This window comes from Paenibacillus sp. B46(2026), assembly GCF_056786355.1.
In genome coordinates, this window is sequence record NZ_CM165907.1 from 865,071 (window position 1) to 922,741 (window position 57,671).

The following is a 57,671-nucleotide window of genomic DNA, read 5'->3' on the forward strand; positions in this document are numbered from 1 at the left end:
ATCCACATGTGAATAAGTATTCCGCTGGAATAAAGCTGTGTATAACTTACGACGACTTCCTTTTACTCCACTTCAAGAACAAAAGAAGTCGTTGCTGCCTCTTTACCATTCACAACAATCGTTAACGTATGCAGTCCGGCATGATATTTTCTCGTGGTAATGACTTTGAACGATTGTTTGGTGGCTACCTTGGTTCTGCCTGCCGGGTATATTTTATCGGAGCATTTAAATCGTTTGGGAGCTTGCTTGCCATTCGCCTTCATATAGCCCATCTCATATTCAATTCTCAGCATCTGTGACTCGCCACTCTCATTGACCACATCAAACGAAAAATGAAGATCCTCGCCAATGGAAATCGTATCCTGGGCAAGCTGAAGCTGCTCAATGTGAGTCGCATCCTGCTCGTTGTAACCAAAAAGACTTAGCGCTTTGCGATGTCCTTTCTTCAGTAAGGACCTGCTGGCATGACGGACAATCCAGTCCGTGTGTGCATGTTGTCCGTACCATGTCGTGGCCAGATCCAGCACCAGTTCAGGGTGATCTTTGGAGATGTCATTCAGATGATTGGCGACACTTTTGCGAACATAGAGGGACTCGTCCTGTTTCAATGCATGCAGAATCGGAAGGACAGGTGTTGGATCGGTGATGAATCCCTGGAGTTTGGCACCCCATGGCAAACGGGGCCGGCTGCCCTCACTGGCAAGTCTGCGGATATGCTCGTTGTCGCTATCTGCCCACGTCATCATATGTTTCATCGTTTGGATTGGATAATGTTCAATAAACGGGCGTACCGCGAACTCGGAGCTGGAATAAGGTGTGAAGACGGTCAGATACTTCATGGATAACTCATAATCTTCCGGGTCAAGTCCGTTCACTTCGATAAAATCCGGCACAAACAGATATTCAACACCTCTCATATTCGGGGCTGCTTGTTCGATGATATGTAATGCTTCTTCATAATTGTCGGGCAGCACTTCAGTTAAGGAGAGAGTAATTCGGCGAATCCGTGCTTTGAATTCCAACGGTTCCCAACCTTCAGCGAAAACCAATTCATGAAATTTTTGCGTATCCAGCTTCGGATAGAATTGACGCAACAATTCACCGGTCCGATCAATTAATGCGGGAGTGTATTTGTCTTTGAGAAGTTCCATGTTCCGCCTCCTTTAGTTACTATCCAGTATACCTCAAACTACATATATAAGAACATAGGTTCTTGATTTTCTTTGTGTATGGATGAACGGAGTTAAGGCACCCGCCTTCTATAAGGGGGTGCCTGGATGGTTTTAACGTTTGCGACTTTTGGGACGGCGCTTCGTGGAATTGGATTTGCGGCGGGTTGGCGTCGTGTTGCGGCGACGCGGAACCGTTGTTGGTTTGGTCCGACGCTTGCGTGTACGATTCCGGGGCGGCGTATATTCTTCATAGTCTGCATCGGCCGCGCTGCTATTCGTTTTTCCTTTTCCAAAAGGCAGAATGCCCATAACGAGCTTCATCATTGGAGCCATCTGCTGGATGCCACCGACGACCTTCTGCATTTTGCCTATTCCACTCATGATCCCATCAATCCCGCCGAAGCGGTCGATCATTCCTTTTAACTCACCAATGTTGGCTAATGAGAAGCCGGAACTGCCCGTAGCAGCAGGCGCCTCTACCGGAACTGGGGGAACGACTTGGGCTCCGCCTCCATAAAAGTTCCCGCTAGGAGCACCTTGCCCATAAGGTACGATTGCAGATGCTTCGACTTCACCGAAGCCTGGGTAATGAGGATCTACTCCGGGGTACATGGGTTGGATCTGAGTTTCATTCAAAGACCGCGGGACCACACCGTGCGGCATATAGGCAGAAGTATGTGCCTGCCGATGAGCACGAGAAGACGGACGCTGCCCTGGTGCTGGCTGGCGGTGATAATAATGCTGAGGCATGAACGATCACGTTCCTTCTATGTTGGATTTCGGAATTGCGTTCCATGAGTTGCATGACAGATGAACATCATAGACCCTAGTGGAACTCCCTTTTGCTATACTGTATGTCATTCGCGGAGAGACGGCGTAGGCGAGTATCCCGGAAAACGGGATATTTGCGGATTTGGGCGCGTAGACATGCTGGCAGGTTTCCATACAGGAAAATGTAGTTTAGACACAAAATTGTAACATTTGTGGTGGCCGAATTCCTACATAAGTAATCGGAAATATACAGGTGAGAATTGGGATATAGCGCGATAATTTCGCCGGATGTGCGCGAGGGGAGGACAATAGTACCTTTTGTAAGCGGTAACATGTATTTTTATTCTGTAGTGCGTGAAATCGGTAACGCTTGAAATACCAACTCAGGGTGAGTACAATGTAGGTACACAGTAACCGCTAGGGGATGATGATGAAATGCAGCTGAAAAAGCTAAATGATAAAAGCATTGAACAACTATTTGAGGCTATTTTGACTCTAAAAGATATTGAAGAGTGTTATGTTTTCTTTGATGACCTCTGCACGGTAAACGAGATCCAATCCATGTCCCAGCGGCTGGAAGTGGCTCGTATGTTGGGTAAAGGCAATACGTATAACCAGATTGAAGCAGAGACAGGTGCGAGTACAGCTACAATTTCACGTGTCAAACGCTGCCTGAATTACGGCAATGATGGTTATAAAATGACGCTGGAACGCCTGGGACGCTAACATGAAGAAGCCGGGTGTACTCATCATCAGTCACGGTTCACAGGAGCAGACCTGGGTGGAATCCGTCGATGACGCGATCTCCCGGTTGAATCTGCCTAGTCCATTACCGGTTGAAGCCGGTTTTCTTGAACTTGTGGAAGGACGCCTGATCCAGGACGGTATCGACCGACTGGAAGCACAAGGCGTAACTGATATTCTTGTTGTACCTCTGTTCGTTTCGTCTGGAAGTACACATGTGGATGAAATTGAATTTGCCATTGGTGCAAAGGAAACACCTGAACGAGAAACGGATCTGGAACCATTCGAAGTGAAGGCTCGGGTTCACTTCGGTTATCCAGTGGATAACGATCCGGATATCGCCGTGATGGTGTGGGACAAGGTCAAGTCACTCTCGCAGCAGCCTGAGCAGGAAACGATTCTGCTGGTGGGGCATGGGAGTATTCATGATGGATTTCGCGAGCGTTGGGAAGCCGGGATTTCTTCCCTGGCACAGCGTGTACAGGAAGTCAGTAGTGTAGCTCATACCGATTATGCGTTGCTTAATCCAGAGAGCGTGCACGACAAAGTGAAGTATTGGAGCGAAGAGCGGGGGAACCGAGTCATTGTGGCGCCGCTGTTTTTGAGTGCCGGTTATTTCACGAGGAACGTTATCCCGGATCGGCTGCAGGAACTGGACTATGTGTACAGCGGTGAGACGCTGTTGCCCCATCCATTGCTTGGACAGTGGCTGGAGCGCCAGATCCAGATTTTGCTGGAGAGATGTAATGAGGTCAAGGTTTAGTTTAGGGAAAACAGGTCGCTGCCAGCGATTATTATTCCCTGCAGCTCTAACAACAGCTTAAACACAAACGGCAGATATGCCGTTTTTTTGTTTTTGTTGCACTTTAGACATGTGGAGTGTTCAGTATGAATGCTGCGAAATCAGTCAAGAGATACGGCTTATATCATAGTCCTCGAATATTCTCCTAGTTATATAATCAGGATTCGTACCTCCCGCTCAATCTCTGCCAAACACAAAAAAAACACGCCGAATCAGGCGTGTTTTTTTGTGTTTGGCAAAACCCTCTACGAGGCGAAATTCCGGATTCAATCCGCGCAGAGAGAGTGAAGGATCAGGGTTCTAATGGAGGAATATTGTCGTCTGAATCTATCTCTCGAAGTCCGCCAGTCCGCACTCACATAGGTTTCATTAGTAAATTTTAGGGGGATAAATCAAAACAAATCCTGAAATGATTTTCTTTACAGGTAAGTTTTTGTCTGATAAGATGTCAACATTCAATTGTTAACCTAAATAAATAATTTGGTTAACAATTGAAAAGATTTAACGGAAGGTGATATCTTGTGACACATTATGAACGGCTTGCAGCTATAAATAAGGCTCATTTATGGAACCCTTTTACGCAGATGAAAGATTATAATAACTCCGATCCTCTCATTATTGAACGAGGCGAAGGCACCATGCTGTATGACGTCCAAGGACGTGCTTATTATGATGGCTTCTCCTCGGTTTGGCTTAATGTTCACGGACATAACGTACCGGAGCTGAACCAAGCAATAACAGATCAGTTGGAACGTGTCGCACATTCTACTCTACTCGGAATGGCTAATGTGCCCGCTATTGAGCTTGCAGAGAAACTAGTAGAGATTTCCCCAGAAGGATTAAATAAAGTATTTTATTCCGATTCGGGAGCAACCGGTGTCGAGATCGCAGTGAAAATGGCGTTTCAATACTGGAAGAATCGAGGAGAAACCGGTAAAACGAAGTTTATTACGATGAATCAAGCCTATCACGGAGATACGATTGGTGCGGTTAGTGTCGGTGCAATTCCGTTGTACCATGATGTGTTCCGTCCCATGCTGTTTCCTACTTATGTCATTCCATATCCTTACGTTTATCGACATGAGGACGGCGAACTGGAAGCAATGGAAGCTACGTTAACCGCATTACATAATTTACTTGAAACCAGTGCAGATGAAATCGCGGCTATCATCGTGGAGCCGATTGTGCAAGGGGCTAGTGGCATCCTTATTATGCCAGAGGGCTGTCTACGCGAGATGGCGGCACTTTGCCGTACTTATGGCGTACTGTTCATAGCCGATGAGGTGGCGACAGGCTTCGGTAGGACAGGCGCTATGTTTGCTTGTGATCTCGAAGAGGTATCACCTGATTTGATGGTGATAGGCAAAGGCCTTACAGGCGGCTATTTACCTGTGGCAGCGACACTGGCAACAGATGAGGTGTACAACGCATTTTATGCCGATTATGAAGAGCAAAAAACATTTTTCCATGGTCATTCCTTTACAGGTAACCCGCTCGGCTGCGCCGTTGCTTTGGCTAGCTTGAAACGGTTTGAAGAGCGCAACATGTTAGAAGGTGTAAGAGCAAAGGCGTCTTTTGTAGAGTACAAGCTCTCAGCGCTTAAAGATTCTCCGCACGTCGGTGATATCAGGCAAAAGGGACTGATGTTAGGAATTGAGCTTGTACGGGATAAAGCTACTCGGGAACCGTACGATTGGGCCGAACGTATCGGCGTTCGTGTAACGGAGCGGGCCAGAGAGCTTGGCATGCTTACAAGACCGCTTGGCAATGTTGTTGTGTTCATTCCTCCTCTTGCTAGCACAGAGGCAGAGCTTGATGCAATGATCGATATCTTAATGAAATCAATTTTTGACGTCACCGAAGGTGGTTTGGAAACATGAATGTAATTCGCGGATTATTCGTAACAGGTACGGACACAGGTGTTGGGAAAACAATCGTTACAGGTGCTCTTGTCGCCGCCCTTCGTGCTGAAAAGCGGAATATAGGCGTCTGGAAGCCCGTGCAGTCCGGTGGACTTCTTGGCAGCGGAGAAACCGATGCGGAACGTCTTTTGCAATACACCGGAATTCATGAGCGTGCCGAGGATGTTGCGACATTTACATTCAAAGCTCCTCTTACCCCGATGCTCGCTGCCAAGCAGGAGGGGGTTGCTATTACGTTACAGGAGATAATCAGCGCTGGTCAGCCGCTGACAAATCGATATGAATGGGTACTCATCGAAGGGGCAGGCGGCGTCGCTGTTCCACTGACCGAAGACTCTCTTGTAGTGGATTTGATCTCGAAGCTTCGGACACCGGCTTTGATCGTTGCGCGGACGGGTCTAGGTACGATTAATCACACACTTCTTACTGTGTCATACCTGCAGCAGCATGGGGTTCCGATCGTAGGTTTTATTCTGAACGACGGTGAATCTGACGAGATTTATAACGACTCAAGCATCGCAACGAACGCGGATCTGATTGAACGTTATTGCGGCATATCCTTTCTTGGACGCATTCCCCGCTTAATGGACGAAATAAATACGGAGTTGTTGATCCATGTGATTCGAGAAAAGATCCATTTAACACCAATCAGACAGGCAATAATAGTTCAATCCATGGGAGGATGAATGAATATGAAAACAACGGTAAGTAATCTAGAATGGTTGTCGATTGCGAATCGATCGTTGAATGGTGAATGTTTAACAATTGAAGAGGGGCTTGCCGTGCTTGAAGCAAACGACGATGAGGTACTGCCGCTGATGCAAGCTGCTTTTCAGGTGAGACAATATTTTTACGGCAAAAAAGTGAAGCTGAATATGATCATCAACGCCAAAAGCGGCTTTTGTCCCGAAGATTGCGGTTATTGCTCACAATCCATCGTATCAACCGCACCCATCCAAAAATATAGCTTGCTCGACAAAGAAACGTTGCTTGCAGGAGCACACGAAGCTATGGCGCGTAAAGCAGGAACCTATTGCATTGTAGCTTCAGGAAAAGGTCCCACGAATAAGGAGCTGGATCAAGTTGTAGAGGCGGTAAAAGAAATCCGTGAAACGATGCCACTTAAAATCTGTGCTTGTCTAGGAATCTTGAAGGAAGGCCAAGCAGAACGTTTGGCGGAAGCAGGTGTGCACCGATACAACCACAACTTGAACACAAGCAAGGCCAATTATCCGTTGATAACCACAACTCATACCTATGGTCAGCGAATTGAAACAGTGGAAAAGGTAAAAGCATACGGCATGTCCCCCTGCTCCGGTGTCATTATCGGTATGGGGGAAAGTAATCAGGAAATTGTCGAGATGGCTTTCGCGCTCCGCAAGCTTGATGCGGATTCGATTCCGATTAATTTCCTGAATGCGATACCGGGGACCCCTCTGGAAGGAGAAGGACGCACTCCGGCTATGAAGGCGCTAAAGGTACTGGCACTATTTCGGTTCATCTGTCCATCTAAAGAGATTCGTGTTGCGGGTGGACGCGAAATTAACCTCCGTACGCTGCAACCTTTGTCACTGTATGCTGCAAATTCACTCTTTGTAGGTGATTATTTAACAACAGCAGGTCAAGAAATATCGAACGATCATCAAATGATTGAAGATTTGGGTTTTGAGATTGAGTTAAATGCACTTTAGGGCGGTACGGAATATGAACTGGATGGAAAAAGAACTTGGGTTATTGGCTGATGCCTCCAATGAACGTTACTTGCGTGACAGTGCCACGGTTCCAGATTGTCCTGGCTATACCTTGAGGGGAGGCCGAGTGCTCCTCAACCTGGCCTCCAATGACTATCTAGGACTTGCACGACATCCCGCTATCATTGATACGATTCGCGAGATGCTTCTCACCGAAGGAGGAGGCTCGGGGGCATCTCGTCTTGTTACTGGAAATCGACCGCATTATGGTCACTTGGAAGAAGCACTGGCCACTTGGCAGCATAGTGAAGCCGCGCTTGTTTTTGCAAATGGCTATATGGCTAATTCTGGTGTCATTCGTGCACTTGCAGGCCGGGGTGATGTGGTTTTTAGCGATCAATTAAACCATGCCAGCATAGTGGACGGTATTGTGCTGAGCCGCGCGGAACATGCCCGGTATCGACACAATGATATGGATCATCTGAAGGTGTTACTGGAGAAACATCGGGATAAACGACGTAAGCTGATTGTTACGGATGCCGTCTTTTCAATGGATGGTGATCAAGCACACTTGCGTGAACTCGTTGCCCTCAAACATGAGTACGGGGCAATTCTGATGGTGGATGAGGCGCACAGCGGGGGCATCTACGGGAAACGGGGCGAAGGACTGTGCTTTAAGCTTGGTCTGCAAAATGATGTAGATGTGCATATGGGGACGTTTAGCAAATCATTCGGTTTATATGGAGCTTATATCTGCGGCAGCCGAATATTAATCCGCTTTCTCATCAACAAAGCCAGGCCACTCATCTATTCAACGGCATTGCCGCCTTCTCTCGTAGCTGGTATTTCAACAGCGTTAACTTTGGTACAAGCGGATTATTGGCGTCGCGAGCGCCTCCACTCGGCAAGTAGATTATTTCGTTCTTCGCTTTATGATGCCGGGTTTAACGTTGGAAACGGGGACTCTCCTATTGTACCGCTAATGGTCGGTGATAACGAAAGGGCTCTTCGTTTCAGTGAGGCACTTGAAGCAGGCGGTATTGCTGGGATCGCCATCCGGCCGCCTACCGTTCCTGATGGCACCGCACGAATTCGCTTCTCCTTATCAGCCGACCATACCCCTGAGGAACTGAATGATGCCAGCGCACTAATCTGCAAAATCGGGCTTCAGTTAGGGGTGCTGAGCTCATGAATGCTTCAGATAATAATCCGCTGCAAATTGAAGAAGAGACAAGCGGAACCATATTATGGCTAACGGGATGGAGTATGCCAGATGCGGTGTTTGACCGTCTTCGCCTGTTATTGCCTGATTTTCGCCATATTTCTGTAGATTACAGTGCTGCCAATTCTCCAGAGGAAATGCTGTGCTTAACTGAAACAGCAGTTAGGAATATGTTATTTATTGAAGGATCAGCTTGCAGGGAAAGAATGTTTCACGGTCCGCTTCTGATATCAGGTTGGTCGCTCGGAGGTTTACTTGCGCTCAGACTAGCGGCTAAAGGTTACGTGGATGGCCTTGTGCTGTTCGGTGCAACGGCTCGTTTTACCCGCTCAGAAGAAGAGTTTGACCGCGGCTTAGCAGATGCATACGTTAGGCAGATGGTTAAAGGGATCTTAAAGGATCGACATGCAGTTGAAACCAATTTTCGAAAGATCATGTTTACGGAGCAAGAATGGGAGACAGGCCTTGCTGAACGTCTACCTCAAATGGGTAGCTGGACAACTCGAGCACTACTAGCAGGTCTTCAGATTTTACGAAGCGAGGAATGCTTGTCTCAACTGTCAAATATCGATTGTCCGGTTCTTCTCATTCACGGGAATGAAGATGTGATTTGTCCTTACGGTGCTGGATTGGAGCTTATGACTCAATTACCTCAAGCTAAGTTAATTACATTAACCGCCTGCGGACATGCACCCTTTTTGGGAAAGGAAGTACACATAGCTGATGAATGGAGGAGATGGTGGCATGACCATTCGTAGAAGTAGGGCTGTTCAACGCCAATTTAATCGTAGTGCCATTTCTTATGATGCACATGCTCATGTTCAGCGTTCTATGGCTGATCAGCTAGCAAGATCTCTCGCAGGATGGAAAAACAAAGGGTTCATAAGTGATCCGAGCATTCTTGAGATCGGTTGTGGCACGGGGGCTTTGACTCAAATCGTAGTAAATGAATGGCCTAGTGCGAATATTACTGCACTTGACATTGCACCCGAGATGATCGATGTGGCTTCAAAACGGTTCCTATCAGCGCAGCATCCAGGTGCTGGGAATTGTACAACGGATCGTTTACGTCTTCTACAAGCAGATATCGAAATGTGGGCAGTAAATGCCCCGGAGTGCTCAGTGGATATCATTGTTTCCAACGCCTGTTTTCAATGGCTAAGTTCTCCGCAGGAAACACTGGGTCACCTTCGGCGAATGTTACGCCCTGGGGGCTTGCTGATATTTACAACATTTGGGCCCGATACGTTTCGTGAGATGCATGAGGCATTTAATGAAGTTTATCGAGCCAATGGAATGGAAGCACAGCGGCATGGACTTTCGTTTCAATCGCCTGTTCAATGGGAAATCATGCTTCAAGAAACCGGATATTCTAGTTTCGATTGTGAGCGTTCGATTCATATGGAAAAGTATGCTTCCGCAAGAGATTTTCTATATTCGGTTAAAGGAATGGGAGCTAGCGCTTCAGAAGCAGTAACGATATCTGGGCACAGTTTACGACGTTTGTTCATCAATATGTATAAGGAGTACGAAGATAAGTTCGGCATACAGGGGGGAGTCTCTGCAACTTATGATCTCCTATTCATTCAATCCGAGGCTCCTTATTAATCATGGAATTAAAGCGATATTAACCCTTTACCGGAGCATGCAGACTCAGATGAAGCTCCAGCAAAGATATTAATTGCTCAACCATTTCCTCCGCCGGATAAGGCATGGAATGCATGATCCACCATTCCAGCAGGCCCACGGCGGCAGAAGCCAGGAATTGCACAGAGACCTCCTTTTTCATGCCTTCTTCGATACTGCACGCGTCCAACTGTTCCTCGACTCCCTGGACCATAAGTGTCATCAGCTTGCTTCGGAATGCGGGAATCCCCTTTTTCGTTAGAAGTGTGGTATAAATTGCCGCATGCTCTTCAAGGTAGCGGAAGGTGCGCAGCAGCGCATCTTTGGCGGTAACCGGAGATGTAGGACTATCGTTGAGACAGGTTTCCACCAATTGCTGCAAATACGTCTCGATGCATTGATCCAGCAGATCAAATTTGTCCGTGTAATGTAAATAAATAGTGCCACGGTTGACATTGGCACGGTCAGCAATGTCATTAATCGTAATTTGCTCGAAATCCTTCTCTTCCAGTAGCCCCACCAAAGCCTCCATAATGGCCTTTCTTGTCTTGAATACGCGTCTGTCCATGGTCCCTCCTACCCATGTTTCTATAATACTTTTCAACAAAAATGTGCATTTCGTTGATTATTCAACAGAAACAGATATTTTAACGATTGAAGCACAGTAGGTGCTTTGTTACTCTTATTTTATCAACAAATGTTCATAAAGCAACGATTATTCATAAAATTCGAAATAGAGGGATATCGAATGAAAATTTTAGTATATGGCGCAGGTGTGTTGGGCAGTCAACTGGCCCACGTTCTGGTACGTGGAGGAAATGACGTTACGGTTCTGGCTAGAGGGAAACGGGCTGAAGAGTTGGAGAGGGATGGCATCGTCATTCGTCATGTGTTTCAGTTTAAAACAACAGTCGATCCGGTTCGTGTAACAAGAGAATTAAAAGAGGATGATATCTATGATCTTATTTTCGTCGTCATGAAATATAATGATTTTCCATTGGTGTTACCCATTCTCGCTGAAAATAAGAGCAACAACATTGTGATTGTGGGCAACAACGCGGATGCGCGAAGCATGCAGACGTTTCTGGAAGAGAATAGCCGGGTGGAAAAGCGAGTGGCGTTTGGTTTTCACGTTAGCGGTGGGAAGCGGAGCGGCAATCGGATGCTGTCCATAGGCGTGGGAAAGGGACTGATGGTGATCGGAGCGTTGGACGGTGAGATTCCTTTTCAACCTCTGCTGGATCAGGCATTTGTTAATGCAAAATACAAGCTGGATGTGAATGAAGATATCGATGCTTGGCTGAAAAGCCATCTCATCCCGATTTTGATGCTGAATGCGGTGAGTTTTAATGAAGAGCGAGAGTTGAAGAAGCCGGAGGGTAACAAAAAACAGCTCCTGCACATGATCGGGGCCATGAACGAGGGAATGGCTGTACTGGAGGCGATGGGCATCGCCATGATCCCGAAAGCACAGGCTAAGCTGATCCGCAAGCATAAGCGAATGCTGTATCTGATATTGAAAATCTATAGCACGCTTCCGATGTATAAGTTGATGGCGGGTTCTTTTGGCGAAATAGAAGCTTTAAGTGATGCATTTACCGATTGGAAAAAGGCAACCCAAAAGCCCACACCTCATTGGGATGAGCTTAAAAAGGCAGTTTCTGCTCTAAAATAAGTTGAAGTCCCCGCAGTGTGACTGTGAAATAGCAGGTTCGAACGAATCTGGGAAAGCAATCCATACGAAATCCCCTCCAAGTGAGCTGTTCACTTGAAGGGGATTTTCTTTTTTATCTAAACCACGCTTTATTTAAATTGTTGGTGAAATTGTTATCGTTGAAAGGCACATTGGCACTGCCAAAGTCCGTGGTATTGAGCGCATTTCGTGCCGCAGAAGTCAGATCGTCCCATCCGATTAAAGGTTGTGTTCCCCCCACAGCGTTGGTAACGCCAAGCTCATGGTTCAGCGGCCAGGTACTATTATAGGAAATCAACGGATGGTTACCTTGTGTATTGGTATTGCTCGGTGTGACGTTGGTGAACTGTCCGTGACCGGAATAGGCGATGGAGAGGATTTGGGGATTGGCCGCTGCCGGATTATCGACCCACACGACGATTCCTTCCCAATCATGACGATGGCCGAGTCCGGAGGAAGGGGAGTCTTTGGGGAAATACCACGAATACATGATGGCCCACACCCCATTGTGCCAGGCTGAACGGGAGTAGATCTGTCCTGTACTTGAGCTACAGTTTCCATTGGATGACCCGGAAGTATTCAAGCCAGCACTGGTATTGCCCTGTTGATCGACTGCGGGGAAAGGCACGCATCCATGATAGACTTTTAGAAAAGGCTGAAAACGCTTGGCTGCTTGTTGTGTTAAGGTAACAGGTGTAACTTCCTGGAATCCGACAACCTGATCATGATTAATTTCAGCTGCTTCAATAACGGTGACCCAAGGAATACAGGCCATAAGCGAAACCATGAACATTAACACAATTTTTTTCATTTACACTTCTCCTTCACGGGTATGATGTGGTACTCGGTTGAGGTTCAATAAGACTATATTGGAAAATGATTTGTTTTATTTATCTTTTCATCTTAAGATTTGTAAATTTGTAGCATATCTATGTCATAATAATATGAGGTTACCGAAGACTAATTCCTGCCCAAGCGGGCAGAATGGTTGATTAATGAGACTATTTTACAGAAAAGTAAGTGGGACAGATTCAAGATCGGTGCGAGAGGTTTATTGGGTAATGGATGGAATAGTAGGCACGGATATGAAAAAATATACTTATATATAACAGGCTAGGACATCTTTACATTTGATGATATGATAGGAGATAAAGGCTTTGGAATGAGACGGAATTCCTGATGCATAGATATAGGTAAGACGAAAGATTCGAGCAGAATTAACGGAAGATCATGATGGTGTAAAAAATATGCCCTTCTGTGGACTCGTGCAACGTAAGATTATGAGGTCGTTCAGACTCATGGATAATGTGGAATAGGTGGCGTATGAGATGAAAAAAGCTCGTTTAATATATAATCCGACCTCAGGCCGGGAAGAAATGAAGAAACGTCTGGCTGATATTTTGCAGCGTTTGGATCAAGGTGGTATTGAAGCTTCATGTCACGCAACAACGGGTGAAGGTGATGCAACCCGGGAAGCTGAACTCGCAATCGAGCGCGGATATGACATGATTATTGCTGCTGGTGGCGATGGCACGTTGTACGAAGTGATTAACGGCATGGCCGAGCGGGAGAATCGTCCTCCGCTGGGTGTGTTTCCTTTGGGAACGACGAATGACTTTGCACGTGCACTCGGCATTCCGAGACAGTGGGAAGATTACGTGGATCTGGTCATTAACCAGCAGCTTCGTCCGCTCGATCTGGGCAAAGCAAATGATAAATATTTTATCAACATCGCTGGTGGCGGATCATTGACTGAACTGACCTATGAAGTACCGAGTCGTCTGAAAACGATGATTGGGCAACTGGCCTATTATATGAAGGGTATTGAGAAGATGGCGAGCCTGTCTCCACAGGAGCTGATTATTCGTGCCGACGGTCAGGAAGAGATCCATGATGAATTTATGTTATTCCTCATCGCCAATACCAATTCGGTCGGAGGATTTGAAAAGCTGGCTCCGGGTGCAACCATTGATGATGGTCTGTTCGATGTGATCGGTGTCCGCAAATGTAATCTGGCTGACATGATCCGCCTTGTAACGCTCGCGCTGCGTGGGGAGCATCTGAACGACAAGAAAGTGGTTCATTTCCAGACGAGTCAAATGGAAGTTACGTCGCCGGGTTATGTGCAGCTGAACCTCGATGGAGAACTGGGTGGCACGCTGCCAGCTACGTTTACAAATTTGCGTCATCATCTGATGCTGTATCGTTAAATACTAAAAAGAAAGAAGTGAATGTACGTTGTCTAATACGAACCGCAGCGGTCGTGGAAAAAACCGCCGGAATTCGGCTGCCTCTCAGGGGCAAGGGAACGCTTCAGCGTCCCGTCAGCCAAGTCAATCCTCTAGTCCATCACCACGTCAGCAAGGAAAAGAGGTGCGGCCACAAGGCGCATCTCTTTCTGCTGCTCGTCCAAAGGGGAGAGCGCGTGAATCTGCACCAATCGAAGGACTGCCCGTTAGCAAAAATGAAGAGACCGTCATCGACATTATTGGTATGAACCATGACGGTGAAGGTGTAGGTCGTGCGAATGGATACACGCTCTTCGTGCAGGGTGCGCTCCCCGGTGAAACCGTTCGTGTCCGTGTGATGAAGACCAAGAAGCAATACGGCTACGCCAAGTTATTGGAGATCGTGAAAGCAAGCCCGGATCGTGTGTCCGCGCCATGTCCTATCTACGATCAGTGCGGTGGCTGCCAGATCCAGCATATGAGCTATGCCGGTCAGCTTGCGTGGAAACGCCAGTTGGTGGTAGATAATTTGCAGCGGATTGGCAAGTTGAACGTGATGGTGGAGGATGCAGAGACGTTGGCATCCAATACGCAGGATGATAAAGAGGGCGCCGAACAGCGTGTGCAGGATGACGTTTCAGTTGGTGAGGCGAAGCTGGCGGAACGGTTGGAACATGATGTGAATCAGACAACTGAACTGGCTACAACTGAAGTACAAATGAATGGTAGCAATCGTATTCGACTTCGGCTTGAAGGTGTCATGAACGAAGAGGATACGGAGCAAGGCATTCGTGTACTGCCTACGATGGGCATGGACGAGCCATGGCGCTATCGGAACAAGGCACAGGTGCCAATCGGCGTAACCGAAGGCGGTTTAGTAGGTGGTTTTTACGCTAAAGGAAGTCACCGGATCATTGATATGGAGAGCTGTCTCATTCAGCATGAGCATAATGACGAAGTGGTCGCGAAGGTTAAGGAGATCGGCAGTCATTTTGGAATCAGTGCATATAATGAAGAGACAGGTCGTGGCTTGCTGCGTCACGTGGTCGTGAAGAAGGCGTTCCGTACGGGCGAGATGATGCTTGTTCTGGTCACGAATGGTCGAGACATTCCGTACAAGGACGAATGGATTGGCAGTATCCGTGAAGCGATTCCGCATGTGGCGAGTATCTGCCAGAACGTGAACAAGAAACAGACCAACGTCATCTTTGGCGATGAGACCCGCGTCCTGTGGGGCCGTGATGTAATCTATGATTATATCGGTGATGTGCAGTTTGCGATATCGGCTCGTTCGTTCTATCAGGTGAACCCGGTGCAGACGGAAGTACTGTATGGGAAAACGGTAGAGTACGCAGGACTGAGCGGCAAAGAGACCGTGATAGATGCCTATTGCGGCATCGGTACGATCTCTCTTTTCCTCGCGCAACATGCGGATCAGGTGTACGGGGTAGAGATCGTGCCTGAAGCGATCGAGGATGCGCGTAGCAATGCGATGTTGAACGAGATGCGTAACGTCAAGTTCGAAGTGGGTGCTTCCGAGGACGTTATTCCACGCTGGAAGGAACAAGGCATCGAAGCCGATGTGATTGTTGTCGACCCGCCGCGGAAGGGCTGTGATCCACGTTTGTTGGATACGATTCTGGAGATGAAGCCTGAGCGAGTGGTGTACGTGAGCTGTAATCCGAGTACGCTGGCACGTGATCTGCGTGTGCTGGAGGATGGCGGGTATCGCACGGTAGAGGTAACGCCGGTAGACATGTTCCCGCATACGGTGCATGTGGAGTCGGTGGCGATGTTGGTTAAGCCAGTATAAGGAACTAATAAACCCCTGCTATCACTAAAAAATTCATGCTCATAATTGAATAAAGACGTGATAAAGAAGGAGGAACGGATGAATGGATAAAGGAATAAACCCTGATCCATTCATCCGTTTCTCGGTTTCTTTATCATGAATTTATTCAGATTATAATAAAGTTGTGACAGAAAAAGTTGAGTGCATTTTAGGGCGGATGACAGCTTTTTAGGAGGTGTTTATTTATTCTGAACAAAAGGGGGGGAAAGGTAAAATAGGTTCTCACGAGGTTTATAAAATTTAATGTAAAATTTGTGAAGTTAAATCAAAAAGCCGAGCAAAAATAGGTACCCACCCACTCCTGTTTTCTTCGGCTTTTTTCTTGGATTGAGGGATAAAATTTAGAAGATAACTCCCTCAAATATTGTTATATCGTAGTTTATCTCGATTTATCCCTCCGAAAATTACCATAAACGATAAGTCCCGTCTTTACAAATAAGTCATATTACATTCAAATTTTCTAAAATCCAGCTGTTGAAAACTTCAACCCGCTATCAAGCTTATAAAAACATGAAACTAATTTTAAGAATTTGCCGTAACGAATGCAAAGTATTAGTCAAGCACTATGGTATTTCAAACTTCAACATACGGGGGGAGACGTATTATGTTTGTTCGGGCATCTATTGAAAATTTTTTCATTATAATAACAGTTTTTTTTGATAGTGTATTACTACGATTTAATCAACAAAAAAATTTACAGCACGTTATAAGGTTATGTGTCCATTCGTTATTTAATGCTATTATTTCATCAGTATTTGGAGTTATTAGCTCGTTTCTCGGATTATGTGTCCTCTCATTATTTATAAATATGAAAACAGAGAACTTGTTTACTGGAGTTACACTTCTCACACCTTCAATTTTTTTATTTGTCTGTCTTACAGGAGTTGTATTACTAAATTTCCGAAATGAATCTTTTAGTTTACCTGGATTATTATATGTGATGTATGTATCAATTGTTATTTCAAGACCGAGAAGAGAGCTTATTCATGGAGTTATTTACTTTATAACTATTTGTATTTCTCTATGTATTATTCTATTTATAGCAATAGCATATGTTTTTGCAAAAGGTGGATATGAAATTACCGATTATTTAATAGACAAGCTTATTATTTATTCGATTTCTGCTTCATTTATTATAACTACGTTTTTGTTTAGTTACGGAACAGCTAATGAATTAATAAGAACATATCGTCAGTTTGTTTTATGGTTTATGATACTTGGGGGAATTATCGTTTTTAGTGCGTATCAAATAAACCTCACACTGTCCACAACGTCAACCCCAAACGCTGTGGCAGTCGCATCAATTATTTTTGGTCTTATTTTGACTACGCCGACAGTTGCTGATAAAGGCTTCAAGCTGTTTGAATTGTTTTCTCAATATTTTGCTGAACCAATAATGGAACATTGGAGTGAGTGTTATCAAAGATATTCTATTGATTCCTTGTTAAGAGTTCTACATAGGAAAAAGAGGGAATTTCTCCTCGAACTAAGTATTATCAAATTAGACTGGAGAATAGGAGGGAAGAGGCATTACATTGGAGCCGCCTGTGCTGGAATGATTCCCTTATTTTTTATGTGGTGGTATTTTCAAAACATCCATAATAGTAATCAATTTTTAAAGACTAATGTTGAACTTCTGTGGCAAAAATTTGTTGATTCTGTTAACGTTGATACAAAGGTTGCAGAAGGTTTAATAGCGATAGGACTAACATTTCTATTGCTTATGTTTACCGTTGTTTCTTTAATAAGGACGTACTCCCAATCTACATGGAAACAACGGTATCTTTTAGCCGGTGGTGTGATTATTGTATTTACAGTTTTTCTGGTTCTATTATCCGCTCATACTCCAATACTTGAAAATGTAATAATGAAATGGGTCTTATTATTGCTACTACCTAGTTGGATTGTAATTGGTTCTTTAGTGGAGTATGTATTTGGAATATATAGATGGATAAGAAACTAGTGATCTTATCTTAAAAGCCGTTTTAAGAGTCCTCGCAGCATGAAGACGAAGGTTGTAGGGATGAGCATGGATTGAAGCACTAGCAGCCGTATAATATGATTTTTATGTTATCCGTTCTTCGGAATTACAGAAGACTGTAGCCCAGCTAATGATTACTTAAGATAGAATTTATGGAAATAGTGTAATGAAATTCGGACATATAGGTTGTCTGCTCTTTAAAGGAGTAGACACCTTTTTTTATTGAAAAAGTAATTTCGAAAAATTAAGAAATTCAGTGTTTTGATTTTCTGATTTAGATTTGGTAAAGTGTAAACAATAGAGAAAAGTTAATTTAAGAAAGGCACGAATATATATGAGAAGACTGGATCAAATAGTCGAGTTCGTCAGTGGATCTCCGCAGTTCAGGATAACTGAAGTAAACGATCATAAAGCACCACTCTATACGTATTACAGACAATCCGAAATTGAAAATGATTTGGTTGGTCTGGATTCTAATCCTGGTGATCGGAAACAAGTGCGAACCTTTGATCAGTTGAACACGTTATGTCAGGGCGATCTTGTGTTTAGTTTGGTATCGGGAAAATCTACAATCGTTAGTGCAAGACACGAGGGTTATCTATACACACAAAACTACGTTAAGCTAATAACGGGTGAGAATGTGGACTCCAAGTATCTTGCTTACTTGCTTAATGAAGATAAATTCGTAAAAAAGCAGTTGCTATTGGGTTTACAGGGATCGCAGGTTCTAAAATATACACTAAAGCAATTGAAAGGGCTTGAATTATCTCATTTGCCCTTGATGGATAAGCAGAAGGTCATTGGTGAGCTGTATTTTAATCAATTGAGGTCGGAAGCTTTAAAAAATCGAATAACAAAGTTGGAAACGCTTTTGGTATTAGAAAGACTTGAGGAGGTCAGCAATAAATGAAAGAGAATCAGTTCGAAAGCGAGTTCATTCAGTACCTTACGAGTGGAACCATCGCACAACCGGAACATTTGGAAGGGATAAGCGACGGTGTTGTCAAAGAATCTAGTGTAGAATATATCGTGAAAACGAAACGGTGGAAGTATGAACCCACGATTAAAACAACGGAGCATCTTTGGGCTAATTTTAAGGCTATTTTGGAGCAACATAATCAAAATACACTTGAACATCCGCTAAGCGTTATGGAATTTAACCAGGTGAAGAAAATCATCTCTGATCTTCAGACGCCATATGAAGCAGGGCAGTTTTTGTATGGTTTGAACGGAGTTTCACAGGTTGAGATTGATTTGGACGATGGACGTCATGTATTTCTTACTGTATTTGATCAAAAACAAATCGGAGCTGGAGATACGATTTATCAAGTGGTGAATCAGGTGGAACGACCACCAGTTATCGCGGGTAAAGAGCTTCGGCGTTTTGACACGACACTATTAATTAATGGTCTGCCCATTATCCAGATTGAGCTAAAGATTGATACTCGTGATGTGAATGAAGCGCTGAATCAAATGAATCAATATGCAGATGAAAATCAATATCGTGATATTTTTTCAACGGTGCAAATTCTGGTGGCAATAACTCCGAACAATGTGAAGTACATGGCGAATACAACGCCGGAACAATTTAATAAGGATTTTGCTTTTAACTGGCAGCGTAAAAGTGACAATACAATTGTACGGAACTGGAAAGAGTTTGCAGACTCTATGCTTTCGATCCCAATGGCTCACCAGATGGCCACAAATTATATGATTCTGGACGGGACAAAAAATAAACAGATGCTGAAGGTTATGCGACCGTATCAAGTGTATGCAACTCAGAATGTAATTGAAGGCTTGAAACGTACAGATTTTGAGCTTGGCACGAATAAGATAGGTTACATATGGCACACAACTGGAGCAGGTAAGACCATCACAAGCTTCAAAACGGCATGGCTGGCAAGCCGGATGCCTAAAGTAGATAAGGTTGTATTTGTTGTAGATCGAATTGCTTTAACGAAGCAAACCAATGAAAATTACCAAGCCTATGATCCTGATGCAACGGAAGATACATTTGGAAGCGTTCAAAACACGGAGAATACGACAGACTTGAGTAGAAAGCTTAAAAGCAAAGACAATAGTATCATTGTTACTTCTGTTCAAAAACTGGATACGTTGGTGAAGCGCAAAACCTTTACCGCTCCAGATAAAAATATTGTGTTCATCGTAGATGAAGCCCATCGGTCAACAGGCGGTGATGCGTTTAGTAACATTCAGAAAGCTTTTAGGAGATCGGCTTGGGTAGGTTACACCGGAACACCGATGTTTGATGAAACAACAACGGGGCTTCGAACAGAAGATATTTTTGGCCCACTATTACATGCGTATACGATTCGTGAAGCCATTGCTGATCGTAATGTAATAGGATTCAAAGTTGATTTTGAGACCACCATTGACGAGAAGCAAATGAAAGAAAAATATCTTCCTGCCTTCTACCGTGAACGTTATCCCAAGTGGAGTGAGGAACGAATTCAAGACAAAATCAACAATCTCTCCCAGGAAGATATGGATGATGCTGTTGAACCGAGTTTCTATGACGAGAATCCGGATCATGTGCGATTGGTCGTCGAAGATATTTTCAAGAACTGGCGTAATCGCTCGAACGAGGGTAAGTATAATGCTTTATTCACAACTCATGTAGGTGGTGGGAGGGCAAGTACGCCAATGGCCATGATGTATTTTGATGAGTTTCAACGTGTGAATGAAGAAAACAAGAAAAATGGTGGATTAACATTAAAGGTTGCTGTGACATTCAGTCTGAATACAACCAACAATGACGGTATGCTCGCCTCCAATCAAGGTTTGTTCAGGGCTGTTACTGCGTATAATGCTGAATTTGGCACAGCTTTTGGGATGGATAACATAGCAGGATATACCCAAGACGTTGCTTCACGCTTGAATAGATCATCGGATGACAAGAAATATCTGGATATCGTGATTGTCGTGGACCAATTGTTAACGGGTTTTGATGCACCTGAGCTGAACACATTATATGTAGATCGAACTTTGAAGGGTGCGGCGTTAATTCAAGCGTATTCAAGAACAAACCGGATTGCGGATCTGCAACTGAAACCATGGGGACGTGTGGTGAATTATCGTTGGCCTGCTCAGAATGAGAAACTGATGAATAAAGCTCTTGCGATATATGCGAATAAGGATTCAGCCATTTTATCCGATGAACAATTGCGTGAATTTAATCAGAGAGAAGAAATTATTGCTAAACCTTTTGAAGAAATTTTTACAGGGGTTAAAGAGGTGGTTGAGAAGTTAGGCGACTTGACGACTGACTTTCAACAGTTGCCTCCATCGGAGAAGAAGAAGGAAGAGATGCTTGACCTGCTCCGTGAATATAACCGAGGCATGGCCAAATTAAAGCAATATAATCCCGAGGAAGTGGATGGCGAACACGTCGGATTTAATTATGATGATCCGGAGGAGTTATTAGAAAAACTGGGAATGACAGCACAGCAGGAAGTTATGCTGACAACGGTATTAACGCATGAACTCAAGTCACATATCGCAAAAGAGAAAAAAATTCCTGTGTATCAGATCGAGCTGCGAATGACACATGTGAAGGATATTAAAGTCGATTACGATTATTTGACTGATCTCGTCGAAAAATTGTTAAATCAGGTTCACGAAGGAAAAGATCAAGAAGCCAAAGAGACGCAAGAAAAAATTAATCAGTTTGCCAATGGGTTGGATGATCGCAACTATGCTACCAAGATTATTAATGCGGCTACGGCTATCGTTGAAGGATATTTTCCCCCTGTCGGCTCTAATTTCAAATATCCTGCGGATCTAAAGGGAGATAGTGAGCAGGTTATCCAGCAAGCGAGTAATATCAGCTTGGATCGTATGTTCCTGGACTTCCGGGTGAAGTGGGGGATCACGGATATTATTACGAGCGCTCAAATGCGGGAAATGTTCAGCCGCCATCGCTACGGCTTGCAAGATTTGGATGATACGGGACAGATTCGTGACATTATCGCTCAAGCTGCTGCTAACTATACGACACTTGCGCATGATGAACAGGTACAGTCCTTGCCTAAAATGAAATATCGCAATGGTTTGCGTGACGCGATTTATGAACTGGCAGATACATTGGTGGAGAGTTAATAGCGTCTAACCGTTTTAATCATGTGTATAGATGGGAGATCATGATGAAAGAAATCCAATTTTTAATATATGATGGGAATGAGAAAGTTGAAGTTCTTGTGCAGGACGATACGATCTGGGCTACGCAGAAGATTATTTCACAGCTTTTTGATGTTGGAATCCCGGCAATCAGTAAACATCTGAAGAATATTTTTCAAACGGGGGAGCTGGATGAGAAAGTGGTTGTTTCCATTTTGGAAATGACCACTCAGCATGGAGCAATAGACGGGAAAACCCAAACCAAGCCAGTAAAATATTATAATCTGGATGCTATTATTTCAATTGGCTACCGTGTCAATTCACAAAAGGCAACGAGGTTTCGAATCTGGGCCACGGATGTTCTGAAAGACTACATGCTCAAGGGATTCAAAATTGATGTTGAACGCATGAAGCAAGGTGAGCATGCGTTTGGCAAGGATTATTTCCGTGAGCTCATTGAAACAGTTCGTTCTATTCGAGCAAGTGAACGACGGATCTGGCAGCAGATATCAGATGTATTTGCGGAAATTTCATACGACTATGACAAGAATGCAGATATTACCAAGAAGTTGTATGCAACTGTTCAGAACAAGTTTCACTATGCCATAACAGGTAAAACGGCTGCTGAGATTGTCTATAATAGCGCCGATAAAGAGAAAGAGCACATGGGACTTACATCCTGGAAGAACTCGCCCGATGGCCGAATCCTACAATCCGATGTAACTGTTGCGAAGAATTACTTAACCGAAAAGCAAATCCGCAGTCTGGAGCGGAACGTATCCGCTTATTTTGATTATGTGGAGCGACTTCTCGAAGATGAGGTTTTATTGGGCATGCAGGACTTTGCCAAAAGCATTGATGAATTCTTAACATTTAATCGCTATGAAATTCTGGATGGGAATGGTCGTATATCACAAAAGGCGGCGAAGGAAAAGGCGATTGGCGAGTATAATGAATTTAACAAACATCAAAAAATAGTTTCTGACTTTGATCGAGTCATTAAGACGATACAGGGAGAGCAGCAATGAGCGAACATAAAGAAAATGTACCTAAAATAAGGTTTCCTGGATTTAACGGAGCTTGGGAACCCCGTAGGTTGGGGGATGTTACTAATTACATTAAAGGTTTCGCATTTAAATCTACAGACTATAAAGAAACTGGAGTCCGAATAATAAGAGTTTCTGATTTATCTAAAGATGATATAAAAGATACCTCTGACAAAATTTTCATTGATATTGATGAGTATCATTCTTATGAAAAATATAAGATTAATCATGAGGATATTATTATAACTACGGTTGGTTCAAAAGCCGAAATGAAGGATTCAGCTGTTGGGAGACCAATTATTTCAAAAGGAAAAGAAAATTACTTGTTGAATCAAAACTTAGTAAAAATAAATCCTAAACATGAATTCAAAAGTTATTTTATTTATTGTCAGTTATTGCAACCTAATTATAGTAATTATCTCGCTATGATCGAACGTGGAAATGCGAATCAAGCAAATATTGCAATTTCATCAACGTAAGTTAGATAAGGTTAAAAATCTGAAGGCTGGATTGCTTCAAAAAATGTTCCCGAAAAATGGCGAGAGTTTTCCTGAAATTCGTTTTCCTGGATTTACGGATGCGTGGGAAAAGCAAAGGTTAGGGGAAGTTGTTGATGTTTGGAGCGGAAAAGACTATAAACATCTCTCAGAAGGCACAATCCCTGTTTACGGAACAGGTGGATACATGCTGAGTGTTAACGAAGCCTTATCCCAAGATGAGGACGCAATTGGCATTGGACGAAAAGGAACAATAGATAAACCTTACCTTCTTAAAGCGCCATTTTGGACAGTTGATACTTTGTTTTATGCGGTTCCAAGGACTAATAGTGATTTGAATTTTATATTTTGTATTTTTCAAAAAATTGATTGGAAGAAAAAAGATGAGTCAACCGGAGTTCCAAGTTTGTCAAAAGCAACTATAAATGATACACAAATTTTAATAACAAAAAATGAAGAACAAAAAGCCATTGGTGCTTTTTTTACTCATCTTGACAACCTTATCACCCTACATCAGCGTAAGTTGAAACATCTGCAAGAACAGAAGAAGGCACTGCTTCACCAAATGTTTGTTTGATCGGAGGTTTAAACTATGGCTCTCGAAAACAAGTTAGGCATTACCGATGCTGCGGAACTTGCTCGTGTTGAAGAAAAAATCAGCAAGAGAATAGCTCTTGAAATGTTTGAGACGGGCTTGCTGGATACATTAGAAGCTGGAACATTTAAGGCGTTATCCCATATTCACAAGTGTCTGTTTGAAGAAATTTATGATTTTGCTGGCAAAGTACGTGAGGTCAACATAGCCAAGGGTGGTTTTCGGTTCGCACCGGTGATGTACCTAGAAGCTGCACTCGAGAATATCTCTAAAATGCCGCAGTCCACCTTTGAGGAAATCATCGAAAAATATGTTGAGATGAACGTGGCTCATCCTTTTCGAGAGGGGAACGGGAGAAGTACAAGAATATGGCTTGACTCCATCTTGAAAAAGGAAATCAGGCAAGTTGTTGATTGGAGTAAGGTTGATAAAGAAGACTATCTGTTAGCTATGGAAAGAAGCCCCATCAAAGATGTCGAGATCAAGTTTCTTCTTAAAGCAGCACTTACAGATCAGATCAATGATCGTGAAATTTATATGAAAGGCATCGACGCGAGCTATCATTACGAGGGTTACTATGTGTATAAGACAGAAGATCTCCATAACGAGCAGTAAATGGAGCGATTGTATATCTAGGAGGAAGTAAATAAATGAGCAATAATCTACAAGCTATTACAACTAAACTGTGGGCGATGGCGAATGAGCTACGTGGAAGCATGGATGCCGCAGAATATAAAAACTATATTTTAGCTTTTATGTTCTATCGTTATCTGTCCGAGCATCAGGAACAATATTTGGTTGAAAACCATGTTCTTGATGTTACGGAGGGTGAAGCTGTGAATAAAGCCTATCTGGAACAAGCGAATGGTGAGGATTTGAAGGATTATCTGGAGGATATTTCTTCAAGTCTGGGTTATGCGATTGCCCCACTGGATACGTGGGAATCTTTAGTTCACAAGATTGAGAATAGCATGGTGATCCCAAGTGATTATCAGACACTTTTTGATAACTTTAATAAAAATGCTGAATTAAATCAGGAAGCGGCGAAAGATTTCCGCGGTGTATTTAACGATATCAATCTTGGGGATTCACGTCTGGGCTCTTCCACCAATGAACGGGCGAAATCATTGAACCGCATTGTAAAGCTCGTTGATGGGATCAGCTACAAAGGCGAAGATAACAAGGATATACTTGGCGCAATCTACGAATACCTGATCGGTCAGTTTGCAGCAAGTGCAGGTAAAAAGGGTGGTGAGTTCTACACGCCCCATGAAGTGTCTAAAGTGTTGGCTAAAATCGTGACTGATGGTGTTCAAGCATCCGATAATACATTCGCTGTCTACGACCCGACATGTGGATCAGGCTCATTGCTGTTAACCGTAAAAGGTGAGTTGCCTGATGGGGATCGGCCGGGAGCAATCAAGTTCTATGGGCAGGAAAAAAATACCACAACCTACAACTTGGCTCGTATGAACCTGATGATGCATGGTGTTTCATTTAACAATATGACGCTTTCTAATGCCGACACCCTCGAAAGCGATTGGCCGGATGGAGTAGATCGGCAAGGCATTGATCACCCACGTTCTTTTGATGCGGTGGTTGCAAACCCGCCGTATTCTGCGCATTGGGACAACAGTGAAACAAAACTCAAAGATCCACGGTTCAAGGAGTATGGTAAGCTTGCCCCTCGAACAAAGGCGGATTATGCATTTATTTTACACAGTATATATCATCTGAATGAGACAGGCACGATGGCCATTGTACTACCGCATGGTGTTTTATTCCGAGGCGCAGCCGAAGGTACAATTCGTCAAACCATTATCGAGAAAAACTATTTGGATACGGTTATAGGGTTGCCAGCTAACTTATTCTACGGCGTATCGATTCCAACGACTATATTGGTCTTCAAGAAAAATCGTACTGTAAAAGACATTTTGTTCATTGACGCAAGCAATGAGTTCGAGAAAGGTAAAAATCAGAATAAACTTACGAATGATAACATTCAGAAGATTATTGAAACGTACCAAAATCGTGTCGATGTTGATAAATATGCTCATGTGGCATCCTTGGAAGAAATTAAAGAGAACGAATATAACTTAAATATTCCCCGCTACGTGGATACGTTCGAAGAAGAGCAAACCATTGACCTTGCCGAAGTGAATAGGTTATTAGAGCAAGATCGAAAAGAGATCGCCGAACTTGAGGCTAAGATCAATGAGCAGCTGAAAATATTGGGTGTGCATATGTAAGAGTTGGTGTAAAAGGGTCAGGGATATTATTTTTTTCTTGTCTCTCTAACCTTACTTATCAGAAAGCTAGTGGTTCATAAGTGGAATGATTAAACCAATAGAACTAAGTGAGGTAATTATGGGGAGAAGCCAAAAAAATAATAATCAAAACAATTTTAAGGGTAAAGTAAACTTTCATGGACCGGCACAAATTGCTGCAGGAGATATAATTAATCACCATGTACCAAATACCAATAATCAAGAGGCTAATTATACGCCTGAACCAGTATGGCGAAGCCCATTTACTATGGCTATTTTATCGTGGATTAGCTTTGTTATAACAGTTGGTGGATTGATTCCTATTGTTGTTAAAATGGTGAAAAATAGTTTAGATATTTTCAATGGAGAATTGAAGCCAGTAGTAGGTTTGAATTTTCAATATATTTAATGGCATTTGTAATTCTGATTATCTTACTTGTGATACTTCTTAGTCTTAGAAGAATTGCTAAAACCGAAACGAGGCATCCCTTATTTTTCAATTTTGCAATTAATGGATACGATAATAGGTTGACATTGGAAAAAATACATTCGCACAAATGTCCTAAATGTGGTGGAAAGATGAAATATTATAACAGACCAGTGGACTGGATATATGAATATAGCAATGATGGAAGTAGCAAACGCAGAGTTACACAAAGAGTTCCTGCATTAGAGTGTAAGCGAAATCCAAATGAGCATTGGTACAAGGTTGACCCTGCAGAAGATATGTTGTAATTCTGTAGTTGGGTTAGGTAATCAACATTGTAAAATACAAGATTGAAAAGAGCATATTACGAAACAGAGGAAACCCGGATTGAGTATAGATCAATCCGGGTTTTGTTGTTCCCATTGACTTACCTATGTTCCATCAATCTACGTTAAAATGCACGATTGCACTATATAACATCTTGTTGCGAAAAGGGTCAAACGTTACTTGATGTTGAACTTGCTTCACGCGCAGCATTAATGCTTTGTTCATTCCGATTCGTTCTTCGATCGCTCGTTCGAGTTCACGGAAGTCATAAGCCTGCAAGCATTCGACTTTGTCTTTGATCATATCCAGTGAAATTTCCATCTATAATTCAGGCCTCCTTAAAATCTCGATTTGCAGGTTAAAAGCCTGTCGAGCTTCATTTTAGAGGAGCTTTTCCAGTTCGGCAAGAGCAATCGGGCTGAAAATCTAATAAAGACGTGATAAAATCGGGAAAGGGCATTTCGAGATCATCGAACGTTCAATAATCTGAAGATCTAATGGAAGTAATAACAGATACTGCTGTTTGAACAAAGTTACATTTGCATGGTATAAGTGAAGAAGCAAGGACAGCATAATGTGAATTGCAACGAAAACTGTTAATGTTAATTCTAATGTAGATGATAGGCAAGCAGATGCAAAAGAGTTACGTTTTATTATTATTAATGAGGACAGAGACTGTCCTGGAATGTATAGAGGAGCTTTTGAGATGACAAAGGAAAACTTTTGGCGTGAATTGCCACGACCATTTTTTATACTGGCACCCATGGAAGATGTGACGGATGTTGTGTTTCGGCATGTCGTAAGTGAAGCGGGCAGACCGGATGTGTTTTTTACGGAGTTTGCGAACACAGAGAGTTATTGTCACCCGGAGGGGCACCATAGCGTGCGCGGGCGTCTGACTTTTACAGCGGACGAACAGCCGATTGTGGCTCATATCTGGGGAGATAAACCGGAATTCTTTCGTGAGATGAGTATCGGTATGGCGAAAGAAGGCTTTAAAGGCATCGATATTAATATGGGTTGTCCGGTAGCGAATGTAGCCGAGAATGGAAAAGGAAGCGGCTTGATCTGCCGGCCAGCCCTTGCGGCGGAGATTATTCAGGCGGCGAAAGCCGGGGGGCTGCCGGTCAGTGTAAAAACGCGTCTAGGATTTACTGAGGTCGACGAATGGCGCGACTGGTTGACCCATATTTTGCAACAGGACATTGTGAATCTGTCCATTCACTTGCGGACGAGAGAAGAAATGAGCAAAGTAGACGCTCACTGGGAACTGATTCCGGAGATTAAGAAGCTTCGTGATGAGATAGCGCCCAATACTCTGCTGACGATTAATGGGGATATTCCTGACCGTGAGACAGGCCTTAGACTAGCTGAGCAATATGGTGTGGATGGCATTATGATAGGACGCGGTATTTTCCAGAATCCGTTTGCGTTTGAGAAGGAGCCAAGGGAACACAGTAGTGAGGAATTGCTTGATCTGCTACGGCTGCATTTGGATCTCCATGATCAATATTCCGAGCTTGAACCGCGTTCGTTCAGCCCGCTGGCCCGTTTTTTCAAAATCTATGTTCGTGGCTTCCGTGGTGCTAGTGAGCTGAGAAACAGCTTGATGAACGCCAAAACCACTTCTAAAGTACGCGAATTGCTTGATGAGTTTGAAAGTAATGAACAGGCAGAGTAGAGTAAGACGTAATCATGGATACGGAGTATGATTCAGGTAGATTTAATAGCAAAAAAAGAAGCGGTAACTCTTCCGCTTCTTTTTTTTGCTTTGCTGTTTAACGCGAATACTCTGGCTTTTCCATGGCGACCGGCTGAGGATTCGCGAGTACCCATAATACTGCTAACTCGGATAATCTGGCAGGCGCATCAAAATCGTATCCATTGCGAAGCCTGCTGACCAAGTCTGCTGCCTCTTGGAGCAGTGCCGGGGCGAGTGGCGCACCAGTGCCCAGGTAATGAATCAGTGCATCTAGCATCTTGCGATACTCCGCATCCCAGTTTCCACCGCCATTATCCAATACTTCATGGGACACACGTCCTGTGATACGGATGACCTCTCCCTGCACCGTTTGAGCGTGGCCTTGGGCCGGAATGAGATATTCCCACAGCTCTTGGTGCTGTTTATTCCAAGTGGTTGCCTTTACCTGAATGGGGGTAGTCCCATCGTGCATGATCCGATTCGCTACCGGCTCAACATCAAATAACTGGTACAGTTTGATCAGCGCGTCTGAAACTTCATCGACCTTGTCCTTATTGAACTTCTCACGGACGAATTCAAAATCCTTACCGATCCGCTTCACCGATTCTTTCATATCCGGGGTGACCGATGCTCCGGCATCCAGAAGAATTGCGGCAATAACTATATCGCTATTCCTGCAATTGACTAACCCCTTAGCTAATGGTGTATTTCCCTGTTTATTTTCTACGTTAATAGTAGCGCCATGGTTTACCAACTCTTGAACCACTTTGGTTCTATACCCATTGACCGCTGCATGTAACGGTGTTTCATTTTGGTAATCCACAGCGTCCAGATCCGCACCTAATTCAATGAACAGGGGTACATTTCCTGACCAGTGTGAGGCATGGGCATGTAAAGGCGTGCGTTGATATTTGTCGCGTGCATTAATATCTGCCCCTTGCTCTACCAGCCAGCGAACCAATTCATCCGAAATATGCCGAAAACTGAGGGCCGTACCTTTGCTGTAGCCCCCACGGGCATCCCATTCGTATTGCTCGAAAACCTCTTTTACGTTAGCGGTATCATTATCTTTAACGAGTTTTTCCATATGAGCAGGTAAGATTGCTTTCTTAGTAGCCATTACACTCTTCCTCTCCTTTGTGAATAACAACGTATGTTCCAATGGTAGGCTATGACGATTTAATAGTAAGTAGATAATTTTCTGCAATTTTATCATATAGGGGAATTTAAAACCAATAACTGGGTTTCTTCCATCATCAATTTGGTTTGCTATGTTATAATTTAGATGAATGTTGATACTGGAGACGGATTGAAAAATACTTGAAATGATCGCCGCACTTCGGGCGGTAGGCTTTTGATAATAGGAGGATCTATGTCCTGGAGCAAATTGAAGCAACAACTGGAGAGTTTCCTTAGTCCCGCGTTAGTTGGAAGGGTGGAGTACCGTGCTACCAGCTATCGCTATTCACTTGATAAATCAGGCAATTGTTATATTACCGTAGATAAAAAGAATGTACTCAACATGAGTGATGCAACAACCTCAATCCGATGGTATCAGACAGAGCAGGAGATCAAGAACGATCCGGAGATCATGATTCCTGTGAGCCATGAAGAGATTGAAGCTATTCGAAAAGATTCCAAAGGACCCGTTCCCGAGGATCGTCTTCAAGTCATGGCAAGAAGCAGAAAAATCTCCGTACATGCCAAAGATCTTTTGTTGGCTCAGACCGCACTCAGTAAATCGAATTTTACCGTTGCAGCCACGACGTATTTATCGACTTCTATAGAGGATAATCTGGAGAGCAAGGATATCTTGTTTAATATTCTGGCTTTAATGGACAGACGAGTTGGAAAAAAGCGAATTCTGAACATGTCGGAGCAGGTCAAATTAAAGCATCCTGCCGTTCAGTATTTCTATGAATTACGACGAAGTACGTTGTGAAATGGAATAACTTTTGATATAGCTTTTAACTATAACCAGTTATGGTTTTTAAGTATCCCTTCTAACTCCACTCCGCGTGATATGATATCGGTATACAACGAGGGGGTTATTTACATGACTGATAAGTTCCAGATCGTAGGAAGTTTATTGCGGCCGGATGAGCTGCTGAAATATAAAACGCAAATTGAACATAATGATGATATCCAATATCCGTTCTATGAAAACTACGAAGGATATGAGAAGTGCGAGACGGAGGCAATCAAACAAGTTGTGGCAAAGGAAATCGAACATAACTTGTCCGTTGTTACCGATGGCGAATTCTCCAAATCGATGTGGCATTTGGACTTTGTATGGGGATTTGGCGGGGTGAAGCGTTACATCGCGGATCACGGCTATTTTTTTAAGAGACGTGGACGGAACGTCGAAATATGAAACACGCAAAGATATTGGACTGCGGATCACTGATAAATTGAGCGGAAAGAATCATCATTTCATTCAGCTGTTTCAACAACTGCAAGACACGGCTGGCGAGCAACAAACGAAACTTTGTGTACCATCGCCTTCCCATATTTTCGGTGAGCTTTCCTGGTCGGATAACATTGGCGGTACGGATTCCATTTATCAGAACAAACAGGAACTCAAAGAGGGTCTTGTGATTGCGTATAAGGAATTCGTCGAAGAATTCGCTGCTATAGGCGGTAAAATCCTGCAATTTGATGATTGCTTGTGGGAACTGTTTGCAGACGACAACCCGAACTCTCCGTTTACAGGGGAGCATATTAATCAAGATGAAGTACAGGGACTGGCTACCGAATTCATTGATATTAACAATACCGTGATTGACTTCGGTCATAGCCTGGGCTTGAAAATGTGGACACATAACTGCCGCGGCAATTATGATTCCCGCAACATGGGCGGTGGATCGTATGTGAAAATCGCCAATCTGTTCTTGAAGCAATTAAAGTATGACCGTTTCTTCCTGGAGTGGGATGATGACCGCGCGGGTTCGCTTGAAGCGTTGGAAGTGTTCAAGGACAGACCCGAAACGGAAATTGTACTAGGTCTGCTTTCATCTAAAACAAGTACACTTGATGATGAAATACGCGTTGTCCGTTTGCTGGACGAAGCTTCCAAAATTATCGATAAGGATCGGCTGCTGCTGTCTCACCAATGCGGCTTTGCATCTTGTGATGGTGGTAACGAATTAAGCGAAGCTCAGCAATGGGCGAAGATTGATCAAGGGCAGAAGATTGCGAAGCAATATTGGGGCAGCACGGTCTAGGATTCAAGCTGAATGTATTCTGACCTTATAAATACATTGCTCGTTCAATATTGTTCTGTACGATAATGAAACGGCGACTTTTCCTCTGGAATCTATCCAGGGAGAAGCCACCGTATTTGTTGTGGAACGTACGTATGGGTACGTTCTCATTTCTATAACTTTTTTAAACTAATGATGAGGCATGTCATTCTTTATTTCTGTAATTCACGCTGTGCCAGCCATTCCTTTTTCAACAAAGCATATTGATACGTATTCTCGTATTTCGGTGTGCCGTCCTCATTTTTGACAAATGAAATGAACTCCAAAAAAAGACCTTCCCGGCGCATGCCCAGCTTCTCACACAGTTTCTGAGAACGGAAGTTATCATCCTCGACATAGGCGTACAGTCTTCTTATTCCCTGTTCCATAAAGAGATGCTCGATGAAAGCATTGGCGCTCTCACTGGCGTACCCTTTTCCTTCAAATCTTCCATTAAAATTCCAACCAATACTATACGTATCTGAATTTGAATCTTTATCCGTATCGGAATCCCGATCTTCCCTCATACCAAACAGCTCACCGATCAGCTCGTTACTGTCTTTCAGGCAAACCGCGATGTGGGAATCGTCACTGCTTCTTTTTGCGGCCTCTGCCGCCGCATCTTCCAATGTTGAAATTCGTTGATCCATAAAACAATTCACTCTGGGATTTGCTGTGTATTCCAACAGTCCGGCTGCGTCCGTTACGGTGAAATTTCTCAGGATTAATCGATTGGTTTTAAGTATTTGCATAAGATGATATACCTCCGGTTTTCATATCAATAGATTGGCTTTGTTCATGTTGTATCTCTTTTTATTTTACGAGACTCCCTATTCGTACTATAACTGGGTATAGCCTTAGGTTTGGCTTTGGTACTGTCTGACTGAGAGAACAATCCCACCAATTTCTCTCTGTAGATATAACCGAGTACAAACCCGATTACAGCGATAACGGAAATAATAATGGCGATTGTGTATTGTTGCATATGAATCGTGGACCCTACAACGGTAGATGCGATGATCCACGGCAGACGACCGACGATAAGGATCGTGAAGAACCTAAACGAACTAATCGATGTAAGTGCGGCGACAAATACAAGCATGTCTTTGGGCAAGCCGGGAATCACGAAAAAGATAAATAAAAAAGCGGAGAACTTCTTCTCATCATGAATTAACGACACCCACTTATTATTTTTCTTTTGCATTAGTCGTGAAATATAGGCGCGACCGATGTAACGGGTGAAATAAAAGGCGATCGCTGAGCCTATAATCAAGCCTATTGTAGTATACAAGGACCCAATTGTAACCCCATAGATATAACCGCCTGCAACTTGTACCACTTCTCCTGGAATAGGTGCAACCACGATCTGAAGAATCTGGAATAAAATAAACATGACCGGACCCCAATGGCCTGTTGAATGAATATACGCTCTGAAATTGTCCAGGGAAGACATGATTTTAATAATGGCAGGAGAATAATACACCAGTAGACCAATAGATAACATGATGAAAAGACCCAACAATATGTTAATCATTACTTTTTTCGAAGTTTGTGGCATTCCTGACGACCCCTTTGTGTAATAACTTCTACATATTTACAGTATAAGACGGAATTATTAAGAGATACCTACATAACTTCTGAAGAATTCTTAAGTCGATTGTATTTGCTGGTAGTCGCTAATAGCGCATATTATACTGAAATTAGACGGAGGGATCAGATGAGCAAGAAAATTCTAATTGCTGATGATAACAGTGAAATTCGTGAAATTGTAAGGATTTTGTTAGAGAGTGAGAATTATGAAGTAATTGAAGCGATAGATGGTCAAGATGCGATTGATAAAGTGAACGAAGAGACGGATCTCATTATTTTGGATATGATGATGCCCAATAAATCGGGGCTGAAGGCGTGTCTGGAGATTCGTGAAAAAACAAGCGCACCGATCCTGTTTCTCACAGCGAAAACGCAGGATTCTGACAAACAATTGGCCTTTTCCTCAGGCAGTGATGACTTTTTGTCCAAACCCTTTTCCTATACAGAACTTGTTTCGCGGGTGAAGGCTTTACTGCGGAGATATTATGTTTATCGGGGCAAGGAGAAGAGGGATGAAACGGACCAAATTATCGTTAACGATCTTACCGTCCATCAGGATTCAAAAACGGTGTTTGTGGGAGAGAAGGAAATCGCTTTAACTGAAATTGAATACCAGATTTTGCTGTTGCTGGCTAAGAAACGACGTAAGGTGTTTTCGGCGGAAAACATATATGAGAGTGTGTGGGGCCAACCCTACTTTTATACATGTAATAACACGGTCATGGTTCATATTCGTAATTTGAGAGGCAAACTGGAGGCTGACCCGCAGAACCCTAAATATGTGAAGACCGTTTGGGGGAAGGGGTACAAAATTGAATAGATTACTAATGGGAAAAAAGCTGAAGATTAAACTGGTTCTGGCGGTTGTCATTTCTTTGGTCATTTCCATAATTGCATTCGTTATTTTACAAGTTGTTGGCGAGACGGTATTGGATAGTTATTTAAGCAAGTCCACCTTTGTGGAGAACAGACAGCGGGATGCGCTTGATCGATTCGAAGCATTTGTGACTGACCAGAACGTAGAGACGAGGGACCATGAGCAGTTGTCTGCCTGGGTTAGCAGGGAGCGGTATTTGAATCTGTATATTTTTGTTAAAGATCAATTGATCTATTCCTCAAACATAGGGATTGATCCTGCCATTAATGAGGAGCTGTTAACTCAATTCGTGCCATCGAAAATACCCATCACCACCATCCATTTTGCGGATCAGGATGCCCAGATATACTTGGTTAGCTTTTATGAGTATCAATATTACAACCTCATTCTGATTATTGGTGTTTTCATAGCGGCCATTGTGTTCATTGTTTCCTTTCTACTGATGATTAATAAGAAGACATCTTATATTGGCGTGCTTGAACAAGAGATCAAAATTCTTGAAGGTGGAAATTTGGATTATTCGATTACGATATCGGGAAAGGATGAACTGTCATCTCTGGCCCAGAGTATTGATGAGATGAGGAAATCATTTGTGGAGCGGCTGGGCAGCGAGGAGAGGGTCAGGATGGCCAACCGTGAATTGATCACGGCGATTTCCCATGATTTGCGAACGCCACTCACGATTCTATTAGGATATATGGATATCATAGAGCTCAACAAATATAAGACACATGAGGATCTGTTGCAGTATATTCATAATAGCCGGGAGAAGGCCTATCAGATCAAAGTGCTGTCGGACAAACTATTCGAATATTTTACGGTATCCTCGGCCGCTGAAGAAGAGGAAGTAGAATTTGAAATGTATGAGGGCAGAGCGCTTATCGATCAACTCATAGATGAGCAATTAGTGGTTTTGGACGATATAGATGTGCAGGTTCAGACAGATGCAAATCATGAGAGTTTTTTGTTGGAAATCAATCTGGTCGCCATGCGTCGCGTAATGGATAACATATTTTCAAATATTCGAAAATACGCCGATCCAGGGCATCCCGTTCATATCCAGATTTCTTTGAAGCAACAATGGGTCATTCTTGGGGTGAAGAATAAGATTAAACGTGTCGGGAAGAAGAAAGATAGCAACGAAATTGGGCTCGTTAGTTGTCAGAAAATGATCCAGCAGCACAACGGAACGTTGACGGTGTCGCAGGAAGAAGATATCTTTTCACTACAGATTACGCTACCTGTCACCCATCATCTTCATTAAATCAGCACAAACGATGTACGACAACATTACTCTTGATCCGCAATAGCCGCTTTAAATAATTCAACATTTTTATTCCTGTTGAAGGGGGAGCTGTTGATGACAACAAGCCAATTGGAAGCGAGAGGGAGTTATCGCCGGAACAATGTGAGGGACTGCTCCAAACCTTGAAAGCGCGTTTTGAGAAAAACTTGAACCGTCATCCAGATATTGAATGGGCCAAGCTGCAAGCGAAGTTTGAAGCTCAACCCGAAAAACTGTGGTTGCTCCATGAAATGGAGAGCACAGGTGGTGAACCGGATGTTGTGGTGTTTGACAGTGAGACAGGTGAATATCTTTTTGTGGATTGTTCCGCAGAAAGTCCTAAAGGTCGCAGAAGTGTCTGCTATGACCGTGAAGCACTGGAGTCCAGGAAAGAAATGACGCCTGCTAATATTAGAAAGCTGGGCGGAGCCATTTTTTGCGATCGTCGTTACGACACGGTGTTTGTCTACCACAATGGAGCAGAATCCTACTATGGCGCAAGAGGATTCCGCGGTGCGTTAAGGGTCTAAACAGTGTAAAAAATAAAAATCGTTCGATTAGATACCTCAGCTCGCATTAACCGGGCTGAGGTATCTTTGTGATGCCGTTTGTCGGTATTCGTTCCATGACAAGCCACGGAAACACGCTGTATAGCGGTAGTTGTCGCTTTTTGATCATCAGCACGTTTGAACGCCTTGGAGTAGGTGTTCCATGCGGTGTCTGCGTTCACGCAGGACGAATAATATTGGATATACATACAGATAATAGGCTCGATTCGACGAAAAGGAGGGGAGCGCACTGGATTTTCATTTCATTTGGAAAGCGGTTGTCATCGTCGTGGGTGGCGTGCTTATTTTGCGATTTGCCGGAAGAAAGTCAATTTCCCAGCTCACCGTTGCTCAGACGGTTTTGATGATCGCGGTAGGTTCATTAATCATTCAACCCGTAGGTGACCGTAACATTTGGATTACGATGTTAATTACGATCTTAATGGTCATCACTCTTATAGGTATTGAGTATATTGTTTTGAAATCGGATGCGCTTGAGACGTTTCTGTACGGAAAATCAAAAATGGTGGTCGAGTATGGAAAAATAAATGAGAGAAATCTAAGGAAATTACGGTTATCGGTAGATATGCTTGAAGTGCGTCTTAGGCAACAGGGCATCCAAAAGATCAGTGATCTGCAATGGGCTACTATAGAACCCAATGGACAATTGGGGTATCTGTTAAAGCCTGAAAAGCAGTATGCGACCAAAGAGGACATTGACAGACTGAGTACGATGTTGCAGGCGAGTATCCCCCAGCTGTCCATTCCTTTGCCAGGTACCGAGGCTACAGGGTCTGGGCAGCTTTTCACGGAAGTCCAAAAGAACCAACATATCGTTGAACCACCTAATCGACTGAAATGAGGATCTGGCATATGGAGGAAATGGGAAAGTACAAGCATATCATTAAGGTTCTAATGGAATGGATATTCTTGGGGGGATTAATTGGTGCTGCCGTGGGTTCAACGACTGCGTTCCTTTTGGAAACCAATGATTATCTGGGGAAGATTAGAGAAGGCAACGGATGGTTGATCGGACTGCTCCCTCTGGGCGGTATTGCATTGGGATATATGTATATGAAATTTGGAAAAACCACGATAAACAACACGTTGCATGACGCAGCCGAGGTGAATAATCTGGTCATCGACGCAGTTCATGGCAAAAAGCAGGTTCTCCGAAGAATGGGACCGATGGTATATTTGGGTACGTTCCTAACTGTTTTTCTGGGTGGTTCTACAGGAAGAGAAAGTGCAGCGATTCAAATGGGAGGAAGTGTTGCGGAAGCTGTAAGTCAATGGTTTAAGTTAAAAAAGGCCGACGCAAAAGTTATTTTGATGAGCGGAATAAGCGCCGGATTTGGTGCAGCCTTTGGAACTCCTATATCAGGCGCTGTGTTTGGGATGGAAATGGCTGCCTTGGGTAAGTTGAAGTTTGAAGCAATCGTTCCTTGTCTTGTAGCCAGCTTCGTCGGTCATTATGTGACGGAAGAGGTTTGGCATATCAAACATGAACAATTTATCATTCACACACTACCTCATCATTCAATGCTTACCTTCGTAAAAATTATACTCTTATCCGTTATTTTCGGTTTATTGAGTGTTTTTTATTGCCAGTTAAGACACGGAATTCAAAAATTCTCAGAGCGCCTATTCAAGAAAAATCATATGAAACGAGCTTTTGTCGGCGGGTTAATCATTGTAGCGTTGACCTTGTTAGCCGGCTCCCAAGATTATAATGGTCGAGGTTTACATATACTTGAGCAATCGTTTAAAGAAGACGTCGCTCCTTATGCTTTTTTGGCTAAGCTGGTATTCACTGCGGTGACGCTTGGAGCCGGATTTGTTGGTGGTGAAGCCATCCCGTTATTTTATATGGGTGCAACATTGGGGAATGCCTTGCACGCTATAATGGGTTTGCCGTTGGCATTCCTCGCTGCTCTAGGTTTGATCGCTGTGTTTTGTGGCGGTGCCAATACCCCTATAGCCGCCTTTCTGTTGTCCATGGAGCTATTCAACGGAAAAGGGATGGAGTATTTTTTTATTGCTTGCATTGTAAGTTACATCGTATCAGGACACCATGGTTTGTGGCCTGCTCAAACGGTGTATGAGCCGAAGAGCCGCCTATATAACGTCACTAATGGGGATACCATTGGCATCATAGAAAAAAGAAAAAAATGATACGGCAGATGCCGTGAGCTAAGTCAATTGAATTTAATGCGATTAGACCAGTCATACAATTTGGATAAGCTGACGCTGTTTAAAAGTGAATGAGAGTGAAGACGAAAGACCCTGACCAAGAAAGAGGACAGGGTCTTTCGTCATATGAATCATCGATCTGTTCTTTGCTGTGATAGAATAGAAATAATTAGTAATTGATAAAAGCAGGGAATCACGAATTGAGTCCAGAAAGCGCTAATACGTGGAAATGGATTGGATTTTAAACCTGCGGAGCATAAGAGGCTGTTTGAATGAGAGCTAGCAAACCAATAGGACCCGTGTAGAATAAAACATAAATTCCAAGAGAAAAAGGAGCGATACACAATGAATATGGAAGAGGTTATGCAGGAGCTTGAAGCGCTGGGTAAAGAACGAACGAAAAAAATATATATCTCCAACGGTGCGCATGAACCGCTGTTTGGCGTGGCAACCGGGGCGATGAAACCAATCGCGAAGCGGATCAAAAAGGATCAACCTTTGGCGGAGCAACTATACGCAACGGGGAATTATGATGCGATGTACTTTGCGGGTGTAATTGCTGATCCCAAAGTGATGACGTCAGCCGATTTCGATCGTTGGATCGATGCCGCTTATTTTTACATGATCTCCGACTACATCGTTGCTGTGACGTTATCCGAGACAGACATTGCGCAAGAGGTCGCCGATGCATGGATTGCAAGTGGGGATGAGCTGAGGATGTCAGCAGGATGGAGCTGTTACTGTTGGTTGCTCGGCAGTCGAAAGGATGCTGAGTTTTCTGAGAATAAACTGATGGAAATGCTCGAACAGGTGAAAAAGACGATTCACGAATCTCCGGAACGAACGAAATATTCGATGAACAACTTCCTGTATACTGTTGCGACATCCTATCAACCGTTGCACGATCAGGCGGTGGAGACAGCCAAGGCTGTGGGACCTGTCGAAGTGAACAAGGACATGCCAAAGAGCAAGCTGCTGAATGCCTCTGAGAATATCCAAAAGGCAGTGGATAAAGGGCGGACGGGCTTTAAGCGTAAATATGTAAGATGCTGAATAGTAATTGCTGTAATAGTATAGAACATCAGGAGATGTAACACATACAGGAGGTGCTCGTATGCATATAGAGAGTGTCTCCCTTTTTGTGTTGTGAATTTCAAGTGTTGGGTAACTGAAATTTAGTAATCGTCAAGCAACAAGATAGTCAACAAATTTTCTGTCGATCCTTTATACTAATAAAGCCAGAAACATATCTAAGGAGTTGCCGAATCCAATATGAATAAAAAAGAAGTCGCGCATATACGCAAGCAGTTTAAGCTGGATCATGATCTACTGAATATTTACGATATTCTCAACGTGTACATTACGAAGGAAACGAATGAGGTCTATCACTGGGAGCGTCACCCGTTCGAACTGGTGGACAGAGAGAAGCAGGAGCTGTACATGGGCAATTTCAAAAAGCTGCTGATGGGTGAATTGGATCAGAAGTTGTTTGAGTTGAAGTTCCAGGAAGCAGCGGAGGACCCGGCTCAGGTACTGCTTCACCAGGCTCTGGTAACAGGTGATCCGGATGAATGGCAGGATCTGATGTTGCTGCTCGTGGATCGAATGTTGGTGGATGCGAAGTATGAGCGGGACATGGTGGCTACGTTCGTGCGTGGACAGTATTATCTGCCGACCAAAGCTAGAAACGAAGCCACGGAAGAGAGCGAGAAGAATGAAGTGTTCGCCCATCCGTTTATCCTTTGCAGTGTGAATTCCACGGAGAAGCAGCGGAAAACGCTCTTGTTTGATTACGTGGAGAGAGAATTCAAATACAACGTTATTGTTGATCCGATTATCAAATTAAGCACGCCAGAGCAAGGGTTCCTGTACCCTAGCGTGACGGACAACTACTCCGATGTGAATCGTGTACTCTATTGCACAGGGAAATCCAATTTCCCGGATCCGCATTTCGTTGAAAATGTATTGAATGGAGAAAGATCTGTAACCGCACTGGAAGAGCGGGCGATCTTCGAAGATATCGTCAAGGAAGTGGCCGGTGAACAGCTCGATTCAGCCACGATTGCACATGTATACGAGGAGATCAACCGAGTCATCGAAATGAACGAAGAGTCCCATGAGGAAGAACCTCCGAAGCTGGATTATAAAGATCTGGAACGTGTACTGACCGCAAGCGGTGTAGAGGATCTGACGACGGAGAAAGTGGAACGTGCATTCGAGACCATCGTCGACAACAAGAATTATGAAATGAAAGCGACCAGCGTTATGCCGAAGTTTACGTCCAAGTCCATCAAGATTGAAACCAAGGTTGCCACGATTACGGTTAGCCCGCAAGATCTGAGGTATGTGAAGCAGGTGAATCATCAAGGCAGACGGTGCATCATGATTGAAGTGGACGAAGATGTCGTGATCGAAGGCTTTACGCTCACTACGGAGACGCTTTGAGTTAAATACGTTCAATCCAAGGACAACTCTGCAATGATGTTTTGCAAAATAACTAGAAGAATGGAACAGACTGCAATCCCTCAGTTGGATTGTGGTCTTTTTTTTGCTTGATAGATAGGTTCCATATGCTACACCCACCCTGTAAATTCCAATATCGACGCTTTTGCAGACTGTGCTTCGGATTGTGCACCTTTGCGCCATACTTTGGGCGATTCTCCCATCAGTTTGGAGAAGCAGCGGTTAAAGCTGGAGATGGATCGGAAGCCAACTTGCTCAGAGATGGACAGAATGGAGGCTTCCGTGCTTTTTAATCGCTTGCATGCCTCTTCAATCCGGGTGCTGTTCAGAAAATCAAGCGGTGTGGTTCCCATAATTTCATGGAACTTGCGGCGAAAATGCGTTGTACTCAGATGACACAGATCAGCGAGGTAATCGATGGTCACAGGCAGCATATAATTTTTGGTGATAAACTCCAGCACCGGTGAGATGACCAAGTCACCTTGGAGGTCACGTTCCTGATCCTGCGCTGACCAGCTCTCGTTGCTCGCATGAATTCGAAGCAGTTCGATATATAGAGACATCAACAAGCCGTACGCGCTCTCCCGATAATAGGGGGACTGCTGCTTTATCTCTTCTACCACTAATGTTGCGAGCATGTGAATTTTGGGATACTGTTCCTTATTCAGAATGCAATTGGTTCCTTGAATCGCCCATAAATTCGGTTCAATGTGACTTTGGGCTGTTTTGAGCGAATGACGGAAGAGCTCTTCCGGTGAAAAAAAGATATAAGCCCACAGGCTGGCGTTATTAGGTGAACTGTATGTGGTATGCGGAAGATAGCGGGGAATGAACGTAATGTCGCCTGCCCTAAAAGGTACAGATTCCCCCTTAATCTCCATGACTCCCCCATCTGAATAACAGATGCCGATCTCCATGTGGTTATGGAAATGAAGATGCTCACTCTTGATATCGGATATTCTCCAGCGGTCTCCATTGAGTAACAGGACAGGGAAATCAATGGGCAGGCTATAGTGACGATATTCAATGACAGGTTTTTTCGGTTTGGGCATTTTCGAGGACTCCTATGTATAAATGATTGAAATTGCGCACTTTTGTTGTGAATATGCTTAGATTAAGACTATTTTACTGCGTACAATGGAATAAGTAAAGCGTTTACAAAAATGGACGAACACCTCTCAGGGCGCACTTGGGGGCGTGTGCGCAGGGAGAGGGGAATAACAATGCTTCAAGTGAAATATGACAGGGAACAGATTCTAAACGTAATCGAGAACGTTACCAAGAAAACACTGGATATGGATCTGACATGGGATTGGCCCGGCGGTGTGGCTTATTATGGCGTATCCAGAGCCTATCAGACGACAGGCAACCAAGAGATTCTGGACAGGCTGGTGAAGTGGGCAGACGAATATATCGAGCTGGGTCTGCCAAGTTGGACGGTAAATACTTGTGCCATGGGCCATGTGCTCATCACTTTATATGAAGAAACCGGGGATCAGAAATATTGGGATATTGTCCTTAGCAAGGTCGATTATCTCCAGAATCATGCGCTTCGCTTTGGAGACCATGTGCTTCAGCATACAGTATCCGTTTCCAATGATTTTCCGGAACAGGCTTGGGCGGATACCTTGTTTATGGCGGCATTTTTCCTGCTCCGCGTAGGTAGCAAATTAAAAGATGAGGCCATGATTCAGGATGCGCTGAATCAGTATTACTGGCATATCAAATACCTTCAGGATCCGAGCAGCAGTCTGTGGTATCACGGTTATAACAATATCAACAAGGACCACATGTCCGGATTTTACTGGGGAAGAGCGAACGCTTGGGGAGCTTATACGATGTCTCAAGTGAAACCGCAATTGAACGACTGGTACTTGTATCCGCAGTGTATGGATGTAGAATGTGCACTTCGCGATCAATTGGCGGCTCTCAAGCTGGTGCAGACCGAGAACGGCTTGTGGCGTACGGTTTTGGATGACGAAGATTCGTATGAAGAGGTATCGGCTTCCGCGGGTATTGCAGCAGCCATGATCAATAATGGCAATCCACTGCATACCAAATACGTGCAAAAGGCATTGGAAGGCATCCTGAACAACATTAGCGAAGATGGACGCGTGCTTGGTGTATCTGGTGGTACAGCAGTGATGAAGGATCGGGATGGCTATCGCAATATTCCAAAAGACTGGATTCAGGGCTGGGGTCAGGGCCTGGCACTCGCTTTTCTGTCCGATATGTTGAGATAGGGAGGGAACCAAAATGTCCAAACCAACCAAAGGCTCCTTTACACTACCGGGAGAATCCGGTTATGAGGCACTGACGCTGGAACTTGCCGATCGCTGGGGTGCCGATGTGATTCGAGACAGTGACGGTACAAAATTGTCTGATGAGATTATCAATGCCGGATACGGCATCTATTCAACCATCTGCATTATTCGGGATCATAATGAGTGGGCATCCCGTAATCTGGATAAGTTGCAGCAATGTTTTCTCATTACGAATCCGAAGGTGGCTGTGCAAGATTATGTATCCATCTATCTGATGGAGGACTTCTTCGCTGATCAATTCAGGGTGAATGATTCCAAAGAAGCGTTTAAATATTGGCAAGTTTATGATCGAACGACTGGGGAAGAAGTTCCTAGAGGACAGTGGAATTATGAAAGGGAATCTGGCAACGTTGTCATTACAGGCGTTGCTCCTTGGCATAAATACACGGTGAGTTTTATGGTTTATCGGATATGGGAAGAGATTTCCATGTACAATCATACAACGAATAATTGGGAAAAAGAGCATCTGATGCAGATTGACCCGATCTATACAGAAACGCAAACGTATCTCCTGGACTGGATGGAAAAGTGGTGCCAAAACCATCCGGAAACCACGGTTGTGCGATTCACCTCCCTATTTTATAATTTCGCCTGGATCTGGGGCAGTGATGAGCGGAATCGCCATCTGTTCTCGGACTGGGGTTCATATGATTTCACGGTAAGTTCGAGAGCGCTGGATCTGTTTGCTCAGAAATATGGATACTCGCTCTCTGCCGAAGACTTTGTGAATGGCGGTAAATATCAGGTCACTCATATGCCTGCGGATCAGCGCAAACTGGACTGGATGGCATTTATCAATGATTTTGTGATTGAATTCGGTAAAAAGTTGATTGATATTGTGCACAAACATGACAAGCTGGCGTATGTCTTCTATGATGACAGCTGGGTAGGCATGGAGCCTTACAATGATCGCTTTCAGGAGTTTGGATTCGACGGCATGATCAAATGTGTGTTCTCCGGTTATGAGGCAAGAATGTGCTCAGGCGTTAAGGTGGATACCCATGAGATTCGATTGCACCCCTACTTGTTCCCGGTTGGCTTAGGCGGGCTTCCTACCTTCAAGGAGGGCGGAGATCCTACCCTGGATGCGAAGAAATATTGGATTAATATCCGGCGTGCACTGCTGCGTGAGTCGATTGACCGGATTGGACTGGGTGGATACTTGCATCTGGTTGAGCCTTACCCGGACTTTGTGGATTACATCGAGAAGATCGCTCATGAATTCAGGGGAATGAAAGAGCTGCATCAGGCTGGAAAACCATATCAAATCAAGACGAAGGTTGCCGTTCTGCATAGCTGGGGCAAGTTAAGATCGTGGACCTTGTCCGGTCATTTTCATGAAACGCATATGCATGATCTGATTCATGTGAATGAGGCATTAGCCGGGTTGCCTGTTGACGTGCAGTTTATTGATTTTGATGATATTCGTCAGGGCGCATTGAAGGATGTAGATGTCGTCATCAATGCCGGCTCTGCCGGTTCAGCATGGAGCGGTGGAGAGCACTGGAGTGACCACAAGTCTGTGGACTTATTGACCCAATGGGTGTATGAGGGTGGTACCTTTATTGGCATTAACCAGCCTTCGGCAATGGACGGGTACGACAGCTATTTTAGAATGGCGCATGTGCTTGGGGTAGATGAGGATACAGGTGCAAGAGTTGTTCATGGAAGATGGTCGTATGAGGCCCACGATGAACACGGCCTGGTGCCAGCAGAGGCTAATATATCGTTAAAAGGTAAAGGTAGCATATATCTCACGGATGGGACAGCTAAGGTATTGCACGAGACAGATGGCAACATCACGTTGTCCACACATGCCTTCGGAAAAGGCCAAGGAATTTACCTCTCTTCGTTCGAATTTAACTGGGAAAATACCCGATTGCTGCAAAATCTAATTCGTTTTGCCGGGAATGAAGTGGGTGACGCGAAGTATATTCCGGATAACTTGTATACCGAGTGTGCCTACTACCCTGAGAGCAACATATTGGTTGTGATCAATAATAGCGATCAGGTTCAATCCACGACGATTGATACGGAGCATGGTAAACAAACCCTTGAACTAGATCCGTATGATACGGTGATTACCAAGATTGGAGATTTGAAATTGGTATAGGACTGACAGAGTGACTATCATTATTGTATTTAAAATAAGCCCAGGTCTGCGGCGGTATAGCCGAGGCGTGGGCTTATTGCTGCCACGAGTGTCGATGTCGCTTCCCTCCGACATCATTTCATTTTGAGATGATGTTAATGATTTTGCGCTTGGCATCCTTGGCTTCAGGAATCGGATAAAGTACGAAGACATGATTCATTTTGGGATAAACGAAAGTATTATGCTCAATGCCTTGGTCCGTAAGCTTTTTATCAAGCTCCATATTGTCAGGAAATAAGCCTTCATGGGTTCCGATGAAGATGCTAACCTTGCCAAGCCCTTCGAAATCCCCGTAGATTGGACTAATCAGCGGGTCATTCAGTTGTTTATCGGCTGCCCAGATCCGCCGAATCACATCATATCCTTCCACAGCCAACATGGGATCTCTGGTCTCATAGTCGAAGATCACCGGGTTATCCAGCACCATATCCACACATGGAGATAGCAAAATAATATCTTTGGGCTGAGGAAGAGAATGCATCTTTAGGTAATGTGCAAGACCTAGCGAGATATTTCCTCCTGCTGAATCTCCCATAAAGGTTAGCTGTGCGGGACTGTGTATCGAAGCAATGATATTGCGGTACAGATTCAGAAGTTTGGGATACGTGTGCTGATAGTTGAAGTGAGGCAATTTGGGATAGATGGGGGCAATTACTTTGGCATTCAGCGCTTGCGCCAGATGATCCATGAACTTCCAATGGAAGGATAGCGGTTGATGCGTATGGGCACCTCCATGAATATATAGAATCACCCGTTGTTCAGGGGAACTCTGGTCATTTAAAGTAAACACCTGCATGTCCTCATAGGAACGCTCAATAATAGAAGAAGATAGTTTAACTTTACCTAACTGATAGGGTTTAATATTCTCAACGCCCATGTGCTCCAAATGCTTATGTGTATTTTCCCGTGTGGATAAATTTTTCTTGGTATCTAATGTTCCGATATATTTTTCTAATAAATAGCTCGTTAAAGAGCGTCTTTTATTATAAATTTGTATGCTCATTTAAGGTTCGTCCTCTCATCATTGAAGTATGATATGTATAGTATAAAGGTTGAAGTATACTTCAAGGTCAAGGCTGGTATACAGCAGGCACCAATCGTTAAGGCATAGAATGAAATTTTTGATCACATCTATGTTATGATCTTTATATATTCAAAAGTTTGAATAAAGGGGTATAACGTATGAATCAGAGCATACAACAGTTTAAAGCGGATTTTTTCAAAGCCTTGGCTCACCCCATGCGGATTCAGATTCTGGAGCTGCTGAGTGAAGGGGCAAAGAACGTCAACGAGTTACAAAGTATCCTGGGGTCAGAAGGCTCCGCCGTTTCACAACAATTAGCTGTATTACGCAGCAAAAATGTTGTGCAGGGACTGAAAGAAGGGACTACGGTCATATACTCTCTGCGGGACCCTTTGATTAAAGACTTGCTGGAGGTTGCCAAACAGATCTTTGACAATCATCTGGTCGATGCCATTTCCATGTTGGAAGATATCCGAAAAGAAACATAAACATGCTAAACAAGAAGAACCGGAAATAAGTTCAGGTAACTTCTTGTTTTTTTGCATGTAATCAACGTCTCAGGTGTGAGCATTACGATTGACAGAGGGCTCGCAGGGGCGTAATCTTTTTGTTATATTCAAATATTCAAATATATAAAGAAAAGAAGGTTAAGTCAGATGAAATGGTCGGGGAGATATGCAGGATATAACGTAGCTGCTTTTCGTAAGGATCTATTATCGGGGCTAATTGTAGGTATCATTGCGATTCCACTCGGTATGGCGTTTGCTATCGCATCCGGCGTCAAACCGGAGTATGGCTTGTACACAACGGTGATCGCTGGGATTCTCATTTCCTTGCTGGGTGGATCGAAGTTCCAGATTGGTGGGCCGACGGGGGCATTCATTCCGATCCTATTCGCCATTGTGATGCAGTATGGATATGAGAATTTACTGATTGCCGGAATCATGGCCGGATTGATGCTTGTATGTATGGGGCTGTTTAAACTTGGGGCGTTAATCAAGTTTATCCCGCGACCTGTGACCATTGGTTTTACGGCGGGTATCGCCGTGATTATTTTCAGTGGGCAGATTGCTAATTTTCTGGGACTACGCGGGATTGAAAAACATGAAGATTTTTGGTCTAATATGAAAGAAATCGGGATGCATATCTCAACTATTAATATATATAGTTTGCTGACAGCAGGCAGTTGTCTGGCTGTTATTCTGCTTGTGCCGAGGTTTGCGCCGAAGGTGCCTGCGTCACTGGTGGGTTTGGTTCTATCGACAGTTGTTGCAGCTTTGTTTTTTGAAGGGCAGGTGGCGACGATCGGATCGTCCTTTGGCGCGATACCAAGCTCCTTGCCTCAGTTTCAGGTGCCTGAGATCACTTGGGAGCGAATTGTAAGCTTGTTGCAACCGGCTTTTGTTATCGCCATGTTGGGCGGAATCGAATCGTTGCTGTCTGCTGTTGTGGCCGATGGTATGACTGGAAGTCGCCATAACAGTAATCGGGAGCTTATTGGGCAGGGGATTGCCAATATGGTGACACCGTTATTTGGTGGTATTCCTGCAACAGGAGCGATTGCGCGTACGGCTACGAATATTAAATCCGGAGCTGTATCACCATTGTCGGGGATTATTCATGGCATCGTGGTTCTACTGGTACTTGTTCTGTTCGCACCGTATGCTTCCCATATTCCACTTGCCAGTATGGCTCCAGTCCTGATGATGGTTGCCTGGAATATGAGTGAACGGAGATCGTTCATATATGTTATGAAAACCAAAACGAGCGACTCGCTTGTTCTGATCACCACCTTTTTACTCACCGTATTCACGAGTTTAACGACAGCTGTAGAGGTTGGGTTGGTAATGGCTGTCCTTTTATTTGTTAAGCGGATGAGTGAGATATTGAAGGTTGCCAAAGTGCTGCCCGATCCCAATCATAAACATGAGAAAGTCATGGCGCATATGGTTCGGGAAGGACATGATTGTCCGCAAATAAGTCTGTATACGATTGAAGGGCCGTTATTCTTTGGTGCAGCGGATAGGTTTGAGGAGTCGGTCATGGATTCGATTCATCGGCGACCAGGCACTCTGCTGTTGCGCATGGGCAAGGTGCCCTTTATGGATACGACAGGTGAGTCCAATCTGGCCCATGTTGTCAAACACATGGAGAGATCTGGGGGTATGGTTTTACTTTCAGGCATTCAGACGCAACCTCTGGAGATGCTGAAGAGAACGGGATTGGTTGAAAAAATCGGTACGGATCATATGTTTGAGCACACGGGTGAAGCTATCCATTTTGCATTAAAGCATCTGGATGATCAGAAATGTATGGGGTGCAAACATTTTGCCTTTCGTGAATGTACTGCATTGTCGAGCGCTGGTACCGGCCCAGAGCGTAATAACCTGCTGAAATCTGGAAAGCGGGCCGATGCAAATAACCCTATATAATCCCACTGATTAGAGATGGAACTATAGGAGTCTAAAGAGTATTTACTCGTCAAAATATATATTCTGGAAAATAAATGAAAAATATACTATGTTATAGGTTGATAGGTGAAAGGATTACATCGTTCATTAGAAGAGAAATAAGCATATTAAACTGAAGGAGCATATATATGTCCATTCAACCGACTGCTTTACGTTCAGTGCTTAACCCTAGGTACCTTGAGTCTTTCTTGAAGGATCAGTATGACATTGGAACGTGGGAAGAATGTTTGTTTTGGCTCAGAGGATTGAATGATACATATCGCGTACGCACGTCCACTGGTATGTATATTCTCCGTATCTACCGCACTGAAATTACGAAGGCGGATGTTCAGTATGAGCTATCGCTGTTGTCTCTACTGAAGAACGTTCTAGCTTCTGCGGAACACACCGACATCGGAGAATACATCGAGAAGAAAGATCATATGGGATATACGGTGTTGGAGGCTGCGGAAGGCAAGCGGGTTGCTGTGATGTTTCGGTATATTGAGGGTACAGAGAACAATCTGGAGGATGTGGAGTCCTGTTACGCTTTTGGTCAATCTGCCGCTGAAATGCATAAGGCTATGGATCAGGTCACCGTTGAGCTGCCACGATATGAGCTGGATCTGAAGTTTCTTATAGACGAACCCCTTGAGCGAATTATCAACTATATCGGTGAGAACAATGAAGCAGCAGCATTTCTCCATACATTTGCTACAGCGCTAAAAGAGCGCATTGTTGCCGCTTCTAAACAAGCTCTCGACTTCGGCTTGTGTCATGGCGATATGCATGGGAATAACAATGCGTTTCAACAGGAGCACCAGTTCATCCATTATGACTTCGAGTGGGCAGCCAAAAGCTGGCGTGCCTATGACTTAGCCCAAGTGAAAGCCCGAAAAAGGCAATCTGATGAGCAAAAAGAAGTGTTATGGAAAGCGCTCATGGCAGGTTATCGTTCAGTTAGAAGTTTTTCCTCGGAAGATGAACAGGCGGTTGATCTCTTCATTATTGCTCGCCGATTCTGGGTGATGGGTCTGGATGTTGCTTTTATCGAGAGTGATATGGGTGCGCTGGATTATGGTTCGAATTGGCTGGATAGTTTCGTGGAGGAGTTCCGGGATGCAGGGATTGTATCGTAGCGAAGATGAATATTACTTCAAGTTTAGGCTTGAATGCTTTAAGACCCTTCCGAGTGAACTTGAACTCGTGAGGGTCTTTTTCAACTCATTTTGAAGGTAACAGGGTCACTTGTTAGTTCGATGATGATGCGGCTGCAGCCGATGCTGCGGCAGCTGCGGCCATGGCGGCCTGCTGAGCGATGATAATATTCGTGATACTGGTTGAGATTGCTGTCGTAAGCACACCGTTCCGCAGATTCTCCACATGTTGAATGGCTATCAACGCAGATGAGAACAGGAGCAACTCCTGTTTGTCGATTGACCAGGCACCGAAGCCTTTTTGAGTCCGTAACCAGTCATTTGTTTCCGCGACTTCATCCACTAACGAGTCTCTGTCCGAAGGCAGTAAGGAGAGTATCCCAAGAGAGAGTAATGTGTACGTTTTATCCATTCGGAGATTCCTTTTGCGAAAGGCTTCATTTAAGGCAATTACACGAGCACTTGCATCCGGGATATCATCTCCAAGAACCAGTACCTGAGTTAACGCCTGCACACTGTTTCTGGAAGAGAACTCCGGTTTTAATTCCCCATAGAGTTGTTCCATACGTGCCACACCAGTATCCACGTCAAGATCGGAGAGGGCTAACATGGCAGCGAAAATATAGTCATCCTGTCCAGTAAGGAAACGATGCTCGGCTTTCATGGCGTCATAAAATGATTTGGCCCGCTCCACCGCATGCTGAAACTGGTCAGGTGATGCCTGAGTAGCGATCTGATAGGCAGCAATAACCAGATAATCCGAGGTGCGGAATTTGATCTCTTTCATCAGGTCATAGACATGTAAGGTGTCTGCCAGCTTCGTGTTCTCATCCGTTGTAAGGGAGAGCATGGTAGCAATGCTAATGGCAGAATTACCTCTGAATGCAGAGAAGAGTTTCGTGTTTTGCTTAATCAACTCATGACTTTGGCGAATAGCTTCTGCATCAGCAACTTTATTCTCCGCTGCATAGAGCAAGGCGGCCAGACGGTGAATCATCCCATGTTGCCATTTGAACGACTTCTTGATGATCTGAGTGTTGGAAACGAATAACTCAACTCGTTCTGCATGATGCTGCTGCATAAGTAGACCTCCTTGAATGTAGACATTTTCAACAGTTTACTACATAAGTTCATGTTCAAAAAGAGCGGTTTTCAGTACCGCTTATACTTTATTCATTATTATTTTCTAGAACTCTATTTCATGATCAGATTACCTACACGCTGCAACATCACCTTTTCCAACGCCTTGAAGCTGCTGGATTGGGGGTCTACCTCACTGCCAGACAATCGTACCTTCTTTAAGTTAGGCAGATTCAGAAGCAGACTTGGATCGGAGAATGATGTTTTACATAAATCCAATATTTCCAGACCTGTTAGGGTAGAAATGAAATCCCATGACTTGGGTTTAAGTTTGGTCACATCAAGATTTTTCAATGTTTGCATATCCGCCAGATGATGCAGATCCTTCACTTTAGTTTCCCCAAATCCAGAGGACCTCCAGTTGCGGGAATTGGACACGGATGTTTTCCACCGCTGCCCCTCTAAGCCGTATTTCTTCGATACCTTGCTGCTCATGGAAGGGGCTTAAACTGGATACAGGGCAAAATTGGCATCCAAAACCTTTAAATTGTGCAACTGGGCTACATATGAAATATCGGCCAGTTTCTTGGGCGCAATCAAGTGGACTTCTTCTACATCAGGAAAGGCTTTGAAAGAATCCAGTGTTTGTAATTGGCAAGTTTGCGAACCTAACAGAACCTTGGGTACACTGCTGACGGGCGCGAAGTCAGGTATGAATTCAACGTCACTAAACGGCAGGGTGATATGCTCTACGCGATCCGGGAGAAAGCTTTGGCTCTCGTAATTATGTTTGGTGAAACTGACGTTTTGCAATGAATGCAAAGGAGATAACAGATGATCCGGTAAGGTCTGTTCAACGTTGAACAACTGCAATGATTTCAGATTTTTCATCTGTGAGATGACTCTCTATGTATGAAGCTGCTTTGTCTACGATGGCATATTTTGATTTGGCGTAATCCACTTTACTACTTCCATTTAAGAAAATATAGAATAGGTTGTTTGTACTTCATTACCCTTTTTATATAGGGTGTGCCACTTCCACAGATAAGAGATTTAACGAAACATTTACACGAGAACGTAGAGGGCAGAAAGAACCTGAAGAAGCGGAGCGTTCGCCTTTATTCCCAGATTTTCACCCTTTCAAAATTTAAATCAGAAAATCTGGGGATAACAGCGATCGGAAGGTCGTTCTGTCATCGGAGTGGCAAGTGTAAATATTTTTTAGTTCAATCTATTATTGCAAAGAAGTGTATCAATATAAAAAAGACCGCAATCAGCGGTCGTAGGTTAGATTGATCAGTGATATAGGTCTGAATTAATTGAAAGAAATCGAGTAGGCTACATTAGGGTATGCCGCCGTCGAACCTGGAACACGTTCTACTACAGTGATCAACGTTCCTGGGTTGTAGTAGGCTGAACCGCCGAAGTAAATGTTTTTGTTTACGATGGCTGTACCGAGGTCCAGTGTCGTATTATTGTAGCTCCAGTAATAGTGCAGTTGAAGGGTATTGGCTGTATTTGTTGTGACTTTCACGCTGGTCCCCGTCGTTTTGGCATTAGGAAGAATGTAGGCGTATCCTTGTCCGGCAGAGAGCGCATTGGAATAACTGCCACCATAGCTTACGATGGCGGGATTAGCGGAAGCGGTCAGGCTAAACAGAAGGGAGATACCTAGAATAAGTGCAAAAAATGTGCTAATGCGTTTTTTCATAGAATGCCCATCCTCTCAAAAATGAAGTGTTTTTATAGTTTAACTCGATGTAAACCAAAAACCTTTTCGAAACGGATTGGAGCTCCTCCTTATTCAGTTTATGTTAGCGCTAACATTCCTAACGGCTATACTATATACCAATAAAATACAGATGTAAATAGTGGATCAGATCAGATGATTAGGAATATCAAATGAATTAAAGCGATTATTCCCATAGGGTAGATCAATGATCTGGAGAACCCATTCTTAAATTCATTTCGAGGATGCTTCTCGAAAAAGAAGTGTAACACGGTATGTATGATGAAAAAGATATCTATCACCCAAAATGTAATGGTCTGATACGAGCTGAAAAGTAGAGAAAGAATGATCGTGTACATAGGTAAATGAATCCAAGTGAAATACCTGTAGGCTTTATCATCTTCCATATCTTTTAACACCATAAACAATTTCCACTCGGACCGCCTGATGGCATCCATTTCGTGAAGCAGAAATAAAGACAGGTTGAATAAAAATAAAACTAACAACAAGTCAGGCATGTGAAGCCTCCCATTTTTCAATGTCATACAAGTAGGTCAATTCTTCATCATAGTTCCACGCAACAGTTCTGGCAAAGCATGGAGCACATGCATACGTTCCAGTGCACCTTCCATGTTCCAGTGTTGTCCTACGTGATACACTTTTCCGTTACACACCGCAGGAAGCTCGCTCCATTGGTGGCTGTTCATCCAACTCCTCTTGCGCTCATAAGAGGTAGGGTCATCGACATCCCCGTCTCTGTTGGGAGAAATAATAAAAATACGATCGCCCATATAACGCTCAAGCTCTCTTTTTTCAATAGAAATAAAAGCCTCGCCTTGTTCTATTAATGCAGTAATTTCAAGAGGAGGTCTGAATCCATAGGCATGGTAAAGCGTGTTTGGGAGACCGTGAGAGGCCATAACATAGAGTCTGCCATCATCAGCGTGGACAAGAACGGAAGCACTTTCGCCGGGTACGAATGCGTCTTTGCACAGTTTCCACATGTATTCGGCCATAGCGTCATAGCGGATCAGCCAACGTTCCGCTTCTTGTTCTTTGCCGAAAAGTTGGCCAAGAGTCCGCAAACGGCTATCCAATGTCTGCTCACGATCCAACACAATGGTTGGAGCAATGGTAGTCATTTCATCCAGGGAGATACCGTAGTAGTTGGCAACGAGAATAAGGTCGGGCTTTAGCTTTCGAATCTCCTCAGGCTGGGGTGGAAAGCTGATTTCGGTTGTATTTTTCATTGGGGCGGTATCGATGAATTGGCCCGATAGATTCTTGGGACTGCCGACTGGAAACAAATTCAGGACGATTAAGTCACTTACAGTATTGCGATCCAGATATACAATACGTGATTTGTCCTTGGGGAGTTCCAACAGCCTACCTGTAGAGTCACGGAAAAGAATGTCCCTGTCGCTTTGCTTATACATCGCTGCATACTCTCGTGGGGGTAATCCGGTCTTTTGCCGAAACCGTCTGACAAAGTAATAATGATCATTGAATCCAACTTGATGGGCAATGGACTCAATGGTTTCTTCTGTCTGCAGAAGCAATTCTTTAGCACGATTCAAACGAATCTCAGTTAGATATTCAATCGGGGTTTTGTCTGTCAGTGAGCGGAACAGCTCATTATATTGCCATAAGGAGACCCCGGATAAATCGGATAGTTCCTGAACTTTAATTTTCTCGGCGTAGTGTTCCTGCAGATAGATAAGGGTACGTTTAACGGCATCTCTGGCATTTTCCAAAGATGGACCTTTCGTATTGTGTTCAGAGAGAGACAGCATCAGCATATGGAACATAGGTTGATAGGCATTGCTTTCTGCTTTGTTGATATAGGGGCGTTGACGAATCATATTTTGAATAATGGTGTGCACGCTGGAATAGGAACGATCGGATCGCAACGTACTTCTATCAAAGGTAGCACTTGTGTCAAACCATACCGCAGCATCCTGAACTTTGATTACATGAAAAGAAAGCATATAGACGGCGAACGGCTCATGATCCTGCCTGGTTAGTACAATGTTGCCTCCAGGTCGAATATAAAAACATTGTTCTTCAATGGCAGTAAGGGTCTCTTCCCCCAGATGCAACCTGAAGTTTCCCGAAACGACGATGAGGAGACGGTGCTCTTGCGAAGGCGTGATGCTGACGGGTTCCTCCATAAAATCAACCTCGCTAAGCGAATAGATTTCATGTTCCTGATCTGTATGTAATAGAAGCTTCATGCCATAATCTCCTTACTAATTGATAACGATTCTCATAGATCAGCATAGTGTAAATACACTCTTTTATCAACCAATTCATAGAAAAGATAGAACAGAACTTGGTCGTACGCCTGCTAAGTATTGTCTGAAAAGCCCTTGAATTGTCCATTGATGCGCCTCTGCGGGATCGGTACTATAGGTAGAAGATAGTGATAATGATTATCATTAAAACAGAGTGAATGGGGAGAACGTCATGTATAGTGTTAAACGATGGGGATGGTCTATTGGTGCGGTTCTGGTGCTGAGTATCGGCCTGAGTGCATGTAGTAGCAATGAAGGTGGGTCGGTAAATGAGGGAACTACGCAACAGACAACTGTCAAAGAAGCGGAAGCAGCTGTGGAGAAACCGGAAACCAAAGAGTACGTGGATTATCTGGGACGTAAAGTAGAGATTCCGACGAATCCGCAAAGGATCGTGTATTATGATAACAAAACCTTTGGAGATATGCTGGTACTTGGAGCAGATGCAATTGGTCAGGATGGGCGCTTATTATCAGACTCCATATACGAAGATCAGGTGAAGGACATTGAGGATCTTGGTGCGCCGCTGAATCTGGAGAAGCTGGTGGATCTGCAGCCTGATCTAATCATTACAGGGCTTCATGCTCAAGGGGATGAATTGGACCAGATTGCCAAAGTGGCGCCAACGGTTGGAGTAGACGTGGATGCTCCGCTGGAGGAACGTTTGCCTGTGCTTGGTCTTCTAGTGAACAAGGAGAAAGAAGCTCAGCAATGGTTGGCTGATTATGAGGCTCAATCGGAGCAGGCGTGGAATGAGTTCAAAAAGAGCGTGAACATCGGTCCAGATGAGACGGCCACGGTATTTCTAAACGTAAATCGCAGTCTTTATGTGATGACAACAGGACTTGCTGGTGATCTATATTCACCTCATGGATTCAAGATTCCGGGTGAGGTGAAGAAAGTAACCATTGGTGAGAATTTGCCGTGGGCGCAGATATCGCTTGAGAATCTTCCGTCTTTTGCGGGGGATCACGTATTTCTGATCGCTGCTGGAGCGGGACAAGATTCTGCGGAGAATGACGAGTTGATGCAGTCAGCCATATGGTCGGATCTGCCCGCAGTAAAGAATGGCCATGTGTATGTAGTGGAGCAAAAGTGGAATAAACGTGATGCCTATACGATGCGTGAATTGTTGAATGAACTGCCTGCTATTATGAAGCAGAAATAGTTCGGTAATAAGAATTAGAGTTGAAAGAGCTTCCTGTTGCTGTTGAAGGAGGTTCTTTTTGTTCCATCGTTCTACGTCTGTACAATTAAGCCCCTCCTCATTTGTCTGCCATATTCATTAAGCGGTTATCCTATACCTATATGTGTAGTGAATCCGTTTCTTCACATACCTTGTCGTATTTCTACGGTACATCTCGTACAATTTGTCGAAGCAATTCTGCATTGCGATGTGAAGATGAAAAGGGGAGCATCGTTTGGAATCAAAGCAACTATCTAGAGGGCTAAAGCCCCGCCATGTAGAGCTGATTGCACTCGGAGGTACAATCAGAGACATGGGTGAAGGATGCGCAGTTCGTACTGGATGAGGTGGAGAAATTGGCTGAGGGATCCGAACGGACGCATATGGATCTGGACAACATCGGCATGTTTGGGCACTCATTTGGCGAAGCAACGACAGTGCAGATGTTAATGGGTGATCCACGTGTGAAAGCAGGCATGAAGATGGACGGCGCAATCTGGTTAGCTTAGTTTAAATAACGCCCAACTCGGTTACAAAGGAAAGAGGAAACATTTATGAAAACGTCTGTGATCGTAGTGATCACTGTAAATCACCGAGGAGGAATTGAACATGGCGAATCAAGACCAGCACACCATGCAAGATCCAACGACCCAATATCCGAAGGCTACACCGGAGTGGAAACAGCAACAGGATGAGCCGGGACTCCAGCGTGAGATGACTCTTGTTCCGGATGCGGGTGAGAAAAGTTATAAAGGCAGCGGACGTCTAACAGGACGCAAAGCTGTTGTGACCGGAGCCGACAGCGGAATTGGCCGGGCGGCAGCGATTGCTTTTGCCCGTGAAGGCGCAGATGTTGTTCTGGCATATCTGCCGGAAGAGGAAGCAGATGCGCAGGAAGTTGTGAAGCTGATTGAGGAAGCTGGGCGTAAAGCGATCACGATGCCAGGTGACCTGAAGGATGAGAAATACTGCGAGGAACTCATTGAATCTGCGGTAAAAGAGCTTGGCGGGATTGATATCCTTGCTAACGTGGCAGGTAAACAGCAATTTGTGGAGCAGATTGCGGACCTGACCACCGAGCAATTCGATGCGACATTCAAAACGAATGTCTATTCCATGTTCTGGCTCTGTAAAGCAGCTGTGAAACACATGAAGCCGGGCAGCTCCATTATCAACACGTCGTCCATTCAAGCGTATAGCCCTTCCCCAATTCTCTTGGACTATGCTACAACGAAGGCATCAATTAACACGTTCAGCAAAGCACTGGCTCAACAGGTGGGTAGCAAAGGGATACGTGTCAACGTTGTTGCACCAGGTCCGGTATGGACACCGCTGCAGGTCGTGGGTGGACAACCCGTGGAGAAGCTCGCTGAGT

At 44.1% G+C, this 57,671-nt stretch carries 52 protein-coding genes and 2 pseudogenes (1 of these 54 only partly in view); 38 read left to right on the plus strand and 16 right to left on the minus strand.

Annotated elements, in window-relative coordinates; translation table 11 throughout:
• Nucleotides 1-62: 62 nt before the first annotated feature.
• Nucleotides 63-1,151 carry a DNA alkylation repair protein gene (locus tag AC1S8V_RS04045; protein ID WP_482072528.1) on the minus strand — a complete coding sequence of 363 codons (1,089 nt, stop codon included), beginning with the start codon at nt 1,149-1,151 and terminating at the stop codon, nt 63-65.
• A gap of 132 nt (nt 1,152-1,283) precedes the next feature.
• Nucleotides 1,284-1,922, minus strand: a complete 639-nt coding sequence (locus AC1S8V_RS04050) for a tyrosine protein kinase (RefSeq protein ID WP_482072529.1) — start codon at nt 1,920-1,922, stop codon at nt 1,284-1,286.
• Between the two features lie 456 nt (nt 1,923-2,378).
• Here AC1S8V_RS04050 and AC1S8V_RS04055 point away from each other — a divergent pair, with 456 nt between their 5' ends.
• From AC1S8V_RS04055 to bioC, 8 genes are all read left to right on the plus strand, one after another.
• A complete protein-coding gene (locus AC1S8V_RS04055) occupies nt 2,379-2,669 on the plus strand; it encodes a YerC/YecD family TrpR-related protein (protein ID WP_017690665.1) in 291 nt (96 codons plus the stop codon).
• 1 nt (nt 2,670) lies between these two features.
• Nucleotides 2,671-3,450 carry a sirohydrochlorin chelatase gene (locus AC1S8V_RS04060; protein ID WP_482072530.1) on the plus strand — a complete coding sequence of 260 codons (780 nt, stop codon included), beginning with the start codon at nt 2,671-2,673 and terminating at the stop codon, nt 3,448-3,450.
• A 623-nt stretch (nt 3,451-4,073) separates the two neighbouring features.
• A complete protein-coding gene (gene bioA, locus AC1S8V_RS04065) occupies nt 4,074-5,369 on the plus strand; it encodes an adenosylmethionine--8-amino-7-oxononanoate transaminase (protein WP_482072531.1) in 1,296 nt (431 codons plus the stop codon).
• Nucleotides 5,366-6,097: a dethiobiotin synthase gene (bioD, locus tag AC1S8V_RS04070; protein WP_482072532.1), complete on the plus strand. Its 732-nt coding sequence runs from the start codon at nt 5,366-5,368 to the stop codon at nt 6,095-6,097. Before bioA ends, bioD begins: the two co-directional genes overlap by 4 nt.
• A 6-nt stretch (nt 6,098-6,103) precedes the next feature.
• A complete protein-coding gene (gene bioB, locus AC1S8V_RS04075; RefSeq protein WP_482072533.1) occupies nt 6,104-7,102 on the plus strand; it encodes a biotin synthase BioB in 999 nt (332 codons plus the stop codon).
• A gap of 13 nt (nt 7,103-7,115) precedes the next feature.
• Nucleotides 7,116-8,294 carry an 8-amino-7-oxononanoate synthase gene (bioF, locus tag AC1S8V_RS04080; protein WP_482072534.1) on the plus strand — a complete coding sequence of 393 codons (1,179 nt, stop codon included), beginning with the start codon at nt 7,116-7,118 and terminating at the stop codon, nt 8,292-8,294.
• Nucleotides 8,291-9,082, plus strand: coding sequence for an alpha/beta fold hydrolase (locus AC1S8V_RS04085; RefSeq protein WP_482072535.1), 792 nt, complete (start codon nt 8,291-8,293; stop codon nt 9,080-9,082). The genes bioF and AC1S8V_RS04085 overlap by 4 nt, the downstream gene beginning before the upstream one ends.
• Nucleotides 9,069-9,932 (plus strand): malonyl-ACP O-methyltransferase BioC, encoded by an 864-nt coding sequence (bioC, locus tag AC1S8V_RS04090; protein ID WP_482072536.1) that lies wholly within the window; start codon nt 9,069-9,071, stop codon nt 9,930-9,932. Before AC1S8V_RS04085 ends, bioC begins: the two co-directional genes overlap by 14 nt.
• Before the next feature lie 19 nt (nt 9,933-9,951).
• Here the strand turns inward: bioC and AC1S8V_RS04095 are convergent, their stop codons facing one another.
• The gene (locus AC1S8V_RS04095) at nt 9,952-10,518 is read right to left on the minus strand and encodes a TetR/AcrR family transcriptional regulator (protein WP_482072537.1); all 567 of its coding nucleotides are present in this window, start codon (nt 10,516-10,518) and stop codon (nt 9,952-9,954) included.
• A 180-nt stretch (nt 10,519-10,698) separates the two neighbouring features.
• On the opposite strand from AC1S8V_RS04095, the gene AC1S8V_RS04100 reads away from it, so the two are divergent.
• On the plus strand, nt 10,699-11,625 hold the full coding sequence (locus AC1S8V_RS04100; protein ID WP_482072538.1) for a ketopantoate reductase family protein: 927 nt from the start codon (nt 10,699-10,701) through the stop codon (nt 11,623-11,625).
• A 112-nt stretch (nt 11,626-11,737) separates the two neighbouring features.
• Here AC1S8V_RS04100 and AC1S8V_RS04105 read toward each other — a convergent pair whose 3' ends face one another.
• Entirely contained in the window at nt 11,738-12,454 is a 717-nt protein-coding gene (locus AC1S8V_RS04105) for an NPP1 family protein (RefSeq protein WP_482072539.1), read from the minus strand.
• A 517-nt stretch (nt 12,455-12,971) separates the two neighbouring features.
• Here AC1S8V_RS04105 and AC1S8V_RS04110 point away from each other — a divergent pair.
• The 11 genes from AC1S8V_RS04110 to AC1S8V_RS04160 all read left to right on the plus strand — a co-directional run bounded on the left by AC1S8V_RS04110 (nt 12,972) and on the right by AC1S8V_RS04160 (nt 26,655).
• Nucleotides 12,972-13,853, plus strand: a complete 882-nt coding sequence (locus tag AC1S8V_RS04110) for a diacylglycerol kinase (protein WP_482072540.1) — start codon at nt 12,972-12,974, stop codon at nt 13,851-13,853.
• A gap of 28 nt (nt 13,854-13,881) precedes the next feature.
• On the plus strand, nt 13,882-15,684 hold the full coding sequence (rlmD, locus tag AC1S8V_RS04115) for a 23S rRNA (uracil(1939)-C(5))-methyltransferase RlmD (protein WP_482072541.1): 1,803 nt from the start codon (nt 13,882-13,884) through the stop codon (nt 15,682-15,684).
• 643 nt (nt 15,685-16,327) lie between these two features.
• Nucleotides 16,328-17,686 carry a hypothetical protein gene (locus tag AC1S8V_RS04120; protein ID WP_482072542.1) on the plus strand — a complete coding sequence of 453 codons (1,359 nt, stop codon included), beginning with the start codon at nt 16,328-16,330 and terminating at the stop codon, nt 17,684-17,686.
• Nucleotides 17,687-18,038: 352 nt separating this feature from the next.
• On the plus strand, nt 18,039-18,614 hold the full coding sequence (locus AC1S8V_RS04125; RefSeq protein WP_482072543.1) for a restriction endonuclease subunit S domain-containing protein: 576 nt from the start codon (nt 18,039-18,041) through the stop codon (nt 18,612-18,614).
• Complete coding sequence (locus tag AC1S8V_RS04130) at nt 18,611-21,823, plus strand: type I restriction endonuclease subunit R (RefSeq protein WP_482072544.1); 3,213 nt, start codon at nt 18,611-18,613, stop codon at nt 21,821-21,823. The genes AC1S8V_RS04125 and AC1S8V_RS04130 overlap by 4 nt, the downstream gene beginning before the upstream one ends.
• 41 nt (nt 21,824-21,864) lie before the next feature.
• Complete coding sequence (rhuM, locus tag AC1S8V_RS04135) at nt 21,865-22,869, plus strand: RhuM family protein (RefSeq protein ID WP_482072545.1); 1,005 nt, start codon at nt 21,865-21,867, stop codon at nt 22,867-22,869.
• On the plus strand, nt 22,866-23,366 hold the full coding sequence (locus AC1S8V_RS04140; protein ID WP_482072546.1) for a restriction endonuclease subunit S: 501 nt from the start codon (nt 22,866-22,868) through the stop codon (nt 23,364-23,366). Before rhuM ends, AC1S8V_RS04140 begins: the two co-directional genes overlap by 4 nt.
• On the plus strand, nt 23,347-23,961 hold the full coding sequence (locus AC1S8V_RS04145) for a restriction endonuclease subunit S (RefSeq protein WP_482072547.1): 615 nt from the start codon (nt 23,347-23,349) through the stop codon (nt 23,959-23,961). Before AC1S8V_RS04140 ends, AC1S8V_RS04145 begins: the two co-directional genes overlap by 20 nt.
• 15 nt (nt 23,962-23,976) lie before the next feature.
• Entirely contained in the window at nt 23,977-24,594 is a 618-nt protein-coding gene (gene fic, locus AC1S8V_RS04150) for a protein adenylyltransferase Fic (RefSeq protein ID WP_482072548.1), read from the plus strand.
• Between the two features lie 35 nt (nt 24,595-24,629).
• Nucleotides 24,630-26,228, plus strand: a complete 1,599-nt coding sequence (locus AC1S8V_RS04155; RefSeq protein ID WP_482072549.1) for a type I restriction-modification system subunit M — start codon at nt 24,630-24,632, stop codon at nt 26,226-26,228.
• Nucleotides 26,229-26,313: 85 nt separating this feature from the next.
• Nucleotides 26,314-26,655 carry a hypothetical protein gene (locus AC1S8V_RS04160; RefSeq protein WP_482072550.1) on the plus strand — a complete coding sequence of 114 codons (342 nt, stop codon included), beginning with the start codon at nt 26,314-26,316 and terminating at the stop codon, nt 26,653-26,655.
• A 459-nt stretch (nt 26,656-27,114) separates the two neighbouring features.
• Here AC1S8V_RS04160 and AC1S8V_RS04165 read toward each other — a convergent pair whose 3' ends face one another.
• The gene (locus tag AC1S8V_RS04165; protein WP_076215046.1) at nt 27,115-27,321 is read right to left on the minus strand and encodes a DUF2536 family protein; all 207 of its coding nucleotides are present in this window, start codon (nt 27,319-27,321) and stop codon (nt 27,115-27,117) included.
• 385 nt (nt 27,322-27,706) lie between these two features.
• On the opposite strand from AC1S8V_RS04165, the gene AC1S8V_RS04170 reads away from it, so the two are divergent.
• Nucleotides 27,707-28,681, plus strand: a complete 975-nt coding sequence (locus AC1S8V_RS04170) for a tRNA dihydrouridine synthase (RefSeq protein WP_482072551.1) — start codon at nt 27,707-27,709, stop codon at nt 28,679-28,681.
• Between the two features lie 97 nt (nt 28,682-28,778).
• On the opposite strand, the gene AC1S8V_RS04175 is transcribed toward AC1S8V_RS04170, so the two are convergent.
• On the minus strand, nt 28,779-29,822 hold the full coding sequence (locus tag AC1S8V_RS04175; RefSeq protein WP_482072552.1) for an ankyrin repeat domain-containing protein: 1,044 nt from the start codon (nt 29,820-29,822) through the stop codon (nt 28,779-28,781).
• Nucleotides 29,823-30,074: 252 nt separating this feature from the next.
• Here AC1S8V_RS04175 and AC1S8V_RS04180 point away from each other — a divergent pair, with 252 nt between their 5' ends.
• Nucleotides 30,075-30,644 (plus strand): SF0329 family protein, encoded by a 570-nt coding sequence (locus tag AC1S8V_RS04180; RefSeq protein ID WP_482072553.1) that lies wholly within the window; start codon nt 30,075-30,077, stop codon nt 30,642-30,644.
• A 114-nt stretch (nt 30,645-30,758) separates the two neighbouring features.
• Nucleotides 30,759-31,926 (plus strand): annotated as a pseudogene (locus tag AC1S8V_RS04185) (uroporphyrinogen decarboxylase/cobalamine-independent methonine synthase family protein).
• A gap of 191 nt (nt 31,927-32,117) precedes the next feature.
• Here the strand turns inward: AC1S8V_RS04185 and AC1S8V_RS04190 are convergent.
• Together AC1S8V_RS04190 and AC1S8V_RS04195 are read right to left on the minus strand one after the other, a co-directional pair.
• The gene (locus AC1S8V_RS04190; RefSeq protein WP_482072554.1) at nt 32,118-32,696 is read right to left on the minus strand and encodes a GNAT family N-acetyltransferase; all 579 of its coding nucleotides are present in this window, start codon (nt 32,694-32,696) and stop codon (nt 32,118-32,120) included.
• Between the two features lie 44 nt (nt 32,697-32,740).
• Entirely contained in the window at nt 32,741-33,502 is a 762-nt protein-coding gene (locus AC1S8V_RS04195) for a TVP38/TMEM64 family protein (protein WP_482072555.1), read from the minus strand.
• Nucleotides 33,503-33,661: 159 nt separating this feature from the next.
• Here AC1S8V_RS04195 and AC1S8V_RS04200 point away from each other — a divergent pair, with 159 nt between their 5' ends.
• The 7 genes from AC1S8V_RS04200 (at nt 33,662) to AC1S8V_RS04230 (ending at nt 40,882) form a co-directional block, all read left to right on the plus strand.
• Entirely contained in the window at nt 33,662-34,354 is a 693-nt protein-coding gene (locus AC1S8V_RS04200) for a response regulator transcription factor (RefSeq protein WP_482072556.1), read from the plus strand.
• Nucleotides 34,355-34,361: 7 nt separating this feature from the next.
• Nucleotides 34,362-35,675 carry a sensor histidine kinase gene (locus tag AC1S8V_RS04205; RefSeq protein WP_482072557.1) on the plus strand — a complete coding sequence of 438 codons (1,314 nt, stop codon included), beginning with the start codon at nt 34,362-34,364 and terminating at the stop codon, nt 35,673-35,675.
• Between the two features lie 110 nt (nt 35,676-35,785).
• Nucleotides 35,786-36,226 carry a DUF4256 domain-containing protein gene (locus AC1S8V_RS04210; RefSeq protein WP_482074381.1) on the plus strand — a complete coding sequence of 147 codons (441 nt, stop codon included), beginning with the start codon at nt 35,786-35,788 and terminating at the stop codon, nt 36,224-36,226.
• A gap of 268 nt (nt 36,227-36,494) precedes the next feature.
• Nucleotides 36,495-37,106, plus strand: a complete 612-nt coding sequence (locus AC1S8V_RS04215; RefSeq protein WP_482074382.1) for a DUF421 domain-containing protein — start codon at nt 36,495-36,497, stop codon at nt 37,104-37,106.
• A gap of 11 nt (nt 37,107-37,117) precedes the next feature.
• Entirely contained in the window at nt 37,118-38,419 is a 1,302-nt protein-coding gene (locus AC1S8V_RS04220; RefSeq protein ID WP_482072558.1) for a voltage-gated chloride channel family protein, read from the plus strand.
• 363 nt (nt 38,420-38,782) lie between these two features.
• Nucleotides 38,783-39,490, plus strand: a complete 708-nt coding sequence (locus tag AC1S8V_RS04225) for a DNA alkylation repair protein (RefSeq protein ID WP_482072559.1) — start codon at nt 38,783-38,785, stop codon at nt 39,488-39,490.
• A gap of 219 nt (nt 39,491-39,709) precedes the next feature.
• Nucleotides 39,710-40,882: a DUF4317 domain-containing protein gene (locus tag AC1S8V_RS04230; RefSeq protein WP_482072560.1), complete on the plus strand. Its 1,173-nt coding sequence runs from the start codon at nt 39,710-39,712 to the stop codon at nt 40,880-40,882.
• A 128-nt stretch (nt 40,883-41,010) separates the two neighbouring features.
• Here AC1S8V_RS04230 and AC1S8V_RS04235 read toward each other — a convergent pair whose 3' ends face one another.
• A complete protein-coding gene (locus AC1S8V_RS04235) occupies nt 41,011-41,952 on the minus strand; it encodes a helix-turn-helix domain-containing protein (protein ID WP_482072561.1) in 942 nt (313 codons plus the stop codon).
• 171 nt (nt 41,953-42,123) lie between these two features.
• Between AC1S8V_RS04235 and AC1S8V_RS04240 the strand changes: the two genes are divergently transcribed.
• Complete coding sequence (locus AC1S8V_RS04240) at nt 42,124-43,143, plus strand: glycoside hydrolase family 88/105 protein (RefSeq protein ID WP_482072562.1); 1,020 nt, start codon at nt 42,124-42,126, stop codon at nt 43,141-43,143.
• Nucleotides 43,144-43,156: 13 nt separating this feature from the next.
• Nucleotides 43,157-45,337 (plus strand): 1,3-beta-galactosyl-N-acetylhexosamine phosphorylase, encoded by a 2,181-nt coding sequence (gnpA, locus tag AC1S8V_RS04245; RefSeq protein ID WP_482072563.1) that lies wholly within the window; start codon nt 43,157-43,159, stop codon nt 45,335-45,337.
• Nucleotides 45,338-45,455: 118 nt separating this feature from the next.
• Here the strand turns inward: gnpA and AC1S8V_RS04250 are convergent, their stop codons facing one another.
• Nucleotides 45,456-46,379 (minus strand): alpha/beta hydrolase fold domain-containing protein, encoded by a 924-nt coding sequence (locus tag AC1S8V_RS04250; protein ID WP_482072564.1) that lies wholly within the window; start codon nt 46,377-46,379, stop codon nt 45,456-45,458.
• A gap of 179 nt (nt 46,380-46,558) precedes the next feature.
• Between AC1S8V_RS04250 and AC1S8V_RS04255 the strand changes: the two genes are divergently transcribed.
• The 3 genes from AC1S8V_RS04255 (at nt 46,559) to AC1S8V_RS04265 (ending at nt 49,989) form a co-directional block, all read left to right on the plus strand.
• A complete protein-coding gene (locus tag AC1S8V_RS04255) occupies nt 46,559-46,888 on the plus strand; it encodes an ArsR/SmtB family transcription factor (protein ID WP_062836296.1) in 330 nt (109 codons plus the stop codon).
• Nucleotides 46,889-47,056: 168 nt separating this feature from the next.
• Nucleotides 47,057-48,832: a SulP family inorganic anion transporter gene (locus AC1S8V_RS04260; RefSeq protein WP_482072565.1), complete on the plus strand. Its 1,776-nt coding sequence runs from the start codon at nt 47,057-47,059 to the stop codon at nt 48,830-48,832.
• Nucleotides 48,833-48,999: 167 nt separating this feature from the next.
• A complete protein-coding gene (locus tag AC1S8V_RS04265; RefSeq protein ID WP_482072566.1) occupies nt 49,000-49,989 on the plus strand; it encodes a phosphotransferase in 990 nt (329 codons plus the stop codon).
• A 112-nt stretch (nt 49,990-50,101) separates the two neighbouring features.
• On the opposite strand, the gene AC1S8V_RS04270 is transcribed toward AC1S8V_RS04265, so the two are convergent.
• From AC1S8V_RS04270 to AC1S8V_RS04295, 6 genes are all read right to left on the minus strand, one after another.
• Entirely contained in the window at nt 50,102-51,088 is a 987-nt protein-coding gene (locus tag AC1S8V_RS04270) for a DUF4003 family protein (RefSeq protein WP_482072567.1), read from the minus strand.
• Nucleotides 51,089-51,201: 113 nt separating this feature from the next.
• The gene (locus AC1S8V_RS04275; RefSeq protein ID WP_482072568.1) at nt 51,202-51,582 is read right to left on the minus strand and encodes a hypothetical protein; all 381 of its coding nucleotides are present in this window, start codon (nt 51,580-51,582) and stop codon (nt 51,202-51,204) included.
• A 9-nt stretch (nt 51,583-51,591) separates the two neighbouring features.
• Nucleotides 51,592-51,978: a hypothetical protein gene (locus tag AC1S8V_RS04280; RefSeq protein ID WP_482072569.1), complete on the minus strand. Its 387-nt coding sequence runs from the start codon at nt 51,976-51,978 to the stop codon at nt 51,592-51,594.
• 424 nt (nt 51,979-52,402) lie between these two features.
• Complete coding sequence (locus AC1S8V_RS04285) at nt 52,403-52,798, minus strand: hypothetical protein (protein ID WP_482072570.1); 396 nt, start codon at nt 52,796-52,798, stop codon at nt 52,403-52,405.
• A gap of 170 nt (nt 52,799-52,968) precedes the next feature.
• A complete protein-coding gene (locus AC1S8V_RS04290; RefSeq protein WP_482072571.1) occupies nt 52,969-53,361 on the minus strand; it encodes a DUF6713 family protein in 393 nt (130 codons plus the stop codon).
• Nucleotides 53,362-53,370: 9 nt separating this feature from the next.
• Nucleotides 53,371-55,050, minus strand: a complete 1,680-nt coding sequence (locus AC1S8V_RS04295; RefSeq protein WP_482072572.1) for an AraC family transcriptional regulator — start codon at nt 55,048-55,050, stop codon at nt 53,371-53,373.
• A 232-nt stretch (nt 55,051-55,282) separates the two neighbouring features.
• Here AC1S8V_RS04295 and AC1S8V_RS04300 point away from each other — a divergent pair, with 232 nt between their 5' ends.
• From AC1S8V_RS04300 to AC1S8V_RS04310, 3 genes and pseudogenes are all read left to right on the plus strand, one after another.
• Nucleotides 55,283-56,278, plus strand: a complete 996-nt coding sequence (locus AC1S8V_RS04300; RefSeq protein WP_482072573.1) for an ABC transporter substrate-binding protein — start codon at nt 55,283-55,285, stop codon at nt 56,276-56,278.
• A 305-nt stretch (nt 56,279-56,583) separates the two neighbouring features.
• Nucleotides 56,584-56,805, plus strand: a complete 222-nt coding sequence (locus AC1S8V_RS04305) for an alpha/beta hydrolase (RefSeq protein WP_482074627.1) — start codon at nt 56,584-56,586, stop codon at nt 56,803-56,805.
• Nucleotides 56,806-56,905: 100 nt separating this feature from the next.
• Nucleotides 56,906-57,671: pseudogene (locus AC1S8V_RS04310) on the plus strand (SDR family oxidoreductase); it runs 138 nt beyond the window's last position.

Excerpts from the sequence above, each read along its gene's own strand:
- AC1S8V_RS04045 (WP_482072528.1), bottom strand. The coding sequence starts at position 1,151 with ATGGAACTTCTCAAAGACAAATACACTCCCGCATTAATTGATCGGACC.
- AC1S8V_RS04050 (WP_482072529.1), bottom strand. The coding sequence starts at position 1,922 with ATGCCTCAGCATTATTATCACCGCCAGCCAGCACCAGGGCAGCGTCCG.
- AC1S8V_RS04055 (WP_017690665.1), top strand. The coding sequence starts at position 2,379 with ATGCAGCTGAAAAAGCTAAATGATAAAAGCATTGAACAACTATTTGAG.
- AC1S8V_RS04060 (WP_482072530.1), top strand. The coding sequence starts at position 2,671 with ATGAAGAAGCCGGGTGTACTCATCATCAGTCACGGTTCACAGGAGCAG.
- bioA (WP_482072531.1), top strand. The coding sequence starts at position 4,074 with ATGAAAGATTATAATAACTCCGATCCTCTCATTATTGAACGAGGCGAA.
- bioD (WP_482072532.1), top strand. The coding sequence starts at position 5,366 with ATGAATGTAATTCGCGGATTATTCGTAACAGGTACGGACACAGGTGTT.
- bioB (WP_482072533.1), top strand. The coding sequence starts at position 6,104 with ATGAAAACAACGGTAAGTAATCTAGAATGGTTGTCGATTGCGAATCGA.
- bioF (WP_482072534.1), top strand. The coding sequence starts at position 7,116 with ATGAACTGGATGGAAAAAGAACTTGGGTTATTGGCTGATGCCTCCAAT.
- AC1S8V_RS04085 (WP_482072535.1), top strand. The coding sequence starts at position 8,291 with ATGAATGCTTCAGATAATAATCCGCTGCAAATTGAAGAAGAGACAAGC.
- bioC (WP_482072536.1), top strand. The coding sequence starts at position 9,069 with ATGACCATTCGTAGAAGTAGGGCTGTTCAACGCCAATTTAATCGTAGT.
- AC1S8V_RS04095 (WP_482072537.1), bottom strand. The coding sequence starts at position 10,518 with ATGGACAGACGCGTATTCAAGACAAGAAAGGCCATTATGGAGGCTTTG.
- AC1S8V_RS04100 (WP_482072538.1), top strand. The coding sequence starts at position 10,699 with ATGAAAATTTTAGTATATGGCGCAGGTGTGTTGGGCAGTCAACTGGCC.
- AC1S8V_RS04105 (WP_482072539.1), bottom strand. The coding sequence starts at position 12,454 with ATGAAAAAAATTGTGTTAATGTTCATGGTTTCGCTTATGGCCTGTATT.
- AC1S8V_RS04110 (WP_482072540.1), top strand. The coding sequence starts at position 12,972 with ATGAAAAAAGCTCGTTTAATATATAATCCGACCTCAGGCCGGGAAGAA.
- AC1S8V_RS04120 (WP_482072542.1), top strand. The coding sequence starts at position 16,328 with ATGTTTGTTCGGGCATCTATTGAAAATTTTTTCATTATAATAACAGTT.
- AC1S8V_RS04125 (WP_482072543.1), top strand. The coding sequence starts at position 18,039 with ATGAGAAGACTGGATCAAATAGTCGAGTTCGTCAGTGGATCTCCGCAG.
- AC1S8V_RS04130 (WP_482072544.1), top strand. The coding sequence starts at position 18,611 with ATGAAAGAGAATCAGTTCGAAAGCGAGTTCATTCAGTACCTTACGAGT.
- rhuM (WP_482072545.1), top strand. The coding sequence starts at position 21,865 with ATGATGAAAGAAATCCAATTTTTAATATATGATGGGAATGAGAAAGTT.
- AC1S8V_RS04140 (WP_482072546.1), top strand. The coding sequence starts at position 22,866 with ATGAGCGAACATAAAGAAAATGTACCTAAAATAAGGTTTCCTGGATTT.
- fic (WP_482072548.1), top strand. The coding sequence starts at position 23,977 with ATGGCTCTCGAAAACAAGTTAGGCATTACCGATGCTGCGGAACTTGCT.
- AC1S8V_RS04155 (WP_482072549.1), top strand. The coding sequence starts at position 24,630 with ATGAGCAATAATCTACAAGCTATTACAACTAAACTGTGGGCGATGGCG.
- AC1S8V_RS04160 (WP_482072550.1), top strand. The coding sequence starts at position 26,314 with ATGATTAAACCAATAGAACTAAGTGAGGTAATTATGGGGAGAAGCCAA.
- AC1S8V_RS04165 (WP_076215046.1), bottom strand. The coding sequence starts at position 27,321 with ATGGAAATTTCACTGGATATGATCAAAGACAAAGTCGAATGCTTGCAG.
- AC1S8V_RS04170 (WP_482072551.1), top strand. The coding sequence starts at position 27,707 with ATGACAAAGGAAAACTTTTGGCGTGAATTGCCACGACCATTTTTTATA.
- AC1S8V_RS04175 (WP_482072552.1), bottom strand. The coding sequence starts at position 29,822 with ATGGCTACTAAGAAAGCAATCTTACCTGCTCATATGGAAAAACTCGTT.
- AC1S8V_RS04180 (WP_482072553.1), top strand. The coding sequence starts at position 30,075 with ATGTCCTGGAGCAAATTGAAGCAACAACTGGAGAGTTTCCTTAGTCCC.
- AC1S8V_RS04190 (WP_482072554.1), bottom strand. The coding sequence starts at position 32,696 with ATGCAAATACTTAAAACCAATCGATTAATCCTGAGAAATTTCACCGTA.
- AC1S8V_RS04195 (WP_482072555.1), bottom strand. The coding sequence starts at position 33,502 with ATGCCACAAACTTCGAAAAAAGTAATGATTAACATATTGTTGGGTCTT.
- AC1S8V_RS04200 (WP_482072556.1), top strand. The coding sequence starts at position 33,662 with ATGAGCAAGAAAATTCTAATTGCTGATGATAACAGTGAAATTCGTGAA.
- AC1S8V_RS04205 (WP_482072557.1), top strand. The coding sequence starts at position 34,362 with ATGGGAAAAAAGCTGAAGATTAAACTGGTTCTGGCGGTTGTCATTTCT.
- AC1S8V_RS04220 (WP_482072558.1), top strand. The coding sequence starts at position 37,118 with ATGGAGGAAATGGGAAAGTACAAGCATATCATTAAGGTTCTAATGGAA.
- AC1S8V_RS04225 (WP_482072559.1), top strand. The coding sequence starts at position 38,783 with ATGAATATGGAAGAGGTTATGCAGGAGCTTGAAGCGCTGGGTAAAGAA.
- AC1S8V_RS04230 (WP_482072560.1), top strand. The coding sequence starts at position 39,710 with ATGAATAAAAAAGAAGTCGCGCATATACGCAAGCAGTTTAAGCTGGAT.
- AC1S8V_RS04235 (WP_482072561.1), bottom strand. The coding sequence starts at position 41,952 with ATGCCCAAACCGAAAAAACCTGTCATTGAATATCGTCACTATAGCCTG.
- AC1S8V_RS04240 (WP_482072562.1), top strand. The coding sequence starts at position 42,124 with ATGCTTCAAGTGAAATATGACAGGGAACAGATTCTAAACGTAATCGAG.
- gnpA (WP_482072563.1), top strand. The coding sequence starts at position 43,157 with ATGTCCAAACCAACCAAAGGCTCCTTTACACTACCGGGAGAATCCGGT.
- AC1S8V_RS04250 (WP_482072564.1), bottom strand. The coding sequence starts at position 46,379 with ATGAGCATACAAATTTATAATAAAAGACGCTCTTTAACGAGCTATTTA.
- AC1S8V_RS04255 (WP_062836296.1), top strand. The coding sequence starts at position 46,559 with ATGAATCAGAGCATACAACAGTTTAAAGCGGATTTTTTCAAAGCCTTG.
- AC1S8V_RS04260 (WP_482072565.1), top strand. The coding sequence starts at position 47,057 with ATGAAATGGTCGGGGAGATATGCAGGATATAACGTAGCTGCTTTTCGT.
- AC1S8V_RS04265 (WP_482072566.1), top strand. The coding sequence starts at position 49,000 with ATGTCCATTCAACCGACTGCTTTACGTTCAGTGCTTAACCCTAGGTAC.
- AC1S8V_RS04270 (WP_482072567.1), bottom strand. The coding sequence starts at position 51,088 with ATGCAGCAGCATCATGCAGAACGAGTTGAGTTATTCGTTTCCAACACT.
- AC1S8V_RS04275 (WP_482072568.1), bottom strand. The coding sequence starts at position 51,582 with ATGAGCAGCAAGGTATCGAAGAAATACGGCTTAGAGGGGCAGCGGTGG.
- AC1S8V_RS04280 (WP_482072569.1), bottom strand. The coding sequence starts at position 51,978 with ATGAAAAATCTGAAATCATTGCAGTTGTTCAACGTTGAACAGACCTTA.
- AC1S8V_RS04285 (WP_482072570.1), bottom strand. The coding sequence starts at position 52,798 with ATGAAAAAACGCATTAGCACATTTTTTGCACTTATTCTAGGTATCTCC.
- AC1S8V_RS04290 (WP_482072571.1), bottom strand. The coding sequence starts at position 53,361 with ATGACATTGAAAAATGGGAGGCTTCACATGCCTGACTTGTTGTTAGTT.
- AC1S8V_RS04295 (WP_482072572.1), bottom strand. The coding sequence starts at position 55,050 with ATGAAGCTTCTATTACATACAGATCAGGAACATGAAATCTATTCGCTT.
- AC1S8V_RS04300 (WP_482072573.1), top strand. The coding sequence starts at position 55,283 with ATGTATAGTGTTAAACGATGGGGATGGTCTATTGGTGCGGTTCTGGTG.